Source organism: Silvibacterium bohemicum, assembly GCF_001006305.1.
GTDB classification, from domain to species: domain Bacteria; phylum Acidobacteriota; class Terriglobia; order Terriglobales; family Acidobacteriaceae; genus Silvibacterium; species Silvibacterium bohemicum.
In genome coordinates this window covers 288358-346028 of sequence record NZ_LBHJ01000019.1, presented here as the reverse complement: position 1 = coordinate 346028, position 57671 = coordinate 288358, and the positions used below count along the sequence as shown (strand labels likewise).

General features: G+C 57.5%; 46 protein-coding genes and 1 tRNA gene (2 of these 47 only partly in view). 20 read left to right on the top strand and 27 right to left on the bottom strand.

Translation table 11 applies throughout. The annotated features are described in order from the left end of the window. Positions 1-643, top strand: partial view of a sensor histidine kinase gene (locus tag XX99_RS22925; RefSeq protein ID WP_050061728.1) — the 3' portion only. The gene continues 797 nt to the left of window position 1, outside the view; only the last 643 of its 1440 coding nucleotides appear in the window; the start codon falls outside the window, past its left edge; it ends in the stop codon at positions 641-643. Between the two features lie 52 nt (positions 644-695). Further along, on the top strand, positions 696-1733 hold the full coding sequence (locus XX99_RS22920; protein ID WP_231581570.1) for a YncE family protein: 1038 nt from the start codon (positions 696-698) through the stop codon (positions 1731-1733). A 72-nt stretch (positions 1734-1805) separates the two neighbouring features. Here the strand turns inward: XX99_RS22920 and XX99_RS22915 are convergent, their stop codons facing one another. The 4 genes from XX99_RS22915 to XX99_RS22900 all read right to left on the bottom strand — a co-directional run bounded on the left by XX99_RS22915 (position 1806) and on the right by XX99_RS22900 (position 9265). Continuing rightward, positions 1806-4883 carry an efflux RND transporter permease subunit gene (locus XX99_RS22915; protein ID WP_050061727.1) on the bottom strand — a complete coding sequence of 1026 codons (3078 nt, stop codon included), beginning with the start codon at positions 4881-4883 and terminating at the stop codon, positions 1806-1808. Beyond that, positions 4883-6151 carry an efflux RND transporter periplasmic adaptor subunit gene (locus XX99_RS22910; RefSeq protein ID WP_050061804.1) on the bottom strand — a complete coding sequence of 423 codons (1269 nt, stop codon included), beginning with the start codon at positions 6149-6151 and terminating at the stop codon, positions 4883-4885. The genes XX99_RS22915 and XX99_RS22910 overlap by 1 nt, the downstream gene beginning before the upstream one ends. 6 nt (positions 6152-6157) lie before the next feature. Continuing rightward, positions 6158-7510 (bottom strand): TolC family protein, encoded by a 1353-nt coding sequence (locus XX99_RS22905; RefSeq protein ID WP_050061726.1) that lies wholly within the window; start codon positions 7508-7510, stop codon positions 6158-6160. A 363-nt stretch (positions 7511-7873) separates the two neighbouring features. Beyond that, a complete protein-coding gene (locus XX99_RS22900; RefSeq protein WP_050061725.1) occupies positions 7874-9265 on the bottom strand; it encodes a dihydrolipoyl dehydrogenase family protein in 1392 nt (463 codons plus the stop codon). A 331-nt stretch (positions 9266-9596) separates the two neighbouring features. Between XX99_RS22900 and XX99_RS22895 the strand changes: the two genes are divergently transcribed. Next, positions 9597-10820 (top strand): MFS transporter, encoded by a 1224-nt coding sequence (locus XX99_RS22895; protein WP_050061724.1) that lies wholly within the window; start codon positions 9597-9599, stop codon positions 10818-10820. Between the two features lie 217 nt (positions 10821-11037). On the opposite strand, the gene XX99_RS22890 is transcribed toward XX99_RS22895, so the two are convergent. The 3 genes from XX99_RS22890 to XX99_RS22880 form a co-directional block, all read right to left on the bottom strand. Next, positions 11038-11114, bottom strand: a tRNA-Arg gene (locus tag XX99_RS22890). 135 nt (positions 11115-11249) lie between these two features. Further along, complete coding sequence (locus XX99_RS22885) at positions 11250-11537, bottom strand: hypothetical protein (protein ID WP_050061723.1); 288 nt, start codon at positions 11535-11537, stop codon at positions 11250-11252. A 44-nt stretch (positions 11538-11581) separates the two neighbouring features. Next, complete coding sequence (locus XX99_RS22880; protein WP_231581569.1) at positions 11582-12100, bottom strand: TlpA family protein disulfide reductase; 519 nt, start codon at positions 12098-12100, stop codon at positions 11582-11584. A gap of 26 nt (positions 12101-12126) precedes the next feature. On the opposite strand from XX99_RS22880, the gene XX99_RS22875 reads away from it, so the two are divergent. From XX99_RS22875 to truB, 5 genes are all read left to right on the top strand, one after another. Continuing rightward, positions 12127-13182, top strand: a complete 1056-nt coding sequence (locus tag XX99_RS22875; RefSeq protein ID WP_050061722.1) for a glycosyltransferase — start codon at positions 12127-12129, stop codon at positions 13180-13182. Between the two features lie 49 nt (positions 13183-13231). Continuing rightward, complete coding sequence (locus XX99_RS22870; protein ID WP_050061721.1) at positions 13232-13642, top strand: 6-pyruvoyl trahydropterin synthase family protein; 411 nt, start codon at positions 13232-13234, stop codon at positions 13640-13642. After that, entirely contained in the window at positions 13639-14100 is a 462-nt protein-coding gene (locus XX99_RS22865; protein WP_050061720.1) for a 6-carboxytetrahydropterin synthase, read from the top strand. The genes XX99_RS22870 and XX99_RS22865 overlap by 4 nt, the downstream gene beginning before the upstream one ends. Positions 14101-14120: 20 nt before the next feature. After that, positions 14121-14753 carry a GTP cyclohydrolase I FolE gene (gene folE, locus XX99_RS22860; RefSeq protein ID WP_156186172.1) on the top strand — a complete coding sequence of 211 codons (633 nt, stop codon included), beginning with the start codon at positions 14121-14123 and terminating at the stop codon, positions 14751-14753. A gap of 151 nt (positions 14754-14904) precedes the next feature. Then, the gene (gene truB / locus XX99_RS22855) at positions 14905-15768 is read left to right on the top strand and encodes a tRNA pseudouridine(55) synthase TruB (RefSeq protein ID WP_260315373.1); all 864 of its coding nucleotides are present in this window, start codon (positions 14905-14907) and stop codon (positions 15766-15768) included. Between the two features lie 19 nt (positions 15769-15787). Here the strand turns inward: truB and XX99_RS22850 are convergent, their stop codons facing one another. Continuing rightward, positions 15788-16414, bottom strand: a complete 627-nt coding sequence (locus XX99_RS22850) for an arylesterase (protein WP_231581568.1) — start codon at positions 16412-16414, stop codon at positions 15788-15790. Positions 16415-16479: 65 nt separating this feature from the next. On the opposite strand from XX99_RS22850, the gene XX99_RS22845 reads away from it, so the two are divergent. After that, complete coding sequence (locus XX99_RS22845) at positions 16480-17184, top strand: ABC transporter ATP-binding protein (RefSeq protein WP_050061717.1); 705 nt, start codon at positions 16480-16482, stop codon at positions 17182-17184. Then, positions 17184-19940 carry an ABC transporter permease gene (locus tag XX99_RS22840; protein ID WP_050061716.1) on the top strand — a complete coding sequence of 919 codons (2757 nt, stop codon included), beginning with the start codon at positions 17184-17186 and terminating at the stop codon, positions 19938-19940. Before XX99_RS22845 ends, XX99_RS22840 begins: the two co-directional genes overlap by 1 nt. Before the next feature lie 6 nt (positions 19941-19946). Here the strand turns inward: XX99_RS22840 and XX99_RS22835 are convergent, their stop codons facing one another. Further along, positions 19947-21566: a SpoIIE family protein phosphatase gene (locus tag XX99_RS22835; protein WP_050061715.1), complete on the bottom strand. Its 1620-nt coding sequence runs from the start codon at positions 21564-21566 to the stop codon at positions 19947-19949. 268 nt (positions 21567-21834) lie between these two features. Here XX99_RS22835 and XX99_RS22830 point away from each other — a divergent pair, with 268 nt between their 5' ends. After that, positions 21835-22686, top strand: a complete 852-nt coding sequence (locus tag XX99_RS22830; RefSeq protein ID WP_050061714.1) for a tryptophan 2,3-dioxygenase — start codon at positions 21835-21837, stop codon at positions 22684-22686. Continuing rightward, positions 22683-23894, top strand: coding sequence for an aminotransferase class V-fold PLP-dependent enzyme (locus XX99_RS22825; protein WP_050061713.1), 1212 nt, complete (start codon positions 22683-22685; stop codon positions 23892-23894). Before XX99_RS22830 ends, XX99_RS22825 begins: the two co-directional genes overlap by 4 nt. Positions 23895-23898: 4 nt before the next feature. On the opposite strand, the gene kdpC is transcribed toward XX99_RS22825, so the two are convergent. Genes kdpC through kdpF form a run of 4 tightly spaced genes read right to left on the bottom strand, consistent with a single transcriptional unit; the run spans position 23899 to position 28353 of the window. Beyond that, on the bottom strand, positions 23899-24471 hold the full coding sequence (gene kdpC / locus XX99_RS22820; RefSeq protein ID WP_050061712.1) for a potassium-transporting ATPase subunit KdpC: 573 nt from the start codon (positions 24469-24471) through the stop codon (positions 23899-23901). Positions 24472-24482: 11 nt separating this feature from the next. After that, positions 24483-26513 (bottom strand): potassium-transporting ATPase subunit KdpB, encoded by a 2031-nt coding sequence (gene kdpB, locus XX99_RS22815; protein WP_050061711.1) that lies wholly within the window; start codon positions 26511-26513, stop codon positions 24483-24485. Between the two features lie 18 nt (positions 26514-26531). Further along, positions 26532-28262 (bottom strand): potassium-transporting ATPase subunit KdpA, encoded by a 1731-nt coding sequence (gene kdpA, locus XX99_RS22810; protein WP_050061710.1) that lies wholly within the window; start codon positions 28260-28262, stop codon positions 26532-26534. 1 nt (position 28263) lies between these two features. Further along, entirely contained in the window at positions 28264-28353 is a 90-nt protein-coding gene (gene kdpF / locus XX99_RS26930) for a K(+)-transporting ATPase subunit F (protein WP_082125866.1), read from the bottom strand. On the opposite strand from kdpF, the gene XX99_RS22805 reads away from it, so the two are divergent. Continuing rightward, positions 28346-28537 (top strand): hypothetical protein, encoded by a 192-nt coding sequence (locus XX99_RS22805; RefSeq protein ID WP_156186162.1) that lies wholly within the window; start codon positions 28346-28348, stop codon positions 28535-28537. The two genes, kdpF and XX99_RS22805, sit on opposite strands and share 8 nt — an antisense overlap. 179 nt (positions 28538-28716) lie before the next feature. Here the strand turns inward: XX99_RS22805 and XX99_RS22800 are convergent, their stop codons facing one another. Further along, positions 28717-29403 (bottom strand): response regulator transcription factor, encoded by a 687-nt coding sequence (locus XX99_RS22800; protein WP_050061708.1) that lies wholly within the window; start codon positions 29401-29403, stop codon positions 28717-28719. Positions 29404-29433: 30 nt separating this feature from the next. On the opposite strand from XX99_RS22800, the gene XX99_RS22795 reads away from it, so the two are divergent. The 4 genes from XX99_RS22795 to XX99_RS22780 all read left to right on the top strand — a co-directional run bounded on the left by XX99_RS22795 (position 29434) and on the right by XX99_RS22780 (position 36613). Then, positions 29434-30900: an ATP-binding protein gene (locus XX99_RS22795; RefSeq protein ID WP_050061707.1), complete on the top strand. Its 1467-nt coding sequence runs from the start codon at positions 29434-29436 to the stop codon at positions 30898-30900. Positions 30901-31037: 137 nt separating this feature from the next. Continuing rightward, complete coding sequence (dnaE, locus tag XX99_RS22790; RefSeq protein ID WP_050061706.1) at positions 31038-34556, top strand: DNA polymerase III subunit alpha; 3519 nt, start codon at positions 31038-31040, stop codon at positions 34554-34556. A gap of 118 nt (positions 34557-34674) precedes the next feature. Continuing rightward, the gene (locus tag XX99_RS22785; RefSeq protein ID WP_050061705.1) at positions 34675-35526 is read left to right on the top strand and encodes an acetyl-CoA carboxylase carboxyltransferase subunit alpha; all 852 of its coding nucleotides are present in this window, start codon (positions 34675-34677) and stop codon (positions 35524-35526) included. Positions 35527-35584: 58 nt separating this feature from the next. Then, positions 35585-36613 carry a CPBP family intramembrane glutamic endopeptidase gene (locus XX99_RS22780; protein WP_050061704.1) on the top strand — a complete coding sequence of 343 codons (1029 nt, stop codon included), beginning with the start codon at positions 35585-35587 and terminating at the stop codon, positions 36611-36613. Positions 36614-36619: 6 nt separating this feature from the next. Here XX99_RS22780 and XX99_RS22775 read toward each other — a convergent pair whose 3' ends face one another. Next, positions 36620-39058: an ABC transporter permease gene (locus tag XX99_RS22775; protein WP_050061703.1), complete on the bottom strand. Its 2439-nt coding sequence runs from the start codon at positions 39056-39058 to the stop codon at positions 36620-36622. 208 nt (positions 39059-39266) lie between these two features. After that, positions 39267-39920 (bottom strand): GTP cyclohydrolase II, encoded by a 654-nt coding sequence (ribA, locus tag XX99_RS22770; RefSeq protein WP_050061702.1) that lies wholly within the window; start codon positions 39918-39920, stop codon positions 39267-39269. 85 nt (positions 39921-40005) lie between these two features. On the opposite strand from ribA, the gene XX99_RS22765 reads away from it, so the two are divergent. Next, complete coding sequence (locus tag XX99_RS22765) at positions 40006-41364, top strand: sensor histidine kinase (RefSeq protein WP_050061701.1); 1359 nt, start codon at positions 40006-40008, stop codon at positions 41362-41364. On the opposite strand, the gene bshA is transcribed toward XX99_RS22765, so the two are convergent. The 11 genes from bshA to XX99_RS22715 all read right to left on the bottom strand — a co-directional run bounded on the left by bshA (position 41322) and on the right by XX99_RS22715 (position 55702). After that, positions 41322-42476 (bottom strand): N-acetyl-alpha-D-glucosaminyl L-malate synthase BshA, encoded by a 1155-nt coding sequence (gene bshA, locus XX99_RS22760; RefSeq protein ID WP_050061700.1) that lies wholly within the window; start codon positions 42474-42476, stop codon positions 41322-41324. The genes XX99_RS22765 and bshA overlap by 43 nt on opposite strands. Before the next feature lie 105 nt (positions 42477-42581). Next, positions 42582-45266, bottom strand: a complete 2685-nt coding sequence (locus XX99_RS22755; RefSeq protein ID WP_082125865.1) for a M14 family metallopeptidase — start codon at positions 45264-45266, stop codon at positions 42582-42584. Positions 45267-45541: 275 nt separating this feature from the next. Further along, positions 45542-46981: a right-handed parallel beta-helix repeat-containing protein gene (locus XX99_RS22750; protein WP_050061699.1), complete on the bottom strand. Its 1440-nt coding sequence runs from the start codon at positions 46979-46981 to the stop codon at positions 45542-45544. Positions 46982-47043: 62 nt separating this feature from the next. Then, the gene (locus XX99_RS22745; protein ID WP_156186160.1) at positions 47044-47946 is read right to left on the bottom strand and encodes a hypothetical protein; all 903 of its coding nucleotides are present in this window, start codon (positions 47944-47946) and stop codon (positions 47044-47046) included. A 1111-nt stretch (positions 47947-49057) separates the two neighbouring features. Beyond that, entirely contained in the window at positions 49058-50332 is a 1275-nt protein-coding gene (locus tag XX99_RS22740) for an MBOAT family O-acyltransferase (protein ID WP_050061697.1), read from the bottom strand. 128 nt (positions 50333-50460) lie between these two features. Continuing rightward, on the bottom strand, positions 50461-51423 hold the full coding sequence (locus XX99_RS22735) for a hypothetical protein (protein ID WP_156186159.1): 963 nt from the start codon (positions 51421-51423) through the stop codon (positions 50461-50463). A gap of 302 nt (positions 51424-51725) precedes the next feature. Further along, positions 51726-51902: a hypothetical protein gene (locus tag XX99_RS27485; RefSeq protein ID WP_156186158.1), complete on the bottom strand. Its 177-nt coding sequence runs from the start codon at positions 51900-51902 to the stop codon at positions 51726-51728. Between the two features lie 115 nt (positions 51903-52017). Then, positions 52018-52263 carry an acyl carrier protein gene (locus XX99_RS22730; protein WP_050061695.1) on the bottom strand — a complete coding sequence of 82 codons (246 nt, stop codon included), beginning with the start codon at positions 52261-52263 and terminating at the stop codon, positions 52018-52020. Next, the gene (locus XX99_RS22725; RefSeq protein ID WP_156186157.1) at positions 52250-54223 is read right to left on the bottom strand and encodes an HAD-IIIC family phosphatase; all 1974 of its coding nucleotides are present in this window, start codon (positions 54221-54223) and stop codon (positions 52250-52252) included. Before XX99_RS22725 ends, XX99_RS22730 begins: the two co-directional genes overlap by 14 nt. A 277-nt stretch (positions 54224-54500) precedes the next feature. After that, entirely contained in the window at positions 54501-54818 is a 318-nt protein-coding gene (locus XX99_RS22720) for a hypothetical protein (RefSeq protein ID WP_050061694.1), read from the bottom strand. A 140-nt stretch (positions 54819-54958) separates the two neighbouring features. Beyond that, the gene (locus tag XX99_RS22715; protein ID WP_184084959.1) at positions 54959-55702 is read right to left on the bottom strand and encodes a response regulator transcription factor; all 744 of its coding nucleotides are present in this window, start codon (positions 55700-55702) and stop codon (positions 54959-54961) included. A gap of 493 nt (positions 55703-56195) precedes the next feature. Here XX99_RS22715 and XX99_RS28715 point away from each other — a divergent pair, with 493 nt between their 5' ends. Then, positions 56196-56546 (top strand): PilZ domain-containing protein, encoded by a 351-nt coding sequence (locus XX99_RS28715; protein WP_082125861.1) that lies wholly within the window; start codon positions 56196-56198, stop codon positions 56544-56546. 548 nt (positions 56547-57094) lie between these two features. Next, positions 57095-57671, top strand: the 5' portion of a protein-coding gene (nusG, locus tag XX99_RS22705; RefSeq protein WP_050061691.1) for a transcription termination/antitermination protein NusG. It continues 11 nt past the right edge of the window; the window shows 577 of its 588 coding nt (coding positions 1-577); it begins with the start codon at positions 57095-57097; its stop codon lies beyond the right edge, outside the window.

Genomic DNA, 57671 nt, shown 5'->3' with positions numbered 1-57671 from the left:
ACTCCTGGATTCGCGGCCTCGTTCGCTGGAAGAATACCGCCGCGGGCTGGAATCGTGTCTCAACGATTGCGGGAGACTCGAAGAGTTGGTTCAGAAGCTCCTCACTCTCGCGCGTCTCGAACAAACTGCAGGACAACCTTCGTCGCGGAGTCAGACGGATCTAAGCGAGAGCGCACGCGAGATTGTCTCCCAGCTCGATTCCTTCGCAACTCTGCGGAGTATCGCTTTGCAATTAGATCTCCGCGGGAAACTGCTCGTGCCTCTGCCGCATGAGGAGTGTGAGACTCTCATTTTCAATCTGGTTCTCAATGCGCTTCAGCACACACCATCCGGAGGAAAGGTCACCTTGAGCGCGGCAGAAGAAGACGGTGAAGTACGGATGGCAATTGAGGATACCGGCGAGGGCATCGATGCTGCGGATCTGCCCTTCGTCTTTAATCGCTTCTATCGTGGCGATCGCTCTCGTGCGAGAACTACGGGTGGCACCGGGCTGGGGCTGGCGATCTGCAAGGCGATCGTCGATGCCTATGGAGGCCGAATCGAGCTCCTCAGCGAAACCGGCAAGGGAACTCGTGCACAGGTGGCGCTGCCCGCAGTGAGCGATGCTGTCCGCCTTCAGACTGTCTTCAGCAAGGAACGGTAGTCTTCTTGTGCTGCCTCGCAATTTTTTTCTTGCGACCGGCACGGAGGAAAGTGTGAGAAAGAGTTTGAAATCCCGCTGGAGTCGTCTGCTGGTGGCCGGCGCTACCATTTCTATGATGGGCAGCGCGGCAGTGGCCCAGGGACCATATCACGTTGCCGCACAGTGGCATGTCGGAGGAGATACAGGCTGGGATTATCTTGCCGTCGATCCGATGAGCAAGCTGTTGTATATAACCCATGGCAATCACGTCCTTGTCATCGATACCGCAACCGGAAAAGTGAAGACCGATATTACGGGACTCAAAGGCACTCACGGTGTGGCCTTCGATACATCCGGAAAATTCGGATACATCAGCGATGGCGGCGCGAACGAGGTGGTGGTCTTCGATCGCAAGACAGATGCGATTCTCGAGCACATTCCCGCGGGGACCAATCCCGACGGCATCGTCTTTGAGCCTGTCACTCAAACGGTATGGGCCTTCAATGGCCGCAGCAAGAACGCCACGGTGATCGATGACTCCACGCATCAGGTCGTGGCCACTGTGTCCTTACCCGGCAAGCCCGAATTTCCAGTCGCTGACGGCAAGGGCTCGGTCTACGACAACATCGAGGACCTTAGCCAGATCGTGCACATCGATGCTAAGACGCATACCGTTCTCGGAGCATGGCCGATCGCGCCGTGCGAAGGGCCTTCTGGCCTGGCCATCGACAAGCAGCACGAACGCCTCTTTGCGGTCTGCGACCAAAAAATGGCCGTGGTCGATGCCAACACTGGAAAAGTGGTCGCTACTCCCACCATCGGCGATGGCCCCGATGCTGCCGGTTTTGATCCCAAAAATCAGTTGGCCTTCAGCTCCAACGGAGAGGGAACGCTGACCGTAGTTCATGAAGACTCGCCAGACTCTTACAGTGTGTTGCAGACGTTGACCACGAAACGCGGAGCCCGCACCATGGCATTCGATGAGTCAACGGGCAACGTCTATGTCGTCACCGCTGACTTCGGTCCTCGCCCGGCAGCAACGGCGGACAATCCGCGACCGCGTCCCTCTATCTTGCCGGGAAGCTTTGTCGTCATGGTTATCAGTCGCTAGTTTCAGAGAGCCTATTCATAAAGAAAGGGACGGTCAAAAGCCGTCCCTTTCTCTTTGCGTTTTTCACGGAATCTATTCAGCATTTTTAGTCAGGAAGTAATACACCGCAGGCGTCACCACCAGCGACAGGAGCATCGAGAGCAGCAGACCTCCGACGACCGCAATGGCCAGGGGTTGCAGCATCTGCGAACCCGCTCCGAGCCCGAGTGTCAATGGAAGCATTCCGGTGATTGCTGCCAGCGCGGTCATGAGGATGGGTCGCAGCCGCCGTTGCGCGGCCTGCAGCATGGCCTCGTGCGCCTGCATTCCAGCCGCGCGAAACTTCTCGTCCGCGTCAAGGAGCAAGATGCCGTTCTTTGCCACGATACCGATCACCATGATCAGCCCCATGAAGGATGCGACATTGAAGGTGGTATTTGTGATCAGGAGCGCGCCGACCACGCCGGCCGTCGAGAGAATCGATGAGACCAGGATCGCCGTCGGAGCATAGAAGTTTCGAAACTCTGCGAGCAGCACTCCGAAGATCAGCACCAGTGCCAGCAGTAATACTCGCAGCAGTTCGCGAAAAGATTTTTGCTGTTCCTGGTAAGTGCCGCCGTACTCCACGCGCACGCTCGACGGCAGATGGAGATTGTTCACCGCGGTCTGCACCTTCTGGATTGCCGAGCCCAGATCCGAGCCTTCCAGTCTTCCCGTGACTCTGACCAGGCTCTGCAGATTTTCGCGGATAATCTCGTTCTGCGGAGGCAATTGCTCAACGTTGGCAACCGCGCCCAGACTCGTCGTCTTGCCGCTACTACTGTTGAAGACCGTATTTTGGATTGCCTCCAGCGAGGCGCGATGTGCCGCGTCGAGGCGCACACGGATGGTGTACGGACGGCCGTTCTCAATCAGTGGCTGGGTTGAAGGAATGCCGTCCAGAATTGCCATTGCATCGGTCGAGATCTCTTCGGGAGTAAATCCCATCCGCGACGCCACGGAAGGATTGACCTGAAAGCTCGTTGCCGGTCCGCTGATGGTATTGTCGATGCCGTTCTCTACATCCACAACGCCGGGAATCTTGCTGATCGCATCACCGACTCGCGGGCCCAGCTCGTTGAGCAGCGCCGCATTGCTGGAATAGAGCTTGATCTGAATTGGCTCCGGAGCATTCGAGAGGTCACCGATCATGTCCTGCAACACCTGCGTGAACTCGACATCCAGTTCCGGCTCGGTTGACTTGATCTGACGGCGGACATCGTCCATGACCTCCGAGATATCGCGGTCGCGATGGTCCTTGAGCTTCACAGTAATGTCGCCGGTGTTGGCCTCAGTCACGGCGGCGAGCCCCATCTGCAAGCCGGTTCGCCGGGATGTACTTTCGACCTCCGGCGTCTTTTGCAGAATCCGCTCGACATGCTGCAGCACGCGATTGGTCTCGGCCAGAGAGCTGCCCGCCGGCATGATGTAGTCGAGAATGAATCCACCTTCATCCATCTCCGGAAGAAGATCCGACCCGAGCAGACGGTAGGTGAAAAAGGTTCCAATAACCAGCACCGCGCAACATCCGGCAAGCAGCCATGGCCTCGCTAATGAGACATCGAGAACACGCCGGTGTACATGGAGAATCCGCTTCATGAGGCCGCTGGTCGCCTCGTGATGGGCCGTCGCTGGGCCTCGTTTGTTGCGCAGCAGAAAGAGGCTCAGGCTCGGTGTCCAGGTGAGCGCCAGGAGGAGCGAAGTCAGAAGCGCGACCGTCATCGTGATGGCCAGCGCGCGAAAGAAGCTGCCGGTCACACCTGTTACCGCAATGAGTGGAAGAAAAACTACGATCGGCGTAATCGTAGAGCCGATAAGCGGAGTCGTTATCTCCTGAAGAGCCTTGCGGATTGCTTCCGCCCGTGTTTCACCCGAGTCGCGATGCAGCACGATGTTTTCAACTACGACGATTGCATCGTCGATCACCAGTCCGACCGCGGCCGCCAGCCCGCCCAGCGTCATCAGGTTCAGGCTTTGTCCGGTGATCTTGAGAAATAGAAATGTAATCAGGATGGTTACAGGAATGACCAGCCCGGCAACCAGGGAAGACGACCAGTCGCGCAGAAACGCCACCAGCACCACTGAAGCGAGCAGAATCCCAATCAAAATAGCGTCGCGAACGCTGTTAATACTCTCGCGAACCAGATGAGACTGATCGTAGAAAGGCTCCAACTTTACTTCGGGAGGGAGTGACTTCCTTAGCTCGGCAATCTTCGTCGCGACTTCGTCGGCAACAGCGACCGTATTCCCGGAAGGCTGTCGTGCTATGTTCAGCAGCACCGCCGGTTGGCCATTCGCCGTGACGGTGGTGTAGACAGGCATCGTTGCCGGTACTACCTCTGCCAGGTCCGCCAGCCGTATCGGAGAGCCTCCGGCGCTTGTCTTTACCACGATCTGCGCAAGCTCCTGCACATCGTGAACCTGCGATCCCACCAGGCCCAGCACCAACTGGTGATTTGCTTCGTAGAGTCCTGGCGAGTCAACCAGGTTCGTCGTCTGAATCGCATTCACGATATCGGAAATCGTCACAGAGCTGGCTTGCAGCTTGGTCAAATTTGGAATGACGTGAAACTCGGGAACCTCTCCGCCTTGAACCGTTACCGTGCTCACGCCGGCGAGCCGGTTCAGAGGAGGCTTGAGGTCATACGTGGCCATCTCCCATAGCCGCGTTTGCGGAACGGTCTTCGAAGTCAGGCTGTAACCGAGAATTGGAAATGTAGCGAAGGTCAGCCGGTTGGTGGTGATGTGTGCGGTTGGGGGAAGCGTCGGCTCCACCTTCGACAACGCTGCATCGACCCGCTGCAGCGTCTGAAACATATCCGAGTTCCAGTCGAAGAAGAGGCTTACTTCGGCCGATCCGCGGCTGGTGGTCGAGCGCACCGTTTCGAGGCCGGGAACGCTATTCACAGCGTCTTCAATCGGCTTCACTACCGTGACTTGCATCTGCTCAACCGGCATGACTCCGTTATCCACGCCAATCACGATGCGGGGAAAGTTTGTCTCAGGAAAAACCGAGATAGGAATCTGAAAAACGAGGAAGAGGCCAGCGACCGCAAGGGCCAGAGTGAAGAAGAAGATGGTGCGCGCATAACGCGTCATCCAGAACGGCCGCTCTGTTTCCGTAGGCTCCATCAGTTGCTGCCGCCCGCTTTGCCGGAATCGCTCTCTGTAGCTTTTACCACCTTGACCTTCGTGCCGTCGTCGAGCGCGTAGGCTCCCTTGGTGATGACCTGATCGCCCGCAGAAATACCATTCACGATCTGGATCACGCTATGGTCTTCCCAACCTATCGAGACTGGTTTGATATGGGCAGTTCCATCCGCGGCGATAATCATCACCGCCTTCTTACCGTCGGGTGTATTGATAACCGATTCGGCAGGAACCACGAGCGCATGCGGCATCGTCTTACCGGCGATTGCCAAATGCACCGTCGTGCCTGGTCTGAGTGTTCCATTCGGGTTCGCGACGGTCACCCATACCTCGACGGTAGTACTTCCCGGGTCGAGAGCCGGGCTGATCAACGTGACTTTCCCATCGACTGGATCGTCCATGCCGGGAACGGTCATGGATGCTGTATCTCCTACCTTCAGCATTTGTGCCTGCATCTGTGGCAAATGCGCCTTGGCCAGCAGGGAAGAGGTATCCATGACAATCAACAGTGGAGCACCCGCGACCGCAGTTTCTCCCGCGAAGAGAGGCCGGTCGGTCACCACGCCGGCGACCGGGCTGCGAACCTCGGAGTAGTCAAGCTGCGCCTCCGCGCCCATGTACTTACCTTTCGCCGATTCTAGTTGTCCCTGTGCGCTCTTGAGCGCCGCTTCGCGGCTTATCTGCTCCACCGCGTCAAGGTGTTGCCGGGCGAGATCATACGTTGCCTGCGCCTGCACCAGCGCAGCCTGCGCGGTGTCGAGATCGCGGCCGGGAATCGCGCCTTCGGCGAAAAGATGCTTGCGGCTTTGCACAATCTGTTCGTTCAGATTCAGATTTGCTGTCGCCTGGGCCAGATCCAGCTTTGCCTTCTGCGTATCTTCCGGCACGACAGCCTTCGTCGCTGTTTGATATTCGGCTTGAGCGGCGTCGTAGCTGCCGTGGTTGTCTACAAGCGCTGCCGACAGATCGCGGTTCTCCAGCGTCGCCAGCAGTTCTCCTTGCTTGACCTTCGATCCGCGTTGAACATAAAAGCGCTTCACCGGCGCGGAGATCTTCGGAGCAATCGCAGCCTGGGCGAGTGGGTTGAGAACGGCGTCTACTGTGATGTGTTCGGTGATCGACTGTTGTTGAGCTGCGACTGCCTGCACCTCGACAAGCGTGGGCGCAGCGGCCTCCGGTTTCTGGCATCCGGTGGCGAGCATGAGGATGAGAGTTCCGATCGACAGGTGTCGTGCGAATTGTTCTGGCATGGGCAATCAGAGCGTTCCTGTAAGAGTCTGCAGATTGGCGAGCGCCACGCGGTAGCGAAGATCACTGTCGGCGCTTGCAGTGTCGGCCTGGGTCGCTGCATTTTCAGCATCTACAACTTCGAGCGCCGTAGCTTCTCCTGCGCCGTAGCGCAGCTTGGTTAAACGCAGGCTATCTTCGGCGGTCTTCGCGCTCAGGTTCAGTGAGGCCAGCTCGTCGCTTGCCACTTTTGCTTCGCTGTAATATTCCGTCAAGTCTGCGATCAGCTTCTTTTGCGTCGCAGTCAATTGCGTCTGTGCAACCTGCTGCCGCAGTTCGCTCTGTTTCACGCGGTCGTGCGTCGCGAACCAATCCCATACAGGGATATCCAGCGTAACCGAGGCCGAATAGCCCAGGTTCTGCACGCCCGCCGGACCGTTCACCGCAAATTGCGGTGCATCGATTCCATACGAGTAGTTCAACGTAAGGTCTGGGAGATACGCCGCCCGCGCCGCAGCAACTTCATCCTTACTCATGCGAAGGGCCTCGAGCGCACTCTTCAGCTCAGGGTTTCTTTTTGCAGCGGCAGATTCTATATCCTCACGAACCGGCAGCGCAGGCGGGATCAGATCGCTGTCCGCTAGCCGATAAGGGGTGCGAGGATCGGGCAAAAGCAGTACACCCAATTCCAGACGAGCCTTCTCGGCGGCCAACTGTGCGTCGGCCAGATCACGTTGCCGCTGCTGCAGGCCGAGATTCGCCTTGACCCCATCAGCGTGCGCCACCTCGCGTCCAGCCTCCAGCTTGCCCGTGAGTTCTACGAAGGACTGCGCTTCGTCCGCTGCGCGCTGCGCCACGTGCACGCTCTGGTCCTCGGCTACAACGGTGTAATACGCCGACGCAACGGTCAGCACCAGCTTGCGCCGGGCTATCTCAAGGTCGGCCTCAGCCTTCGCGCTCGCAGCATCCGCGCGCTTCGATTCGGCAAAGTTCACCGCGCTGATCGTCTCTGTGACCAGCGCCTGGCTGGCATATTCGCGAATCGCATTGTTGGCGATGAACCGCGGAGCATCCTGGGCCGATGCGCCTTGTCCCGCCTGGTTCTTGAGCCCATTCGGCTGGGTATAAAGATATTGGTTGTGATACGTCACGACGGGCAAGAGTGCAGCCCGGCCGATATTGCGGTCGAGATGCGCAATGCCGCGGTCCCCTGCACTCGCTGCATACTCTGGATCACTAGCCTGTGCTCTCGTGATCGCATCCTGAAGGGTGAGAACGAGCGTTTCCTTCGTGTCGTTGCTGGAGGGCGCCGGCGCGGCAATCGTCGTTTGCGCCGGCATGCCGGTTGCAACCAACAGAGCGGTTGCAAGTGTCGCAACCATTGGAAGCTTGGACGAGAGCAAAGTCACCTCGGATGAAAAATAGTGGCGCTGGCTGCGCGATCCGATTTTCAGCGTAGCGGATTGACCTTAAGGAAGAATGAAGGCTATCAGCCCGCGTTCCTCTAAAAATGCCTGCTTCGGATCACTGCTGCAGACCCTTCTCTAACGCGGGAATTGCGCGTTGCCGGATGTCAGGCTCGATTGGCTTCTGATCTCCATCGAAATGAGTCTCTCATGAAGAGATCGGCCACAGATTGGAAAACCACAAGCGCTTCAGCGCTAGAGAGACGCGGTTTTGACAGGAATGCTTGGAGCGGAGGCGAGATATCGCATCCGCGCCAAGCCACAGCAATCAAGTCGCGATCAACGTGACGGAACGGCGTTGAAAAGCGACACGAGCCCTTCGGAAATGGTTGGGTGAGTCAGGATGAGGTCGCGGATTGATGTGTACGGAAGCCCGGCGCGCATGGCCAACTGCACCGGCGCCATCAGTTCTCCCACGCCGCTGCCAAAGCCGGTGAAACCGAGGATCCGATCGTCTTCGGCGCCGACCAATGCCTTCAGGAATCCTCGTGTCTCGGAGAGAGTTCTCGTCCGCAGCACTGCCGCCATCGGAATCTTGGCCAGCCGATAGTTAGTCTGCTGCCGCTTCGCCTCGGTTTCGTTCAGCCCGATCCGCGCTAATTCCGGATCGGTGAACAGGCAGGAGGGGACCTGTCTTCCGGTCGTGACTCGATGTGCTCCGGCAAGGTTATCGCGAATGATTCGAAAATCGTCGAAGCCAATGTGCGTGAAGAAGGGGCTGCCGGCGCAGTCTCCCACAGCCCAAACGCCCGCCGCACTCGTTTCCAGGCGCTCGTTTACTTTCACGAAGCCGTGCTCGGTGACCTCGATCCCAGCCAGGTCAAGCCCGATCCCGTCGGTATTGGGAGTTCTCCCGGTCGCCACCAGCAAATGCGAACCATCGAGAATAATCTGCTGATCGCCGGTATGAATTTCGAGCGCGACCTTATGGCCGGATTTGCCGGTGACCTTGACCACTCTCGCATTGGAGACGATTTCGATTCCTTCGTCCTTCAAAAGCTCCTGCATGGCCGCGGAGACGTCATCGTCTTCGCGGTGCAGCAGGCGCGCGCTGCGCTCGATGATGGTGACGCGGCTTCCAAACCTGCGCATGGCCTGTGCAAACTCGAGGCTGACATATCCGCCGCCAAGGATCAGCAGATGCTCGGGCACGGTGTCCAATTCCAGCGCCTCGACATGAGTCATCGGAGCTGAATCAGCCAGGCCTGGGATATTCTCCAGACTCGCGCGGGTGCCGGTGTTCACAACCGCCATCTTGCCCCGCAGCGTGCGCGTTCCACCGTGGTTCAGAGCGACTTCGATCGTCATTTCGCCAACGAATCGACCCGATCCGAAGATGAGCTCGGTGCCCGTCTTCGCGAAGATGTCCATGTGCATCTTGCCCAGGCCCTCGACCATCTCGCGCTTACGCGCCCGGACTCGCTGCATATCGACCTTCCACGACCCGGAGGAAATTCCAAATTCGGCCGCATGCTCAAAAAAGGATGCGACCTTGGCGCTGTGAACCACATTTTTGCTGGGAAGGCACGCGACGTTGGGGCACGATCCCCCAACAGCCCTGCGTTCGATTACAGCAGCGCGTTTTCCCTGCTTCGCAAGATGCCAGGCGAGGTATTTGCCAGCCTCTCCGCTTCCCAGGACAACGACGTCATATTCTTCGATACCAGACATGAGAAACCCTCCAACCTTCGCCGCGTTTTGATTTTCACTAGAGAGACACCGTGCACGCAGTGCTCATTTTTGCAGATTCAGCCCAGGAGCGCTCGGCAGCCTGCATAGACGTCTAGGGAATATTTCTAAGGGGCGAAGTGTTTTTCAGAACAAAGCCTTTTTAAGAGAAGAGTGTAAATGTGCGCGGGGTCTGGAGTGTGCTCTTTATTTGCGTTCCATGGCAATTGAAGAATACGCGGGCATGCCCAGGCACTGCGATACGAGTGCTCCCTTTGCGTGGTCGACCCACACATATTCCTGGTTAAAACAAAGTTATTTGCTGGAGTGCGGCATGAAGACTCGTAATTCCAATATTCCCATCTGGTTGATGGGGCTATCCAACCTGCCCTTTGGTCTCTTCAACGGTATCCTCGTCATGGCGTTGCCGCAGATGCTGGCTGCACGGCACGTACCAGAGGAGAAGATTGCGACTGCGATTACCGTGGTGGTAACCGGAGCGATTTTTGTTTTTCCTCTCGGCCCGCTGCTGGATGTGCGATTCAGCCGGCGCTGGTACGCGACGATGTTCGCACTGGTATCGGCAGTGAGTGTTGCCCTCAGCATTCTTTTTCAAAGCCATATAACAGTCGTGGAAGTAGCAATGTTTGTTGGCTTCGCGTCTATCTTCCTCTCGCAAAATGCCCTCGGCGGCTGGCTTGCTAGCGTTGTTGCGCGCGAGGATGAAGGCAAACTAAGCGCATGGACGCAGATCGCCACTGCCGGCGGCGCAGGTTTGATGAGCATCATTACCGAAGAGGCATTGCGAGGATTGCCTTTATGGGCATCCGCCTTGCTGCTGGGCCTCCTCGTGCAGCTTCCGACCTTAATCTTCCTCTGGATGCCGATGCCTTTGCAGGACCGGCGTCTGGCCAGCGAAAGTTTTAGCCAGTTCTGGGGCGAGGTCTTTGCAGTTATACGGCGGCGGGAGGTGTTGGTCGCGCTTGTTATGTTGGTCGCACCCACCGGTTCTTTCACGTTGACCAACATGATCGCTGGCCTCGGAGGAGACTTTCATGCATCGCCCCGATTCATCAGTATTGTCGGCGGAGCCGGGCTGTCATTTGCCGGCATTGCAGGAAGTCTGCTGTTTTTACCTCTGAGAAGATTCTTCTCACTGCGTCCGTTGTACCTGCTGATCGGCACAGTTGGATCCTTGTTCACTCTTAGCTTGCTGCTGCTGCAGCGCACACCGGCGACATTCTGTATCGCGTTGATCGGCGAAAATGTCTTCCAGGCACTCGCGATCACCGGAGCGGTTGCGATTATCTATGAGACGATCGGGCGCGATAATCCATTCGCGGCTACGCAATATAGCCTGCTCTTCTGCGGGTTGGGCCTTCCCATCATCTACATGCAGTTCGTCGATGGCAAAGCCTACGGCCGGCATGGCGTAGCGGGGGCATTCGGCGCCGATGGATGCATCGGAATTGCAGCCTGCATCCTCGTGGGACTACTGCTGGTCTCCCTACGCACGCTGAAGTCGCCGGCTAAGGAAATGGCAATCGACGCCGCGTGATGCGAACCCTCGAACGCAGTTCTTCTGAATGCGTTCGAGGGTTCTCTCGAGACACCTGAGTCAGAAAATAACGGAGGTGCGCACTCACACGCGGAGTGAGGCGCAAATGCGGCGATTTCTGCGCTCGACGTGGGAATTGAGGGAAGAGACTGCCACAAAATTGACACAGTGAGCGGCGGGAGCCGGTAGCAGAACAGCGCTAAGTCTTTTAGAATTATGGTGCGCCCAGAAGGATTCGAACCTCCGACCTATTGATTCGTAGTCAATCGCTCTATCCAACTGAGCTATGGGCGCACATCAAGGAGGGTGACTGCGAACTCTTATTAAGATATCAATTTAACGGTCGATATGCAATTGAAGATGATCGCCGGATGCGACCCGAAGCGGTAAATTGCATGGCCGAATCCGGTTTCCACCAGCCCGACGAAATTACTTCGCCGGGGCCGCGGGAGCAGCCGAAGTTGCCGGCGTTTCAGCGGGAGGCTGGGGCGGAATCAGCGGCATCTCTTCCACCAGGTCCACGCCGGCGCGGCGCAGCAGCTGCGAGACGACCTGCTTGTTCAGGCGAGTGGCGTCGTACTCCACGAGGATCGTCTTCCATTCTTTGTCGATGTGGATGCGGCGAACTCCATAGACTTCCCGCGCATTCCCAAGGGCGAGCATGGCGGCTTCGGTCGGATGCTGTTCGTAGCGATAAAGGACTTCAAGCTGCGTCATGCATCGATGATAGCAAGCTCCGAATTTACAGGTCGAACCGGCTCTTAAAGATTGCGGAGATAGTTCTCGATCTCGGGGCTGGTCCAGTCCTGTGCGCCAATAAACTTGCGGCGGACGCGGCCTTTGGCGTCGATGACGTAGGTCTCCGGTGGCCGTGTCGTGCCATACGCCAGGTTCGACTTCTGCGACAGGTCGAGGGCGATCACCATGTTGCTCAGGTGATTTTCGGCGAGGTATTGATGGTAGGCATCCGCATCGGTATCGAAGCTGATAGCCATCACGACGACGCCCGGAACCTGCTGCTGGAGTTGCATCAGCGAAGGAAATTCCTCGAGACATGGCGGGCACCAGGAGGCCCAGTAATTCAGCACCACCGTCTGTCCGCGATACTGACTGAGGCTGACCGTCTTGCCTCCATCGTGAATGGTGAAATCCGGCGCCATTCCGCCCACCTGTGCGGGACGGCTGCCACGATCGCAGCCCACAGATCCCAGAAGCGCGATGCCCAGAAGTGCGGCGATGCCCCGACCGATCCCAATGCCGTTTTTTCTCAAGTTGCTCACGTTTCTATAATAAGAGCGGAGAACCCGTGGACGCCCCTCTCGACTCAACTTCATCCCTTAAGCTTTCCGTCATCATTCCGGCCCGCAACGAAGAGGATTGCCTCGGAGACTGTCTGCGCTCGCTGGTCAACCAGGCGGAGAATGGGTGGGAGCTGGATCAGGACTGGGAGATCCTCGTAGTCGACGACGGATCGACCGACAGGACCGCGTCCATCGCTGCCGAGTTTGATGGAGTGACCATCATGCAGGCCCCCGCGCTCGAGAAAGGCTGGACCGGCAAGGCCAATGCAGTTTGGGCCGGGGCCAGATTTGCGCGTGGCCAGTGGCTGCTCTTCACCGACGCGGATACGATTCACGAACCGGGCCATCTGAGCCGGGCCATTGTGGAGGCCGATCGCCACAACGCGGCCATGCTCTCTTACTCTCCCCGCCAGATCGTTACAGGGATTGCGCAACGGGCGCTGATGCCCCTGATCTTCAGCGAGCTCTCCGTTACCTATCCGCCGGCCAAGGTCTCCGATCCGGAAAGCTCACTCGCCGCGGCCAATGGCCAATTCCTTCTCGTTCGCAGAGACGCGTATTTTGCCAATGGCGGCCACGAGGCGGTGAAGGACGCGGTGCTCGAAGATGTGGAGCTGGCCAATATCTTCAAGCGCCGCAAGCTGGGACTGCGCTTTCGCTATGCGCCCGATGCAGTGGCCACCCGAATGTATCGCAGCTTCGGCGCGATGTTCGAAGGTTGGACGAAGAATCTCGCGCTGCTCTTCGGCAATCCCTTGTCGCTGGCCGCGTGGCGCATCCTCGACCTGCTCTTTCTCTTCGGTCTCCCGATTTTGACCTGGGTGCTCTATCAGCGAGATCTGAGGCCGATCTTCATAGGCGCACTACTTCTTATCTGGGCGCGGAACGTATGGCGCTACTACCGGCGTGTCGCCAAGTCCAATTTTCCGTTCGAGGACTGCGTCATCACGCCGCTGGCCTTGCCGCTTTTCGCTGTGCTGCTCTATCGCAGCTGGTTTCATCATACGATCACCAAACGCGTAATCTGGAAGGGCCGGGAGTATCCTAGCCGCAATCGCTGAACCCTGCGCTATGGCTCGCGCGTCTATTTCTGGAGACGGAAAAAACCACATGATCCTGCTCACTCGCAAAGCCGAATTCTCCGCCTCGCATTATTACTGGAACGACGCCTGGTCGGAAGAGGAGAACGTCCGCAAATTCGGCAAGTGCGCCAATCGTAACGGACACGGGCACAACTACACGCTGGAGGTCACGGTCTCCGGTGAGATCGACGCCGCAACCGGCTTTGTCGTCGACCTGAAGCATCTGAAAGAGGTTCTGGAGCGGGAAGTGGTCAGCGTATACGATCACCGCCATCTGAACCTTGAAGTTCCAGAGTTCAAAGCCGCTATCCCGACCACCGAGAACATTGCGATTGCCGTCTGGAAACGTCTTGAGGGAAAGATCTCCGGCGCGAGCCTGCACCGCGTGCGGGTGTATGAACTTCCCGACCTTTTTGCCGATTATTACGGTGAGCTATGAAGGCTTATTTCGGACGCCGCTACACCCTCAGCGCCTCGCACCGGTTGCACTCGGAGAACCTGAGCGAGATTGAGAATCAGGCCATCTACGGTAAGTGCAACAACCCGTACGGACACGGCCATAACTACATCGTCGAGGTGGTGATGGGCGGTCAGGTTGACCCGGAAACCGGCATGGTCAGCGATCTGGTGGAACTCGATGCGTGCGTACGCAAAGAAATCCTCGATCGCTTCGACCACACCAATCTCAACACGCATGCATGCTTTCAGAATCTGGTGCCGACCACGGAGAATTTCAATATCGTGATTCACGATCTGCTCAGAACCGCATTCATGAAGGCAGAGCTTTCAGTGGTGCGGGTGGAGGAGACATCGAACAACTCCTTCGAATATCCGGTGGCGAACAGCTTTGAGCGATCACGCGGCGCGCACAGTCGCGGAAAGGGAAGTGCGGCATGAAAAACCATCACATTGCGACCATGCCGGCCGCAAAGGGAGCGTCCAAGAGCTTCAAAGAGGATGTTTCCGTGAAGACCGGCCTTGAAGATATTTCCACGCAGGATATGTATCGCGAATTACTTCGCCGCTTCGACGGGGATCCCACACGGGACGGTCTTGTGAACACTCCCGAGCGAGTCGAAAAGGCGATGTCGTTTCTGACCAAGGGTTATCAGCAGGATCCCATGAGCGTCCTGCACGGGGCGCTCTTCGACGTCGACTACGACGAGATGGTGATCGTCAAGGACATCGAGATGTTCTCGCTGTGCGAGCATCACATGCTGCCCTTCTTTGGCAAAGTTCACGTCGCCTACATCCCGAAGGGCAAGGTCATCGGCCTCAGCAAAATTCCGCGGCTGGTCGATGTTTTCGCCCGTCGCCTGCAGGTGCAGGAGCGGATGACCCGCCAGATCGCCGATGCGATTCAGGAAACCATCGATCCGCAGGGAGTGGGCGTGGTCATTGAAGCCCGTCATCTCTGCATGATGATGCGCGGCGTGGAGAAGCAGAATTCCTCCACCGTCACCTCCGCCATGCTCGGTGTATTCCATAAGCAGAACACCCGCGCCGAGTTCCTCTCCCTGGTCCGCGAGCGCACATCGAATTCCTTTTAAAACCAGGGACGTCATTCTGAGCGCAGCGAAGAATATCAGCTCGATGTTTCCATGAGCGTCGCTGCGAATCTTCCTCGGTTTGGCTTTCAGAAAGACGCCGCAAGAGTAGGTGCCAAGACCGTTCGCCTATAGTGGATAGGTGAACGGTCTTTTGATAATCGATAAGCCTGCGGGGATGACCTCGCATGATGTGGTGGCGCGAGTCCGCCGTGTGACCGGCGAATCCTCCATCGGACATCTCGGCACGCTCGATCCCATGGCGACGGGCGTACTCCCCTTGCTGCTGGGAAAATACACGCGGCTGGCGCAGTTTTACGGGGCGCACGAAAAGGCTTATACCGGAAGCATCCGCTTCGGCTTCGCGACCGATACCTACGACGCCGAAGGGCAGCCGACTACAGAGGCGCGTCCGGTTTCGCTTTCCCTCGATCAGGTTTGCGCCGCCGCCCAACCCTTTTTGGGTGAGCTGGATCAGCTTCCGCCGCCGATTTCCGCGAAGAAGATCAATGGAAAGCCGGCGTACAAGATTGCGCGCGCCGGCGAAACGCCAAGGCTGAAAACGGCGCGGGTAACCATCCGGGAATTCGTCATCGAATCGGTGCAAGGGGAACTAGCTGCCTTCCGCATGCGTATCTCAGCTGGTGGATATGTCCGCTCCGTCGCACATGAGCTCGGCCAATCGCTGGGAACGGGAGCGCATCTTGCCAGCCTATGCCGGACAGCGTCAGGACCGTTTCTCTTGGCAGATGCCATTTCCCTCGATCAACTGGAATCCCTCGCCCGCGAAGGAACGCTTTCCGACCGCATGCCGCATCCGCGTGCGCTGCTGCCCGAGCTGCCCGCCGTCACTGCGGATCAGGCGAGCGTGGGACGGCTACGCAACGGCATGCAGATCAACCTGCCGGAGTTCACAGGGGCTCCGCTGGTCAAGATTTTCCTGGGCCAAAGGGAGTTAGTGGGCATTGGCAGACGCATCGCAGGCACGCTCTTTCAGCCGGTCGTCGTCCTGGCGTAGGAGACCGTCGTGGCGAAAGTTATTTCTTCAGCAGCGGCTTGAGCAGCCCAAAGATGTTTTCGGCGACCAGCTGGTTGCCCTTGGCGGTGGCATGGATGCCGTCCTCCTGGATCGTTCCGGGCACGTTGTAAACATGGATGTAGAGGAAGGGAAGCAGCGGAACCGAGTACTTCCTCGCCGCCGTCGAATAGGTCTCGTTGAAGTCGCGGATGTAGTCCTGGCCGTAGTCGGGCGGCAATGTGATGCCGGCGAGCGTGACCTTCACCCCGGCCGACCGCAGCGTCGAGATCATCTGGTTGAGGTTGGCGCGCGTAGCCGTGATGGGCAGCCCGCGCAGCCCATCGTTGCCGCCGAATTCGACCACCGCAATCGCAGGATGAGGCGCCAGCACGTCTTTCAGGCGAGCAACACCGTCTTTGGTGGTATCGCCACTAATGCCCTTGTTGACGACATGGTAGTGGTAGCCTCGCGCATCCAAAAGCTGCTGCAAGTAGTCTGGATAGGCATGGCCCGGCTCGGCTCCGTAACCGGCGGTGAGGCTGTCGCCGAAGCAGACGATAACCGGTTCCGATTGAGATGGAGCGCCGAAAGCCGGCGAACAGAGCAGCGACAAGGCAAGCAGCGGCGCGGGCCAGAAAAGCTTCACATGAAAATTGTAGCGTGGTAGCGAAATAAGTAGCGTGATGGGTTGGCAGAAGCAGAGGAGCAAGAATGATTGAAGTACGTGGGCTCAAGAAATCCATTCGAAACGGCACCCGCACAGTCGATATTCTGCGTGGCATCGACCTGGTCATTCCGCAGGGCCAGTTCGTCGCCATCATGGGTTCGTCGGGGTCGGGCAAGAGCACGCTGCTCGGACTTCTCGCCGGTCTCGACTCGCCCAGCGAGGGCGAGGTGCTGCTCGATGGCGTTGCCATCAGCAAGCTTGCCGAAGATCGCCTGGCCGAGGTGCGCGGCACGAAGATCGGTTTTGTCTTCCAGTCCTATCAGCTCATTCCCACCCTCACCGCGTTCGAAAACGTTCTGCTCCCGCATGAGCTGAACGCGCGCGGAGATGGCAAGCCTCGCGCAACTGCTCTTCTCACCGCGGTTGGTCTCGCCGACCGGATGAGCCATTACCCAGTCCAGCTTTCGGGCGGGGAGCAGCAGCGTGTGGCCTTGGCCCGCGCCTTCGTGCTCGACCCGCCGATTGTGCTCGCGGACGAGCCTACCGGCAATCTGGATTCGGCCAATGGACAGCATGTGCTCGACCTGCTGACCGAGCGCCAGCGCGATGCCCGCACCACTCTGGTAATGGTGACCCATGATCCCCAGATTGCTGCGCGAGCTGACCGGCAGATTCATCTGCGCGACGGGCTGGTCGTGGCCGACATGCTCGCCCCAGAGCAGGAGACAGTCACGGCGAGGTCGGTCTAATGGCGACGTCCCACAAACCCGCGCTGCCGTGGTCGACCGCTGCACGCATTGCCCGCCGCGAGCTGCGTGCTTCGCAGGCGAAATTCGTCTTCGTGCTGTTGTCGGTGGCCATCGGTGTCGCCTCGCTGACCGGTGTGCGCGGCTTCAGCCAGTCGTTTCAGAAAGCTCTCCTGGGCGATGCGCGCAGCCTGATGGCGGCCGATCTGTCAGCGCGCATGTTTCGCATTGCCACTGCAAAGGAAGTCCAGGAGCTCGACGCGCTGGCGACCAAGGGCGTCCAGAGAACTGAGGTCACCGAGACAGTCTCCATGGCCTCGGTGCACGGCGATCCCGTTCCGCTGCTGGTGTCGCTGAAGGCCGTCGATCCGGCATCGTATCCCTATTACGGAACGATTGTTCTGCAGCCAGACAGCAACCTGCGCGATGTGCTGAATGACGATACCGCGGTCGTCGACGACAACCTGCTGGTCCGGCTCAACGCCAAGGTCGGCAACCAGCTCAAGATCGGCAACCGCTTTTTCCGCATCGCAGCCGTGCTCGTGCGCGAGCCGGACCGCATGTCCGCCGGCGTTGGCCTCGGCCCTCGCGTCATGATCACCCGCCATGCAATGCTGCTGGCCGGCTTGCTCGGCGAAGGCAGCCGCGCCTCCGAACGTTATCTCTTCAGGCTGAACGGCAAAAATCAGGACATCGCCAACATTCGCCCGGAGCTCGAAAAGATCCTGCCCGACGCGCAGATTATGGACTTCCGCGAGACCAGCCCGGAGCTGACCAACGGCCTCGACCACGCCACCGGACTGCTCAGCCTCATCTGCCTGGTCGCCATGGTGCTGGGAGCCATCGGCGTTGCCATGGCCATGCGCGCGCATCTGCAACAGCGCATGGAAATCCTGGCCATCATGAAGTCCATCGGCGCGCGATCGTCGGACATCCTCCGCATCTATCTGCTGCAGACGGTATTTCTCGGGCTTGCGGGAGGACTGATCGGCGTGGCCTTCGGCTTCGGCGTGGAATACGTCTTTCCGTGGCTGCTCGGCTCGCTGCTTCCACTGCGGCCGCCTCTGGAACTGGCGATTCGACCCATGGCCGCGGCTCTGGCCACCGGAGTTCTGACCACGCTGCTCTTCTGTCTGCCTCCGCTCCTCGATGTTCGCCGCATTCGACCCATCGCCGTCCTGCGCAAGATGGTGGAGACATCGGATGGAACCGGCTCGCCGATGTGGTCGAGCAATCAGGCGCCCAGCAAATCGCAACGCATCGTCCTGTTAGTGGTTCTCGCGGTGGGCCTCGCGCTCTTAGCAATATGGATGATTGGTCGCGCGCATCACACTCCGCATCCGTGGGCTCTGGGTGGGTTGGCTCTCGATATCGCCATAGGATTGGCCGCGGTCTTTTACGGCTGGTGGGGACCGAAGTTCAAAGAGCGGAAGTTGCAGTGGGGAGCGATCGTAATCATCCTTGCGGGACTGGCCGGCATCGCCGCTGCGCTCTCCGATTCCTGGCTTATCGGCCGATGGTTTGCGGGAAGCCTCTTCGCTGTATTGCTGGTGATCCTCGCGCTTTCCGCCGTTACCTTACGCGCGTTGCATGCCTTCCTCGACAAGACCCGGCTGCACTTGCCCTCGGCGCTTCGTCATGGCCTCGCCAATCTGTATCGTCCGGGGAACCAGTCGTCGTCCGTCCTGGCCGCGCTGGGAACGGGTGTCATGCTGATCCTGGCTGTCTTCCTCATGCAGGGCGCGGTCGTGCGCGAGATGCACACTGCGACGTCGCCGGATACGCCAAACATGTTTCTCGTCGATATCGCGCCGGACGAATTAGAAGGCGCACGGACGCTGATTGAAAAACAGCCCGGCGTACAAAGCAAGCTCGAAACCATCCCCGTTATCTCCTCGCGCATCCTCAGCATCGACGGTGTCGGAGTGGACGCTCTGAAGGTGCAGAATTATCCCAAGCGGCTGCTGCGCTCCGCAGCCATCACATGGTCCAGCACTGTCCCTCGCGGCGCCAAGATCGCTCAGGGAAAATGGTGGTCAAATGACGCAGCGCCCGATCTGGCTGTCGTCGATCACGTGGCGGAGCGTTTGCATCTGCACATCGGTTCGCGTGTCGAGTTCGGGGCCGATGACCGGACCATCACTACCACCGTCTCGGCGATCTACAAGGTCGATGGCGAGCATGCATTCGCGCGCAGTGAATTCATCCTCGCGCCGGATCTGCTGAAGGGGCTGCCAGCCACCTGGTATGGCGCAGTACATGTGGCGCCCAATCAGGTCGCGGCCATGGAGCGGACGCTCTTCGCTGCGTATCCCACCGTCACCGTCATCAATCTCGCCGATATCCTCGAGACCATCCAGGGCGTTGTCGATCACATCACGCTGGTGATTCGTTTCCTCGCCGGATTCTCCATCCTCTCCGGCGCCATCATCCTCGCTTCAAGCGTCGCCAGCACGCGCTTCCGCCGTATTCGCGAAGTGGTGGTTCTCAAGACTCTCGGCGCCACGCGCGGGCGCATTGCGCAGGTTTTCAGCGTGGAGTTTATGGTGCTGGGGCTTCTTTCCGGACTGGTCGGAGCGATCTTCGCCAATCTTCTGGCGCGCGTTCTTCTGCACAAGATGGACGTGGTCTTCCGCGTCGACTGGGCGGGGTCGGCAGTCGCTATCGTTGCGACCGCCGTGCTGGCGACGGCTACCGGTTGGGTAGCCAGCTTCCGGCTCCTCGGCCAGAAGCCGCTGGAAGTGCTCCGCGAAGAGTAGCTGGCCTCAGGCCTTGGCGCCGCTCCCCTGGTAGTCGATCTCGACCAGGGTGCAGTCGTCGGCCGAAGAGGCGCTTCCGCAAAAGCCGGAGAGCGACTCGAAGATGTCTTGCAGATCGCGGCTCCTGGCCAACGCGTGCTCGAGCCGCGCATTGCCGAAGAACTCTCCGGACACATCTTCAGCCTCGGTAACGCCATCCGTGACCAGCAACACCCGCGTGCCCGGTGCAAGCGTGACCCGATGCGAGTGGAACTCCGCCTGTTCGATCAGACCAACGGGGAGGTTCGATTCAGTCAGCTCTTGGATGCCGTCCGCGGTTTTCAGCAGGGGATGGATGTGGCCGCAATTCACGTATTCCAGCGTGCCGTTACTATCGATCCGCAGCACAATCATGGTTGCGTATTTGCTGATGTCCTTCGCGCAGATATAGCGGTTGAGCGCCCGCGCGATCTTGTCCAGCCGCTGATCGGCCAGGAACTGGGCGTAGACCATGCCCTGCAGCGTCTGTGCCAGCAGCGCCGCCGATACACCTTTGCCGGATACGTCCGCAATCACGATATAGACGCAATCGTCGCCTGCAACCGCATCGTAGAAGTCGCCGCCGATCTCCTTGCAGGGTGCGAAGCGGGCCACGATGCTGGCATAGGAGGTCTTGGGCGGCTGCACTGCCATCAGGTCCTGCTGGATGCTGGCGGCAATGTTCAGCTCCTCGCGATAGCGCCGCGCATGCTCCTCTTCGATGGTAAGCTGGGCGTTCTCCATGAGCGCGGCTGCTTCGGTGGCGATGGTCTTGAGAAGATCGTTATCCACCTGCGTGAACTTGCTGGGATTCAGGCGGCTGTCCAGGTAAAGAACACCCATCATTTCGCCGCGCTGCGTGGCGGGATTGATGCGCCGGCCGCGCATGGGAATGCAGATGACGGTCCGGATATTCTGCGCGATGATGCTCTCCGAACGCGCCCCGCTCTCCGCGCTGAGTGTGTCCGTGACGATGAACTGGCCGGTGCCTCGGATAGCCTGCTGGATCGCGCTGTGGGAGATGGTCGAGTCGTCGGTCAGGATGCTGCCATCGCTGGCGCGTCCCACCGAAAGCTTGAGATCGCCTGCCGAATCGCACAGCAGCACGTATCCGCGCTCCACCTTGGTCAGCTCCAGCGTGGTCTCGACCAGAGCAGCCAGGATCTGGTCGACCGCGCCTACATCATTCAGCTTGCGAGCCGCTTCCAGGAACCAGTTCAGCTTCTCGATCGCAGTGTTGGGTTCGCTGCCGGGGTGCAGGTGATCCATCAACGCCCGCATCGTCGATCCGGAATTCCCGCCGCGAATGCCGAAGCGAAGCAACGGCCCTTCAAGGCTTCCGAAGTGCACCGCGTCGTTGAGTTCCAGCTTTTGTCGATCGATCTTCTTTCCGTTGACGAAGGTTCCGTGCCGGCTTCCCTGGTCGGCGATGAAGAATTCGCGGTTTTCGTAGCGGATCTCCGCGTGTTTGCGAGAAACGTAGGGGTGCTCCAGCAATAGATCGCTGCCCGGCATCCGTCCGACGGTGAAGGGACTGTGACCGATGGCAGTCTGGATCTCGTGGGGTCCATCGATCAGCATGATTGGGGTGGACGGTACCTCGAACATTCGTTCATGTCTCCAAGCGAAACTGAAACCGGAATGAGCGGAGGGGAACGCGGCCTCTCGGTGTGTAGCTGCGATTATAAACAGGAGGCGCAACGAAACCGCCGATCTATCATGGAGCGTGCCCGAATACGGGGTCGAAGGCAGCCTTGGAATTCGGGAAATTGCTGCAGTGAGAGATACAAATTGGTTTTCCAGGGTGACAATTAATTGCAGGGAATCGCAGGCCGGGCGCTCTCTACTGTCTGCAGAAAAAGCTGAGGGGGGTTGCATGGAAAAGAACCAACGACCGCTGGAACCCGGCATCGTCACCGACTTCGGCGACCGCCTGAGCTACGCGGGATACCTCTGTCTGCCCCAGCTTCTTTCCCAGCAGCGGCCGCTCTCCGACCCCGCGCATCACGATGAAATGCTCTTCATCATCCAGCACCAGGTATCGGAGCTGTGGATCAAGCAGCTGATTCATGAGCTTTCAGCCGCCATTCGGTTCGTCGGCAACGACCAGCTCGACCCCTGCTTCAAAATCCTGTCGCGGGCCAAGCTGATCCAGATGCAGCTCTTCGATCAGTGGGCGGTGCTGGAAACGCTGACTCCATCGGAATACATGGAATTTCGAGGAGTGCTGGGCCACGCATCGGGTTTCCAGTCGTATCAATATAGGAAGCTTGAATTTTTGTTGGGTAACAAGAATCGCGATGCGCTGAAAGTCTTCGAGCATGATGCGACGATTCACGCGGAGCTCGAAGCGGCGTTGCTCGCGCCAAGTTTATACGACGAATTTCTCCGCCACCTGGCGAGACGAGGCCTCGCGGTTCCGAAAGAATGCATCGAGCGTGACTGGAGCGAGCCGCATCAAAAGAACGAAGCGCTGGTCGACGTATTTCGAGAGATCTATGAGCATCCGCGCGAATATTGGGATGCCTACGAGATGTGCGAGAAACTGGTGGATGTTGAGGAGTACTTTCAGCTCTGGCGCTTCCGCCACATGAAGACAGTGGAACGCATCATCGGCTTTCGGCAAGGAACGGGAGGCTCGTCGGGGGTGGGCTTTCTGCGCCAGGCGCTGGAGTTGAGCTTCTTTCCCGAGCTGCTCGCCGTGCGCACCGGCCTGAAACAGCGATGACAGCAGCGATCGAAAAGGCAGTTGCCGCAATGGGCGAAGGCCCACTGAATGAATCGGCGATTCTGAAGTTTATTGCGCCGCTGTTTTCGCGGGTGCTGGCGAACGAGCGCGTGTACCTGGCAAATCACTCACTCGGCCGTCCTCTGGACATCATGGCAGAGGATATTGCCGAAGCCACCTCGCTTTGGTATTCGGAGATGGGCCATGCCTGGGAACCATGGCTGGTGGAACGGGAGGCATTTCGCGCTCGCATCGCGAAGCTGATTCATGCGCCTCGCGTCGATTGCGTGGTCCCCAAAACCTCGGCCGGTCATGGGCTGCGCACCGTCCTGAACGCATTGCCCGGAAAGCCCAAAGTCATAAGCACGAGCGGAGAGTTCGATTCCGTCGACGTAGTGTTGAAGCAGTACGCTGCGTTAGGACGCATCGAGGTGCTATGGGTCGAGGCCGATCCGCAAGGAGTGTTTCACATTGATGCATTGATCGAAGCGGTGCGCGCCGGTGCAGATTTAGTCGCCATTTCGCAAGTGATGTTCATGACCGGCCAGATCCTCCATGATATCGATAAGGTGGCAAAGGCCTGCCACACGCATGGCGCTAAACTGCTGGTGGATTCGTATCATGCTATCGGCGTGATTCCGGTCGACGTCGAAAGAATGGGCGCAGATTTTATGATCGGCGGCAGTTACAAATACCTGCGCGGCGGCCCGGGAGCTTGTTTCCTCTATCTTTCGCCGCAGGTTTTGTCCAGTGGATTGCGCCCGCTCGACACCGGCTGGTTTGCCAATGCCGATGAGTTTGCCTATCGCCGCTCCAATCCTCCCATGCTGAAGGAAGGTGGAGATACCTTTCTCGAATCGACGCCCCCGGTGCTGACCTACTACCAGGCGCGCAGCGGGCAGGCATTTTTATTGGCAATAGGTGTCGAGCGGCTTCGCGAATATAGCCAACGCCAGCTACGTGCGTTGCGCGGCTATCTGAAAAGCGAAGGTGTCACCGAAATGGTCGGAGGCGATGATGACCACGGAGCCTTCTTGGCCATTCGAATCGAGAATGCTAAAGATTTTGCCAAAAGGATGGAAGAAGAAGGCATCGTTTGCGATGCCCGCAGCGAATGGCTGCGCCTCTGTCCGGATTGCCTAACGCGGGATGCCGAATTGCGCCGCGCAGCAAAAGCCGTTGGGAAATTGCTGCGCGATCTGCGATAGAGGTTTAGTGCTGCGAAGCAGCATCGTCCAAAGCCAAATTCAGCTCCAGTACGTTGACACGGGGCTCGCCAAGAATACCGAACTGACGGCCTTGCATATGCGTCTGCACCAGCGTTTCCACGCTGGCATCGGAGAGATGCCGGGCCATGGCGACGCGATGCACCTGGTAAAGCGCCGCAGCGGGGCTGATATCTGGATCGAGGCCCGATCCCGATGTCGTTACCAGATCGATAGGCACAGGCTTTCCCGGCTCGGTCTTCTGATAGGTGGCGACATCGCCCTGAATGCGGTCGACCAGCTTCTTATTCGATTGCGCATAGTTCGATCCGCTGGAGTTGGCTGCATCGTAGCCATTGCCTGCAGCCGACGGGCGGCTATGGAAGTAGGTGTCTCCGGTAAAGTTCTGGCCGATGATCTCCGAGCCGATCACCTTGCCATCGCGCACGATGAGCTGCCCGTCTGCCTTCGACGGCATGGTCAGATGCGCGAACGCCGTGACCAGCAGAGGATAGATGATTCCGAGAAGCACGGTCGTGATCAGAGTGAAGCGGATAGCAATCTTTAAATTCGATGTCATGTCGATATTCCTTAGGCCAGGTGAAGCGCTGTGAGCACCAGATCGATGCCCTTGATTCCGATGAACGGAACGATGATCCCGCCCACTCCATAGACCAGCAGGTTGCGGCGCAGCAACGAAGCCGCGGACTTGGGCTCATACTTGACGCCCTTCAATGCCAGCGGAATCAGCGCAACGATAATCAGCGCGTTGAAGATAACGGCCGAGAGTATGGCTGAGTGCGGCGTAGCCAGGTGCATGATGTTGAGCGCATTCAGGACCGGAAAGACGCCGGCGAACATGGCCGGAATGATGGCAAAATATTTGGCCACATCGTTGGCGATGGAGAACGTAGTCAGCGCGCCGCGGGTCATGAGCAGTTGCTTGCCGATCTCCACAATCTCGATCAGCTTGGTCGGATTTGAATCGAGATCGACCATGTTGCCGGCTTCCTTTGCGGCCTGCGTGCCGGAGTTCATGGCCACGCCCACATCGGCCTGGGCCAGCGCCGGAGCGTCGTTGGTGCCGTCGCCGGTCATCGCCACCAGCTTGCCTTTGGCCTGCTCGCGCTTGATGAGGTCCATCTTGTCCTTCGGCTTGGCCTCGGCGAGGAAGTCATCGACTCCTGCTTCGCGCGCGATCACAGCCGCAGTCAACGGATTGTCGCCGGTAATCATGATGGTGCGAATTCCCATAGCACGCAGGCGCGCCAGTCGATCTTTCAAACCGCCCTTGACGATGTCCTTGAGATACACCACGCCGAGCGCCGTGGTATTTTCCGCAACCACCAGCGGCGTGCCTCCCAGGCGAGCGATCTCTTCCACTTTGTCGCTGACCTTGCGGGGCAGACTTGCTCCCTGTTGCTCAAGGAACTTCGCAATGGCATCGGCCGAGCCCTTACGGATGCTGGTGCCGGGCAAATCGACGCCCGACATGCGGGTCTGCGCGCTGAATGGCACGAACTCCACACGCATGTTGGTCAAGTCGCGTCCACGCAGGTTGTACTTCTCCTTGGCCAGCACCACGATCGAGCGTCCTTCGGGGGTCTCATCGGAAAACGAAGCAAGCTGCGCCGCATCCGCAAGCCGTTCTGTGCTGATGTCAGGAGCGGGGAAGAACTCCGTCGCCTGCCGGTTGCCGAGAGTGATGGTTCCCGTCTTATCCAGAAGCAGCGTATTTACGTCGCCTGCCGCTTCAACGGCGCGGCCGGACATAGCAAGGACGTTGTACTGCACCAGCCGATCCATGCCTGCAATGCCGATGGCGGAGAGCAGGCCGCCGATGGTCGTGGGAATTAGACAGACGAGCAGAGAAACCAGCACGAAGATCGTCTGCGGGGCGTGCGAGTAGATCGCGAAAGGCTGCAAGGTGGTAACGGCCAGCAGGAAGATGATGGTCAAGCCCGCAAGTAGAATGCTCAGCGCAATTTCATTCGGAGTCTTCTGTCTCTCCGCGCCTTCGACCAGAGCGATCATGCGATCGAGAAAGGTTTCGCCGGGGTTGGAGGTGATCCTGATGCGAATCCAGTCGGAGAGCACGCGTGTGCCGCCTGTAACCGCAGACCGGTCGCCGCCGGCTTCGCGGATCACAGGCGCCGATTCTCCGGTAATAGCCGATTCGTCGACCGAGGCCACGCCTTCGATCACCTCACCGTCGCCGGCGATAAACTGTCCGGCCTCAACCTTGATGATGTCGCCGGAGCGCAGCATCGAACTCGATACGGCTTCGACCGTGCCATCCGCCTTCTGGCGATAAGCCATCGTCTCGCCCTTGGCTTTGCGGAGCGTATCAGCCTGCGCCTTGCCGCGGCCTTCGGCCATCGCTTCGGCAAAATTTGCGAAGAGTACGGTGAACCATAGCCACAGCGTGATCTGTAAATTGAAGCTGATAGGGCGATGATTGATTGCGTCCTGAATCAGCAGCGCAGTGGTGAGCACGCTGCCTACTTCTACGACGAACATCACCGGGTTTTTCAGCATGGTGCGCGGATCGAGCTTGGTCAACGCGCCGACTGCCGCTTGGCTGAGGATCGCCGGATTCCAGAGACTTTGTTTTTCTGCCATGATTTTTCTCCGACGTGGTTAGAACAAAATTCCGTGCTGCAAGAGCAGGTGCTCGAGGATGGGACCGAGTGAAAGCGCGGGGAAGAAGGTCAACGCGCCGACGATCAGGATCACGCCCGTAAGCAGAATGGTGAAAAGCGAGGAGTTCACCGGGAAGGTTCCGGGGGAAGGCGGAACGCTTCTCTTCTGGGCAAGGTTCCCGGCAATGGCCAGCATCGGAATCATCATCAGAAAGCGGCCGGCCAACATCGTGAAGCCGAGGGTGATGTTGTACCAGTGCGTGTTGGCGTTGAGCCCCGCAAAGGCCGAGCCATTGTTGCCTGCAGCCGAAGTAAAGGCGTAGAGAATTTCCGTCAGGCCATGCGGACCGTTGTTGTTTAGACTGCTCAGGCCCATCTGAGGCGCGAGAACAGAGATGGCCGTCAATATCAGAATCACGACCGGGAAGATCAGGACATAAAGCATGGCCATCTTCACGTCGAAGGCCTCGATCTTCTTGCCTAGATACTCAGGCGTGCGTCCCACCATCAATCCAGCGATAAAGACTGCCAGCACGACGTAGACGAGCATGCCGTAAAGTCCCGAACCCACGCCGCCGAAGACGATCTCTCCAAGCATGATGTTGGAGAGCACGACCATTCCGCCCAAAGGTGTAAAGGAATCGTGCATGCCGTTGACTGCTCCACAGCTCTCGTCGGTAGTGGTCGCCGCAAACAGTGCGGTGCCGGTAATGCCGAAACGTACTTCCTTGCCCTCTTGATTGCCGCCGGCCTGCGACGCACTGACATGCTGGTCGACGCCGTGCAGCAGCGGGTGAGGACGCGACTCCGAAGCGTAGATACAGAAGACGCCGACGAACCACAGCAGCAGCATGCACGCAAAGACCGCCCATCCGTGCCCCGACGATCCCGACATCTTGCCCAGCGTCACGGTCAGCGCCGCGGGGATGAGAAACATGGCGAGGATCTCAAGGAAATTGCTGAACGGAGTCGGGTTTTCGAAGGGATGTGCGCTGTTGGTGTTGAAGAATCCACCACCATTGGTGCCCAGCATCTTGATGGCTTCCTGCGAAGCGACCGGGCCTTGCGCAATGGTCTGCGGCGTCGCTGCATGCTCGAGCGTCTGCGCCGTCGTGTAGGGGTGCAGATTCTGGATTACGCCCTGCCCGATAAGCAGAGGGGCAATCACGAGACAGAGGGGAAGCAGCACATAAAGAATGCAGCGCGTAGTATCGACCCAGAAATTGCCTATAGTCGCGGACTGCTTCCGTGCGATGCCGCGTACCAGCGCGACCGCAACTGCCACGCCAACGGCAGCGCTCAAGAAGTTGTGATACGCCAGGCCCACCATCTGTGTGAAATAGCTCATGGTGGTTTCCGGCACGTAGGACTGCCAATTGGTATTCGTCGTGAACGACGAGGCAGTATTCCACGCCAACGCCTGCTCTACGCCGGCAAGCTTCTGCGGATTCCAAGGCAGGATGTGCTGCACGCGTTCGATGAGATAGGTCAGCAGTAGCGAGACGACGCTGAAAAGCAGCATGGCCACGCCATACTCGCGCCAGCCCATTTCCACCTCGGCCTTCACGCCGCATAAGCGGTAGAGCGTCCGTTCCACGGGCCTCAGAACGGGATCGAGAAAGGTACGTTCACCCTCGAAAACCCGGGCCATATAGAGCCCGAGCGGGCGCATCAACGCGATAAGCACCGCAAGAAAAATCAGAATCTGCAGCCATCCATTGGCGGTCATTTCAAAACTTCTCCGGATACAACAAGGCTGCTACCAGATAGCCCAGCAAAAGCACGGTGAGAATTACGACGACGATCGTTGTAATGTCCATGGCGCTACCTCAGCCGTTCGCAGGCCTGGAGATAACCCAGGGCGAGGATAAAAAACAGAAGGGTGAAGATAATCATCAAGAAATCGAACACAGAAAAACTCCTTTGCCTGATTGCCGAGCAGGAGAGTTGAAAATTGAGATGTGCGGGGAATTGAGGGAGATCGCGTTGTTTGCGAATGGGTGACGAGAAGGATTGCCCAACGCGCAGTTGAGACTTAGCCTGCAGGGAGACTGCAGACAATTTGAAAATCGAGGACTACCGGGAAACCGCATCATTACCCCACACGTTCAAGCTTGAGTTGAACGCAGGGACCGGTAAATCCTCATAAGTAAGTCATAAGAAACTTATAAAGACGCAGCTGGCTATTCGCCGCCTTCAGGCAAAAAACGATAGCCGACCCACGGCTCGGTCTGGATGTATTCCTTCTTGCTGTCGCCCTGTAGCTTCTTTCGCAATTGGCCCACAAAGACGCGCAGATATTCAGGCTGCTGTGCTGATTGCGCGCCCCACACCGTTGTTAACAGGACCCTGTGAGTAAGCACCTTGCCCGCACTGCGCGAGAAGAGCAGCAGCAGGTCGAACTCTTTCGGCGTCAGGTGGACGGATTTTCCGAGAACCAGGACCGAGTGCGCGGCGATGTCCACAACGAAATCGCCGATTTCGATGGGAGCATCGGTTACTCGTTCCGGTGCGCGGCGCAGATGCGCGCGAACCCGCGCCAGCAACTCCTGAACACTGAACGGCTTGGTGACGTAATCGTCCGCGCCCGCATCCAGAGCTTCGATCTTAGAGCGTTCCTGATCTCGCACTGAAAGCACCAGGATTGGAATTTTGCTTTTCTTCCGGATGGCGCGGCAAAGGTCAACGCCCGTCATCCCCGGCATCATCAGGTCGGTCACCATCAGATCCGGCGCCCAATCCTCGAAGATGCGCAGCGCCTCTTCCGGCTCATTCGCAGCCCGCACGTCGTAGCCCTGCGCAGACAGCGCAGTCCGCAGCACGCGCGTGATCTGCGCCTCATCGTCGACAACTAGAACCCGTTCCGCCATGTCTTGCCTTTCTGTATCATCGCCCCTGTTATGGAAAAGAATACAGCCAGCGTCAGTCGCTCCGTTATTCGCTATGTCGGAATCACGCTGTTCGCAGCATCGATTGTGCTGTTTTATCGTCGCGTAATTCACGTCAATCAGACGACTGTCGCATTTACCTTCCTGGTCCTGATTCTCATCACCGCCTCGCGTTGGCGGCTGGCTTACTCCATCTATCTCTCGCTGTTATGCTCGCTGCTCTATAACTTCTTTTTCCTTCCTCCAATCGGCACGTTCACTATCAACGATGGACAAAACTGGATAGCTCTGGGCGCGTTTTTGTGCACCGGCATTCTCGTCAGCCAGTTGTCTGACGGTGTTCGCAAGCAAGCGGCCATCTCCGAATCGCGTCGCGTCGAGGTGGAGCGGCTCTATACCTTCAGCCAGGAGCTGCTGCTGCACGACGACCTGCGCACGCTGGCGCGCACCACGCCATCCATCGCCGCCAGAGTCTTTGGCCTGCGAGCCGTCGCTCTCTATGTTCGCGACGGTGATGCCACATATTACTCCGATCCCGGCTACGAGCTTCTTTCTCCAGCCGAGATGAAGAAGGCTGCATCGATTGCCGACCCGGTCGCAACTGAAATCGATGGCGCGCAGGTGGTTCCACTCATGCTTGGCCTGCGCTCCATGGGCTCCTTGGCGGTTCGCGAAAAAGAAAAATCCTCCGGACGGTTGGAGGCGGTTGGCACGCTTGTTGCCATAGCACTGGAACGGGCTGCCGCACTCGATCGCAGCAGCCACATGGAAGCGGCGCGCGAGAGCGAGAGGCTGCGCAGCGCGTTGCTCGATTCCGTCACGCATGATCTGCGTACGCCACTCACATCCATCCGTGCCGCGGCCAGCACTCTGGTGGGCCATCCAAAACTTCCCGAAGCCGAGCGTAACGAGATGTACGCCGTCATCGAAGAAGAGAGTTCGCGGCTCGACACGCTGATCGGCAAAGCAATCGAGATGGCGCAGCTTGACTCCCACAGCATTCAGGTGAAGCCCCGGCCTGAAGATTTATCCGAGCTGATCGAGCTGGCTCTTGAAGAAGCCCGCTCCTTGCTTGCCGATCGAACCGTCGAGGTGGAGATTCCCGCGAATCTTCCGCACGTCAACATGGATCGGGAGCTGGTGCGCCGGGTCCTGCGCCACCTGATCGAAAACGCCGCGAGATATTCGCCGCCCGCCTCGACGTTACGAATTCAGGCGCGTATCGAGGACTATCGCCTGCTGGTAAGCCTCGAAGACGAGGGGAAGGGAGTCGACGATGCGGACCGGCCCTACATCTTCGATAAGTTTTTCCGCGGACAGAATCAAAAGGCTGGCACATCGGGCACAGGAATGGGGCTGGCCATCGTGAAGGCCATCATGAATGCGCACGGAGGAGGCGTCGAGGTCGCCAACCGGCCCGGCCGGGGAGCGATTTTCACCTTCTGGCTACCGGTGGATGTTGAAGTGCTCGACGAATAGGCATCGATACTCGTCGTCGTTGGATGCGCGCGATCTCATTGGGAATTTTGTCCCCTGTTTTCCTCAGCCTGCAGATTCCGGGCGCCTCACGTCCCGTCGTTGAGGCGGGTGTTCAGGACTAAAATTGAATCAGCATCATGGCTGAATTCACACACCTCCACCTGCACACCGATTACTCCCTCCTCGATGGAGCTTGTGACGTAGACAAACTGGTCGACCGCGTGGCCGACATCGGACAGAAGGCCGTCGCCATCACCGATCACGGCAACATCTACGGAGCCGTGCACTTCTTCGACGCTGCCAAGAAGAAGGGCATCAAGCCCATCCTCGGCTGCGAGCTGTACATCTGCAAAAAGGACGACCATCGCGCCGATCCGCAGGGCGATGACTACAACCACCTGCTTGTCCTCGCCGAGAACGAAGAGGGCTACCGCAATCTGGTTCGCATCACGTCCGAAGCCTCGCTGCACGGCTTTTATCGCAAGCCGCGCGTGAGCAAGAAATATCTCGCCGAGCATTCCGCCGGATTGGTTGGTTTCTCCGGTTGCCTCGCCGGCGAAGTTTGCGAGAGCCTGATGGCAGGCAACTACAACGCGGCCAAGGCGACCGCCGCCCAGTATCAGGACATCTTCGGCCGAGGCAATTTTTTCCTCGAGATTCAGGATCAAGGTCTCGAGCTCGAGAAGAAGATTCACGCCGACCTTTTTCGTCTCGAAAAAGATCTCGACATTCCGCTGATCGCCACCAACGACAGCCACTATCTCTGCGAAGACGACTCTCACGCGCACGAAGTGCTGCTCTGCGTGCAGACTGCCGGATCGATCAACGATCCCAAGCGCTTCAAGTTCGACTCCGACCAGTTTTATGTGAAAACGGCGAACGAGATGGAGAAGCTCTTCTCGCACGCGCCTCAAGTCGTGAGCCGGACCATGCAGTTCGCCGAGCGCTGCTCGCTCAAACTCAGCAAGGTCGACAATCCCTTCCCGGAATTCTCCGTGCCCGCGGGACACTCCATCGACAGCTATTTCGAGGAAGTATGCCGCGCAGGCTTTCGCAAGCGCCTGGATACTTCGATTCGCCATCTGCAGGATCGCGGTCTGCTGCGCACTCCCATCTCCGATTACGAGGCGCGGCTGGAGCGGGAAATCTCCATCATCAAGCAGATGAAGTTCCCCGGATATTTCCTCATCGTCTGGGACTTCATCCGCTACGCGCGCGAGCACGATATTCCCGTCGGTCCCGGCCGCGGATCGGCCGCCGGATCACTGGTCAGCTTCGTCATGGAAATTACCGATATCGATCCGCTCCAGAACGCGCTGCTCTTCGAGCGCTTTCTGAATCCGGAGCGCATCTCCATGCCGGATATCGATATCGACTTCGACATGAACCGCCGCGGCGAAGTCATTGAGTACGTGACGCGCAAGTATGGCCGCGAGCAGGTTGCGCAGATCATCACCTTCAACACCATGGCCGCCAAGGCAGCGATCAAAGACGTGGGGCGCGCCCTCGATATGCCCTACGGCGACGTGGACCGCATCGCCAAGCTGGTGCCGACGACCATCGGCGTGACCATCGAGCAGGCGCTCAAAGATTCACCGCCGCTGCAGGAAGCCTACGACGGCAATCCGCAGATACGCGAGCTGATCGACACCGCGCGCAAACTCGAAGGATTAGTCCGCGGAGCCGGCGTACACGCTGCCGGCGTGGTCATCGCGCCTCGCCCGCTCACCGATCTGGTTCCGCTCAGCCGCAGCAAGAACGATGAAATCGTCACCGCCTACGATATGAAGGCGGTCGAGAAGATGGGCCTGCTCAAGATGGATTTCCTGGGGCTCACCACGCTCACGGTTATCCACGACTGCCTCAAGCTCATCGCCAAGAACCGCGGCGAAAAGATCGATCTTGCCACCATTCCGCTCGACGACCAGACTACCTATGAGAAGGTCTTCCATCGCGCATTGACCTCCGGCGTCTTCCAGTTCGAATCGGGCGGCATGCGCGACGTGCTGCGCCGCTACAAGCCCACCAGCGTTGAAGACCTCACCGCTCTCAACGCACTCTATCGTCCCGGCCCGATCCAGGGCGGCATGATCGACGACTTCATCGAGCGCAAGTGGGGCCGCCGCAAGGTCGAATACGAGCTGCCTCCGCTGGAAACAATTCTCAAAGAAACGCTCGGCGTCATCGTCTATCAGGAACAGGTGATGCAGATCGCCAACGCGCTCGCCGGCTACTCGCTCGGGGAAGCCGATCTGCTGCGCCGCGCCATGGGCAAAAAAGATCCCGCCGAGATGGGCAAGCAGCGTGACCGCTTCACCTCCGGAGCCATCGAGAAGAAGTTTCCCAAGGACAAGGTCGTTCGCATCTTCGATCTCATGGAGCAGTTCGCAGGATACGGCTTCAACAAGTCACACTCCGCCGCCTATGCGATCCTCGCCTATCAGACCGCGTATCTGAAGACGCACTATCCGGTCGAGTTCATGGCCGCGCTGCTGACGTCGGAAATTTCGAAGCCGGAAAATGTGGTCAAGTACATCAAGGAATGCCGCGAGATGGAGATCCAGGTCGAGCCGCCTGACGTGGTCTTATCCGATGCCGACTTTACGCCGCACGGCACTTCCATCCGCTTCGGCCTCACTGCAATCAAGAACGTCGGCCGCAACGCCATCGACTCCATTCTCGGAGCGCGGAGCGAGCTTGCGGGGAAGAACAAAACCTTCGCCTCCTACTGGGAGTTCTGCGAGAAGGTCGATCTGCGGCTGATGAACAAGCGCGTGCTGGAGTCGCTCATCAAGGCCGGCGCGCTTGATTCGCTGGGCCGCCGCTCTCAGTTGATCGCCGCCGCAGACAAGGCCATCGAGCGCGCACAGAAGGCGCAGCGCGATCACGCCGCGGGCCAGCATGGGCTCTTCGGAATCTTCGATGACGAACCGTCATCGAGCTCTCGCGCCGACGATCTGCCTAACGTGCCTGACTGGGACGAAAACCAGCGCCTGCAGTCGGAAAAAGAGGTGCTCGGCTTCTTTGTCTCCGGGCATCCCCTCGACAAATATGCTGACAAGCTACGCAATCTGCCCGGGGTGGTCGATACCGCAACCGCGCTCGAGATGAAGCAGTCCTCTGCGCCCCCGCGCCGCGGGCAGGCTCCCGAGCCGGATGTTGCTGTCGCCGGAGTAATCGTCGGCCTGAAGGTAGCCAAATCGAAGCGGTCGGGAGAGCTTTATGCGCAGGCGTCGCTCGAAGATACGGTGGGCAAGATCGATCTGATCTGCTTCCCAAAGGATTACGAGCGCCTCGCGCAGAACCTCAAGATCGAAGTCCCGGTGCTGATCCGAGGCAACATTCGCGCGGAAGAAGATGCCGCCCCCAAGATTGCCGTTCAATCGATTCAAACGCTCGAGGACGTGAAGGTAAAACTGCCGCTCAACGTCCGTATCAAGGTTCCTCTGGAACGTGCCAGCGAAGCGATGCTGGTCGAGCTCCGGGATATCCTGGTCGGCGCGCCCGGTCCCGGAAAACTCATGCTGAATCTGGAGCAGCGCGGCGAATACTGCGTCATCATGGAGCCGGCAGAATTGACGGTGGCCGCCGACAAGGGGTTCATCGAGCGCACCGAATCGTTGCTCGGCCGCGGGGTGGTGCAGGCGCTGGACTAACCGCGATGGCCGTCGCAAATCCGGGCTGGTTTGTCTAACCCAGCTACCACCCATACAATCGAAAGAGCGACGGAGCTTCGCCATGTACACTGGGCTGGCTCCCGAAATTGTTTGAACTATGACTGATCAAGCATCAGGCGCCACGCCGCAGATTTCCGAGGCAAAACCTGTTTCTTCCGCATGGATCAAGACGGAGTTGGCGCGGCATCCGCAGCGCCCCGATCCGATGAATTTTATCGATGCAATTTTCACGGATCTGAGCGAGATCCACGGCGACCGCTATTTCAACGACGATCCGGCGATGTATTGTGCCTTCGCCCGCTTCGATGGCGAAGAAGTCATGGTCATCGCCAACCTCAAAGGGCGCTCGACCAAAGAGAAAGCCTTGCGCAACTTCGGAATGCCTAACCCCGAAGGCTATCGTAAGGCTCTGCGCGCAATGAAGATCGCCGAGAAGTTCAACCGTCCCATCTTCACCTTCATCGACTTGATGGGCGCATGGCTTGGAGTCAGCGCAGAAGAGCGCGGACAGGCCGAAGCGATCGCCCGCAATTTGCGCGAGATGTCACGCCTGCGCGTACCGACGATTGCCACCATCACCGGAGAGGGTGGTTCTGGCGGAGCGTTAGGGTTGGCCGTTGCCGACCGCGTGCTCATCCTCGAGAAGGCGATCTATTCGGTGATTTCACCGGAAGCCTGCGCGTCGATCAGTTGGCGCGATGCCTCAAAGCGTGCCTTGGCGGCGGAAGCCTTGAAGGCCACGGCTGCGGATGTGGAAGGATTCGGATGCGTGGACGATATCGTACTCGAGCCAGGCGACGGAGCCCACGAAGACCCGGCTGCTGCGGCAAATCTGCTCGCAGAAAAACTGCGCTGGCATTTCAAGGAGCTTCAGAGCCTGTCCGTGGATGAACTGCTGAAACGCCGCTACGATAAATTCCGCAACATCGCGCAGTTCTATACCGTCTGATGCCTTCTTCCCCCCGCGAGAACGATAGCCGCAAGGCCGTGCCAGCGAGTATCGGCGCATGAGGTCGACCTCGCGCATTCGCGCCCTGCTATGGTTTTTCATCGCGGCCGGCTATTTCTATTTCGCGCGGGACATCGCCATACGCGCTGCTCTCGGCCTGAGCTCCGGCGACTGGCTGGAGCTGGTCAACCGCACGGTTCTGCTTTTCCTCCTCATCGTCGGCTATGCGGCCATGGGCTATATCGGCCAGCAGCAGCTTCACCCCGTCGACAGAATGGGGCTGGAGCTGCGGCCTGGCTGGCGGCGCGAGGTCGGTCTGGGAGCGGCCATCGGCTGGGGTGGAATCATCGCCTGCGTGCTGCCCATCGCTCTCATCGGCGGGCTGGTGGTTACCATTTACACCACCTGGCACCAGTTTGCGCTCATCTTTCTCGATTTCGCGATTCTCGCCATTGCTGCGCTGGCGGAAGAAGTGGCCTTTCGGGGCTATCCCTTCCAGCGGCTGATCGACGCCATCGGACCAGGCGCAGCCACATTTCTGATCTCGATCCTCTTCGCGCTGATTCACTGGAATAATCCCGGCTCCACAGCGGCGAGTACGCTGGTCACCTTCCTGGCCGGCTGGCTGCTTGCGCTCACTTATCTGCGCACCCGCGCGCTATGGGTAGGCTGGGGCTTCCACGTTGCCTGGAACGTGATCATGGGCATTCTCTTCGGCCTGCCCATCAGTGGGATCACCAATTTTTCTCCGGTCTTTGCCACCAATACCATCGGGCCGGCATGGATCACCGGCGGCGATTACGGTCCTGAGGGAAGCGCGATCTGCGCAGTCGTCATGCTGGTTTTGCTGATCGTGATGTATATCGCGACCGGCGACCTCAAGCACAAATATGCGCAGCCGGTGATCGTTGCCGGGGGCATGCCTGTCGATGTGGACGCCATTGCGCGCCGCCAACACGAGGCCGCCATGGGCGTTGCGGCAGCGGAGCCGGCTCCTCCGCAACTGGTGCAGATCGGCGGCATAGCGCCGGCTCTGCCGCTGAAGACAATCGAAATCCCGGAAGAAAATCCGCCGCAGGAAAGTTAAGCGCCTTTACTCATAGCGCAGCGCTGTCATGGGGTCGACCTGGGATGCGCGTAGTGCGGGTAAGAGGCAGGCAATCGCGGCGACTGTTCCCAGTACGCCGACCGCACCCAGCAAAATCAGTGGATCGCGCGAACTGCCTTCCGCCCACCGGGCGAGAAGTTTCTGCAGCGCCAGCGTCAGCGCAATCCCGCCGAGGATGCCGCCGCCTACACTCGCCACTGTAGACAGGAAGACAATACGTAGCACATGCGCTCGCTGCGCGCCCAGGGCCATGCGAATCCCGAATTCATTCGTTCGTTGCGCCACCGTGTAGGACACCACGCTGTACAGACCGACTGCGGCCAATGCCAGAGCCAGCACCGCGAAGGAGCCGAAGAGCCACGCGACGAGATGCTCCTGCTGCCATTCCTGCTGGTCGCTGATCCAGTGCTCCAGGTCCTGCACGTTGGCGTTAATCTGCTGATCGGGATCGACCGAGTTCACCGCCGCTCCGATTGTATGCAGAAGAGAAAGCGGAGGGACGTCGGATCGCACCAGGATCTGGGTATACATGCGCATCGAGAGCGTATACGGGATGAAGGCCTCGGGCAGAATCGAATTCCGCAGTCCATCGTCTCGCTTGTCGGCAATGATTCCTACGATCTCAAGGTATTCCGGCGACATCATCGGCGAGAGGACGAATCGAGCCTGGCTCTGAAGATCCGGAATCTTGAAGGAGCGCCCGATGGCGTCGCCGTTGGGGAAATAGAGACGCGCCATGGTCTGGTTGATGACCGCGAGGCGCGCCGCATTGTGATTTTCCGTCTCATCCCAGATTCTGCCGTGCGCGAGTTGGATATGCAGGATAGGAAAATACCCGGGGCTGACGAAGTTCACGCGAATCTTCTGCTCGTCCTTTGGAGGTCGGCCGAGAATTTCGATTCCCTGGTCGGAGCCGTTGGCGGGCGGCGTCGCATTCGACGAAATAGCCGCCATGGTCACTCCGGGTACATCCGCAACCTTCTTCCGGAGCAATTCGAAATAAGCGGCGCGCTCGGCGACCGTTGTGTAGGTATTCTCATGCACCGGAATTCCGACCGAGATGACGTTGTGCGGGTCGTATCCGAGCGGCGTATGGAGCAGCTTCAGGAAGCCCTCCATGGCAGCTGCCGCACCCGCCAGCATGAGCAGGGTCAGCGCAATCTGGCCGGCGATCAGCACATTGTTCGTGGAGCGCCCGCGAACCCCGCCGGCGATGCGGCGTGTGCTTGACTGCATCACCTGGCTCACCTCGGGATGCGAGAGCTGCACCGCCGGCCAAAGCCCGAAAAGGATGCCGGTCAGCAGCGCGACGCCCACGCTGAAGGCAAGAACCGGCAAGTTGATCGCAATCGCGGCTTCGTGCGGAAAAGAGTACGGTGGCAGCATGGCCACGATCAGCGCAACCAGCCGGTAGGCGAGCACGACACCCAAAGCCGTTCCGGTGAGGGAGAGCAGCAGCGCCTCAGTGAGCAGCTGTCGAACGATTCGCCGCCGCGTAGCGCCGATGGCCGCCCTTACCGCGAATTCATGCTGCCGCGCAGTGCCTCGCGCCAGCAGCAGAATCGAGACATTCCCGCATCCGATGGCCAGCAACAGAGCGACCGCACAAAACAGCAGCGCGAGCGTTCCGCCGATCTGGTGGATGAAATCCTCGTTCAATCCGATGACCTGGAAGGTGAAGCGGTCCTTCGGGAAATGATCGGGAGTTTCCTTGGCGAACTGCTGAATCAGCGGCGTCAGAGCGGCTGCGGCCATCGCATGCGTCACACCCGGCTTCAGCCTAAGTCCGACATAAAAACTGCGCGCCGGGTCCTGCGTAATCTTCAAGGGGAGATAGACGTCGCCGTCGTCCCATGTAAATCGCGGCGCGGCCACGCCCACAATACGATAGTTCTTGCGGACCAGTTGCATGGTCTGACCCAGAACAGCAGGGTCGCCGTTGAAGTGGCGCTGCCAGAACTTGTATCCGAGCACGGCCACCGGCTGAGGGTCCTGGCCATCGATGGCGTCCGACGGTATCAGTCCGCGCCCCAGCGCTGGAGGCACTCCCATGTAGTTGAAGCTGTTCGAGGTCATGTAGACCCCGTTCACATCCTCGGGAAGATCATGTCCCGTGACCGTCAGGTTCCAATCATCGGAGATGAAGGCGTCTTCGACGACCGGCGACTTGCGGATCGTCTGCCACTGCGACCCGGTGAGTCCCGCAAATCGCTGTTTGGCGGACGAATCCAGCAGCCGCATATGGACCATTCGGTCAGGAGCGGCGTACGGATATGGGTTCATGAGGACGGCATAGATCACGCTGAAGACTGCAGTCGTCGCACCGATCCCGAGGGCGAGCGAGAGAACTGCGGTGAGCGCAAAGCCAGGGCTCTTCTGCAATTGCCGGAAGGAAAACCGAAAGTCGTGCAACAGGGTCCGCATGGCTCGCTCCTTTGGGGGAACTACTGCCTCGCAGAGGAACTTGCACGCCGGCTGCCACGCTGAGCAACGAGCTAAGTTATTAATTTTAAGAAGGTAAAGAAGCAGGGAATTCCCGCTGTGGTGTCCGCTTTCGAATCAAGCATGTTCGCAAGCGGACGTGGATCAGAGCTTCCGTCACTCGGAAAATCGACAGCCTGTCAGATTTCGATTACTTAACAGGCAGGCTGTCGTAGAGATGGCCCATCTTTTCGCGCTTGACCTTGAGATAGCGCTCGAAGGTCTCTTCCGGCTCGATCTCGGCGGAGATGCGTTCGACGACCGTGATGCCCGCCGACTCCAGAGCTTCCACCTTCTCAGGATTGTTCGTGATCAGCCGCACTGCGCGAATGCCCATGAGATTGAGAACCGCTCCGGGCAGCTCGAACTCGCGGCAATCCGGCTTGTAGCCGAGCTTGAGATTGGCTTCGACCGTGTCCAGGCCCTGATCCTGAAGCTCATAAGCCTTCAGCTTGGCCATTAGGCCGATCCCGCGGCCCTCCTGCTGCTCATAAAGCAGAATACCTGCGCCTTCCTCGACGATCTTCGCCAGCGCCAGCTCCAGCTGCTGCCGGCAATCGCAGCGCAGGGAGTGAAAGACGTCTCCGGTGAGGCACTGCGAGTGTATGCGGACGATGGGAGGAGCCGAATAGATGTCGCCCATCACCAGTGCGACGGCGTCTTCGACGCGGACAGAGGGCACCGCCATTCCTTCACGGCAAGGTTCCGGTGAAACGACATCGCCTTCAAAACCTAAAATACGGAAGCGGCCCCAGCGACTGGGGAAATCTGCATCAGCCACTTTTCGAACGCTCTGCAACGGCATAGTTAAATTATAGATGCCTGATTCTGCTGGGCGATTCCCGCATTGTCATTCCCTTGTCAGGCCATCGTCAGCGTAGAGTAAAGATGTGAATTCGACGCTCATTCTGATCACCTTGCTGGTCAAGCTGGGTGTGGCTGCGGCCGTTTCAGCGGCGCTGGCCCGTTCGCGGACCTTTCAGAATCTCATCTTCGGCCAGCGGCGTGGTTCGTCCCAGACCCTCGGTCTGCTGGCGTTTATCTGTATTCCGCTTGCGCTCGGCGTTTGGATGCGATTCACCGTCCCGAACTTTCAGGCTGCCGACATCGCCTTCGAAACAACCGTGATCCTCGGCGTTCTGCTCGGCCCCCTTGCAGCTCTGGCCGGAGGAGCCTTTCTGGCGCTTCCCGCTCTGCTGCACCACGAGTATCTGGCCTTGCCCTTCAATCTCGCTGTCGCTCTCATCGCTGGCGTATTCGGCAAGTTCGTCGAGGAGGAAGAGGTCTGGTCTTTCTCGCCGTTTGTCGATCTGAGCATTTACCGCTGGGTGCGGCGCAATCTCCGCAAGCCGCGTTTCGACCGCCAGGTGCTGCTCATGATCCTCATCGTCTCGATGGAGATCACACGCGAGTGGCTCCATCATCTCTATCCTCGGCTGCTCTTCGCCCTCATCACGCACAGTTGGCCTATCCGATTTGCCATCTGGGCCTGCGCGCCCATCGTCGTCGGCATTCCGCTCAAGGTGTGGAACGCGATCCGAACCGAGCGTTCTCTCGAAGAGCAGAAGCGCCTGCTGCTGGAAGCGCGGCTGGACGCCCTTCAGCGGCAGATCAATCCGCACTTCCTCTTCAACACGCTGAACTCGATTGCTTCCCTGGTGCGCTTCCGTCCCGAACAGGCGCGCGAGCTCATCGTGAAGCTGGCCAACATCCTCCGCGCGCTCTTGAAGGACCATGATTCCTACATCCTTCTGCGTGATGAATTGAGCTTCACCGACGACTACCTCGGCATCGAGGTCGTGCGTTTTGGAGCTGACAAACTGAAGGTGGTGAAGGAGATCGATCCGCGAACCCTGGAGATCCCGGTGCCCAGCATGCTTCTCCAGCCGCTGGTGGAAAACAGCATCAAGCACGGCCTCGAGCCGCGCATCGGCGGAGGGACCATCACTCTGCGCAGCCGCATCGAGGGCGCCCAGGTCATCATCGAGGTCGAAGACGACGGCGTGGGCATTGCGCCGGGTCGCTCCCATTCGAGCGGGGTGTTGCGCGGCACAGGCATCGGTATGAAGAATGTGCGCGAGCGGCTCGAAGTGCTTTATGGGCAGGCAGCGCTCTTCGATGTGACCAGCCGCCCGGGCCGTGGAACCAAGGTTACGCTTGCCATGCCCCTGCGCCATCGAAACGGCGACGCCTACGGCGCGGACGATCAGGAGACGCTGGCGCCCTCACGCTCCACCACGCGCTCGTAGTAGGCCTCGTACTTCGGAATAATCTTGGAGGCGCAGTAGCGCTGCTGTGCGGTCTGGCGGCCTGCGACTGCGAACTGCTCATGCTTCCGGTCATCGCTGAGAAGATCGATCGTCGCGTCAGCCATCCCCGCAATATCGCCGACCGGAAAGAGCCGTCCGTTCAACCCATCGTCGATCAATTCCGGAACCCCGCCGACCCGCGTCGCGATGGTCGGAACCTTGCAGGCCATTGCCTCCAGCGCGACTAATCCGAAGGACTCCATCTCACTCGGCATCAACATCAGATCGGCAAGCGGCAACAGGTCATTCACGCTCGATTGCTTGCCCAGGAAGTGGACGCGCTCCTGGATACCCTTGCTGCGCGCCAGCCATTCAGCCTGCGAGCGGTCAGGACCGTCTCCCACCATGAGCAGCCGCGCCGGCACCTCTTCGACGATCCGGGTAAAGATCTCAACCGCATCGACAGCCCGCTTAACCGGCCGAAAGTTTGAAAGATGAATCAGGATTTTTTCGCCTGGCTCGGCGTACTGCGCTCGGCCTGCCTCTCGGATCTCCGGACTGAGAGGCGTATAGACATCGCAGTTGACGAAATTCGGAATGACCTCGATCTCCCGCTTCACCTTGAACTGCTCGACCGTCTGATCGCGAAGATAACTCGAGATCGCAGTGACGCCGTCACTCTGGTCGATGCCGAAGCGGGTGATGGGCAGGTAGGAATGGTCCAGTCCTACCAGGGTAATGTCAGTGCCGTGCAGCGTCGTGACGAAGGGCAGCCGGCGATTCTTCTCCGCCAGCATCTGGCGCGCCAGATAAGCCGAGATCGAATGCGGAATGGCGTAGTGAACGTGCAGCAGGTCGAGCTGGTAATAGGCCGCGACCTCGGACATGCGCGTGGCCAGCGCCAGATCGTACGGCGGATACTCAAAGAGCGGATAGTTCGAGACCGGAACCTCATGGTAAAAGATTCCGTGCTCGCGGCCAGTCAGCCGGAATGGTTGCGAATAGGTAATGAAGTGAACTTCATGCCCATTGGCGGCTAGTTCGATGCCAAGTTCCGTAGCCACAACACCACTACCGCCGTAGGTGGGATAACAGGTAATTCCAATTTTCATGAAGCCTCTGCGCAGTGCCTGTTGGACGCGCCAGATTGCCAACAGGATGCAAAAGAGAGCCGCCAGGCGTCCCCATGTCCCGTTTTTGGGGCATGGAGCGCCTAACTATTCGTCAGGAGTTTCGTCCTCTTCCTCGACCTTCTTTTTGGAGGCAGCCTTATCGCCGTGAGCATCTTTCGCAACCTCTACAGCGGGTAGTTCGCCGAACGCCGGCTCGTCGAACTTATACAGAGCATTCATGAAAAACTTGTACGCCCCATGCGATTGGCCGCGCCATTGCGGCTTGAATCCATAAAGAAAGATATGTCCCTTGCCGTACGCGACTTCGACGGCCGCAGCCTGTCCTTCAATCTTTTCGGGATGAAGCAGAACCCCGCTCTCCAGGGGATTTACTCCCTTCGGATAGCTGGCGAGAATCGCCCCCTTGAATCCCGGCTTGGGCTCGAAGGCCGGACCGCGCTCGAACATCACAATGGGATTCTCGGGCAGACCATAAACTCCCGGCCGCGAGCGATCCTTCAACTCCACACGCAGCAGAGCGCCGGAGCAAAAGAACTGGTCGCTGCTTACTCCATCCAGGATGTTGGTTACCGGCAGCCCCAGCAGATCGATCATCGCCGCCGCGCCCTGGTTGAAGGCGATCAGCGTTCCGCCCTGCTGCACGAAGTCCCGAAGCGCTTCAACCCCGTCGTTGTCGAAGCCCCCCGAGTATTGGCTGGGCACGATGCCGGTCTTGAAGCCGTTGAGCAGAAGGTTTTTCGAAATATCGGGAATGATGATGCTGTCATATTGTGCTTTTAAATTTCCGGCTTTCATCCCGGCGTTGTAAATGCTGATCGGAGCGAATCCATACTTCTCTAGCACCCAGCGCGTCCAGCCCTCGTCGATGGACGGCGCCCAGGGGCGATACAAACCGACGCGAGCTTTGTGCAGTGCGATCGTTTCTCCGCCATGGGAAGAAGAAACCGCCTTCACGCCGCGCTTCTCGAGGATCGATGAGAGATTGGCTCGTCCCAGACCGCTTACGACAAACGCGCCGGTTTCGGTGCCCTCGCTGGTCGGCACCGCATCCTTCGTGAAACCGACCGAGCCGCCGGCCGCGAGGATGTCGTTGACCGCCTCGAAGCTGGCATTTGCCTGATGGCTGAGCACAAAACTCGGCCCCGCACCATCAACGCCGCCAGCAACATCCGCTTTGCTCACCAGCTCCAGAGCCGCGCGCTGGTCTTCGCCCACCGGATCGGTCACCGCATCGGCGCGCACGCCCATCTGCATAGGCAGCGTCCATCCCGTTACGTCATATGGAAGGGTGACAGGCTTGCCGCTGCTGTCGCCTCCGCTATTCAAAATCGCCTGCGGATAATGCTGGACTTCGAAGAGCTCCTTCACCAGCCCTGAGAACGGCTGGTCCATCAGGATCACCCACGAGCCGGCCGCGTAAGTCGAACCGTTCGCATGGAAGCTTTCCTTCGCGCGGTGTACCTCGATGCCGTTTTCGATCATGATCTGCGCCAGTTGCGCCGCCTCCGGCGTATCGGCCTGCGGATTGGGCAGCACGTAAGCGTAAGGCGCCGCGTGCTTAAAGTGTTCGATATTGTCGTGTGCGGCCTGCCAGCGATTGAAAAGAAGCTGCTCGCGATACTTCGCCGCCGTATCCAGAACCGACATGGAGCCGGTGACCATGTACTTCACCGCATCGCCCAGGCGCCACCATCCACCCTGCCAGGGATCGGTGTACATGGTCAGCGCCTTCAGATCCTGATACTGCTTGGGGAATTCATCCACGGTGTAGAAACGCGGCGTGGCGTAGCGATAAAGCGCCGTTTCCGTGAAGAATGAAATCTCATTGCGGAAGACATGCGTGAAGTCGAGAAAGCCCGGATACCAGTTGTCGAACTCATCCTGGGAGATCGCACCCGGCATATGTTGCTGTTGCAGCGCGGCAGACATCTGCGTGCCGACAACGTTGAGCCAGCTGCGCATGTAGGGGCTGATATTCGACGAGATGGGATCGGAGAATGGCGGAATCCAGATGCGGGCAGGGAAGGGCGCGGTCTGGTGCTGGCAGTAGAAGATGACCGGGCTCCAGTCCATCTCTGCCTTCGTCACCACCTGCGACTCGATCATGTTCTGCATATAGCCATCGCGATTGTTATCGTGGCCCACATACTCCTGGTAGAGATAGGGCATTGGGCTTACCTCGAACTGCGTTCCGAGGTTCTGGCGATACCAATGCACAATCATGTTCTGGCCGTCGGGGTTCAGCGTGGGCCACAAGACCAGAATCACATTGTTGAGAATCGCATCGATCTGCGGATCCCCCTGCGTCGATGCCAGCTTGTAGGCCAGCTGAATAGAGTGCTGGCCACCGGCCACCTCGCTCGAATGCATGCCCCCGTCGATATGCACGATCACCTTCGAGGTGCGCGCCAGCTCCTTGGCCTGCGCCTCAGTCAGATCGCGTGAGTCCGCCAGCTTGCGGGCAGCCGATTTGTATTCGTCCAGCCGCGCCAGATTTTCCGGCGACGAGATGACAGCAATCTCATACTCTTCGCCACGAGTCGACTTGCCCACCTTGAACATCTTGACCCGATCCGAGCTCGCGGCCAACGCATGGAAGTAGCGGATGGCGTCGTCGTAATCGGCGAGGTAGAAATCGTCACCAGGATTGTGCCCCAGCACTGAGGCTGGCGTGGCAACCTGCGCATGAGCCGTTGCAAAGCGGAAAAAAAGAGGCAACGCAAGAATGAGAAAACAGCGGAGCAGGCAGCGAAGTGAGCGGCGGGACATTACTCTTCCTCGAATGGTTGGAATTTGTCTATCCTCGCATCCAGAAGAATAACCGCCAAGGGATTTCATTGATTTGAATCTTCTTTGCCGGCAATTATGCGGGCACCGCGAGCGCGGAGGGCCGGGGTGAATCGGCTGGGAGACAAAAAGCCGCAGAGTCGAAGCGGACCAGACAATAGATCTACAGTGACCTTCAGGGCGAAAATTGGCGGGGCAGGAGGGGGCATTCTGGTGCAGCCTTAAGCTGCACCAGAATGGTTGGGATTAAGCGAGAATCACTGGCAGCAGGTTCCGTGCTGTTCGTGCCCTGCCGCCTGTAATGCGCTCCAGTTCATCGATGTTGTGAGCCAGTACCAATGGTTTGTTCCGCCATTGGCCAGGATGTAGCGATCGTAGTCGAACTGATCACCGACCGCGGAGGTTCCGCCTGTATCATCCGCAAGCCCCGATGCCCCTCCCGGACCGAGATAGGTTATGACATTGTTGTGTACGGCATCGTTTGTTGCCACCCACGGTCCCAGGGTGCCTGTGCCACGATTTTGATTAATCACGGCGATCCCATTTCCCGCCCCGTTCGGCACTTCGACAGTATTGTCGAAGACATTGACGTTGGGGGAGTTCAGGATTGCGATCTGGGCATTCCACAACCATACCGTTGGGCCGTAGCCGTTGCCTTTCACCACATTGTTCTTGATCGTTGCCGTGTAGCTGATCTCATGAACGATGCCAGAGCCCAGGTTATGCAGCACCGTGTTGTTCTGGTACAAGGTTCCTGTGTTGTTGATATCGGTCCACAATCCATTTCCGTTGTTATCGTGAACGTAATTGAATTGCACCGTGAGATTCGTCGTAGTTGAGAACTTACTACCGCCAGCTTCCCAATTGGTTGCATAGTTAGCGTAGTTATTCCACGATATTTCATTGCTGGCGGCCACGGAGCTGGTTCCGAAGAGTTTAATTCCTATCTGCCCATTGTGATGAATAAACGAATTCATGATCTGAGAATTCGTTCCGAGAACGATCCCTCCTCCATGATTCCACTTGGCCTCCACGCCGGTGACGATCCACCCCGACCCCAATCCATCGGTCCATGTATCTCCGCCAACAGCGCCGGTTTGCGCGAGATTGGCATACTCCTGGACCACTATGTTTTGAACCTGCACATTTGGGGCGCTCCCATAAAACGCATATTGACTCATGCCCAATTCAACCGTCTGCCCGGTAGGATTGGCTGGAAGATAAACTAAGTTATTTACGCGGTCGAAATACCAGGTCCCCGGTTGCAGTCCAGTATTCGTGCTCGCCGGGGTTTGCAGTTTGGAGTTGATGAATAAATCCTGGGTGTATCCGCACAAAGGAAAGCCGGTTGTGCAAGTGCCGGATTGCGCGGTACTCGCAGTTGCGCTCGCAACCCAATAACCGCTTCCCGCAGGATCGAGCTGGAAGGTCAAAACCTGCGAGCCGTTGAAAATCACTCCGAGCTTCCCCTTGAAAATATCGCCTGCCAGGGGCACGACACTCTGCATGCGGTAAACACCGGCAGCGAACTTAAAGGTTGAGCCGGGGGGCGCCGCACTCACTGCGGCCTGAACATTGCTGCCCGGTGAGAGCTGCACGGTTACAGGTGCGGTGGATTGCGCCAGTGAGATGGAGCCAGTTGCAAAGCAGGCCGACAAAGCAAAGAATGCATAAATCCGTGAGACAAGTATTTTCATATAACTCCGCCTGGTATCTCTCCAAAAGTTAGGGACGACATGAACATCAGATGCGCCGGTAATCATGGCTGGCCCGTAACGTCGACACCGTTCCATATCCGCATTTCGTTAACGTCGGACATGTACCAGATGTCAATTCCGTTGACGTTCCCGCCCCACGCGTAGGAGTAAGTCTGTGTCGAGACATTCGTGGAGATAGGGGAAAGGACCAGGCAGCTTCCTTCCTGAGCTGTTTGAACGAAGAGACTAATGGCCTGGGTCACCGTTTCTGTCGGTTGTTGCTGAACTGCGACCGAGGTGCAGCCGTAATTCAATGCGGCCTGTGCCGCGCCAGCCAGCCACCCGTTTTGGGCCGAGGCAATCGCGGGGTTTTCCGTAACGGTGATCTGAGCCGATGCGGAGGCAAGACTATCCGAAGCATCGACGGCCGTCACCGTTACAGTGGAGCTAGGAACCGTCGACGGCGCTGTATAAAGCCCCGTAGTCGAAATCGTTCCCGTAGCTGCGCCTCCGCCTGTAACTCCGGCCACACTCCAGGTGACCGCCGTACTGGCCGATCCGTTGAGAGTTGCGGTGAATTGCTGGGTCGCGCCGCTTGTGATGCCGGCCGACAGAGGATTAATAGTGACGTTATCGGCGATGGATATAACGGCCGTTGCACTCTGCGTATTGTCGTCGACGCTAACCGCGGTAACGCTCACGGCGCCACCGGTGGGAACTGCGGAGGGAGCCTGATAAAGGCCCGTTGCGGATACCGTTCCTGCCGCCGAGCTGCCTCCTTGGACTCCATTGACCTCCCAGATGACTTCATTATCCGATGAGCCGGTTTCCGTCGCCACCAGTTGCTGGCTCTGGCCGGGCATGAGGTTGACGGCACTCGGCGAAACCGCGACTGAAATGCCGGATGCGCTGCCGGAGGTGGCTCCAGAAGCACTTGCGGCGGCCGCAGTTCGCGGGCTAATCATTCCGTAGCCCGTAAGTAGAAGACCGAAGCCAATGAAAAGAAGTGCTTGAGCGTGCTTCCGGGAACGATTTTTGAGAGGCGGCGAAACGGTATTGAAACATCCGAAATCGTGATCATGACGGAAAGCCCGATCAGCGGATGTCACGACCGTGGCAAGAAATGATGAGGCAATATGACGGCTATTCACTGTAGCGTTGCTCCTTTGCATGCAAAAAAAGAAAACGCAAACGGGTCAAAAAGAATGGCGGATGCCGTGGGAGCAACAACCTGCAAAGCAAAGAGGCACTCCATGGTGCCTTCTTAAGTAATAGTTACGTGAATTACTTTAGCGCACATATTGACTTATTCAAGATTACTAAAGTGATAACCATTTCTGGGGAGGTTGGATTTTTTGACACACTGAAATTCTGAATGCATTCGGTGCATGAGAATTGGTTTTGTTCAGGCAACCCCGAACGCGCTTTTCTTATAGAGCGCATGTATTTTGAAACGTGTAGAAGCACGTAACCGCTTCAATTCAATTGAAATCGTTGATCTCGAAAGCGCAGTAATTTGCCTCAAGACACGCTTGAACGCATTTCTCGCGCAGGCGGGAGTAATGAATTCGAGGAAAATCGCCGATCATTTCCGGAACTAAGTTAAGAGCTGAGTTAATAACTTAAAAAGAGATATAAGTTATATCTTCCTATAAGTTAGTAACTCGGAGACGTGTTATTTATTGTGCTGAGGGGGATGGAAATTCAACAACCTCATCCGGGTTCGGTGCGAGGGTTTGGTGGGGTGAAACCCAATTGACATCCAACGGCCTGCAGGATCGACTTACACGGCGAATGTCGGCAGCATCTGAATCTCCGGCATCATGAGCGAACCTCAGTCCGAGATCGAATCCGAACAGGGGATACTCACATGCCCTCGACGGATAAGCAACAGCTTGCACGCACAGTTATTGGGGCAGCACGATCCTACCGGCTGATGCCGGTGACATGAATTGGTATTGAAGTCGAACGGTTGCGACAATGGGCCAACGCGACTCGGCCCCACTTCAGCTGAAATGGGGCCGAGCCGTGTTCCAGGCGCTCAATTTTCCGGTCAGTCAGGCTCGGTCGACGGCCCTAAACGAGCACCTTGAATATCTGGTGCATATTCTCCCAGCTATTTGCAAAGAGAAAGAGGGACAGGGAGAAATAAGTGAAGGTTAGAGCCGTGCCGACGGCGCCGATCACGCGGTTTTCGCGGTATGCGAGAAAGCCCTGTTTGCCCAGGCGCTTCTTGATGAATATGCCGTAGTAGTGGACGCTGGCTAAGCCTATGCCGTGGAAAAGTCCAAACAGGGCGAAGTTGATGCCGACCCCGTGCCAGACGCCGATAACTACGAAAACAGCGCAGATCGAGAAGGCGATAGCGTTGTTGGCGCTCTTGGGACCGAAGATCCTCACCAGCATTTTGACCATGGGGGTGAACATCATATCCCGCAGCCATGTCGACAGCGAGATGTGCCACCTGTTCCAAAACTCCTGAAGATTTCGCGCCGAGAATGGGACGTTGAAGTTCTCCATCACGTCGATGCCGAGAAGACCTGACATGCCCACGACCATGTCACAGAAGCCCGAGAAATTGCAGTACAGATAGAGCGTGTAGCCGAAGAGCGCGACGAGCAGATCGATCCTGTGATGGGGGTGTCCGTCAAGCAAGAGACCCGAATAAGTGTATTGGCTCAACAGAGACGAGAGGAATAGATACTTAGTTAGACCGACAAGAACTCTGAGCAGCGCTCTGCGCTTAACGGCAGGATCCTGAATTGGATCCCGATAGGAAGCGATATATCGGCTGTATGGGCTGATCGGCCCTATCGACAATGTCGGAACGAAAAACGCAAAAGAAAGATATTCCGACAATGTCGGCATCTCGACTAAGTCGTTCCGCACCTCCTGAACGAGGTGGCAAAGGCGAAAAGTCAAATAGGAGAGGCCAAGAAAGAGCGCAGCTACATGATTTAAAAGGACGGCATGCAATGCCGGCGCAAACGAAGAGTCGAGAATCGGAACATATTTGATCACGATGAGGATCGCGATCGGGAACCAAAGTGCGACGGTTCCCCACGTCTCGGTACCGTTTTTCGTCCGCTTCAGCAGCCAGTAGTTGACCAGCACCAGAAGGAAGTAAACCAGAAATGCGGCGCCTACGGTCTTCAGGAGTAGCGGTTTCATCGCGGTTCTGTTATCGATCAGCGCCGCGAGACATGCAACATAAGCCCCCACCACGTTCAGAAGCGCGAACAACCACGTTTTCAAACCCCCGCGCACAAAACGCAGCACCAGCCATGCGGCAATGGGATATGCGGCGAAAGTAAAAAGCAAGGTGGCTAACGGCGCGTTGCGAGAAAGCATTTCTTCCCCCGAAAATCGAAACAGGCAAAGCCAGGAAATATGTAAAAGAACAGCAGTATCGAAGGCTTTCGATACACTCAGGGACTTATTTCCCTGAGCCGGCCATCACTCCAATAGCGAAAACGATGTCACTGGTTCAAGCTGTAAGCCTTCAGGAGCGCGGGCGTTATCGTCTCCGTAAACCACGTCGAGCCATTTCGATTGAAGTGGTTGTGGTTGGCAAAGAAATTCGGCAGTCTCTCGCGAGTCACTCCAGCAAATAGCACATCTCCCGGAACTCCGATCATGCTGTAGTTCGGTCCCATCACCTGCGACCAGGATGCGATCTCAGGAAGCGTGGTGTCACCGAATTCTTCTACTGTCGGAAGATGGAGAAAGACCAGCTTCGAACCATGCTGTTTGGCGAGGTCTACGATCGCTTGGATGTAATGGAGTTGATACGGCTCGGGATAGGGACCGGCATTATCAAGAGCAGGAGAGCTAACGGATATCAGAGCCCCGTCTCCGATCGAAGGCACGGGCATACTATCCTGCACGAAAGGCGTGCCGTAATAGCCTAGCCTGCGTTCCGGATCTTCGTTCTTGTATCTTCCGTAGGCGGCAAACGTCTTTTCATCGTCGCCGATGAGATTGGGCCTGATCTTCGCGAGCAGCGCTCTCGGAGCGCCAAATACCATCTCCGAATAAAGACTCAATCGATCGCGAACGGGCAAACTGCTCAAGGTATTGTCGTTGCGATCGAATCTGATCCAGTGAGACGACTGCACATGAGGCTCGTTCGTAAATGAGCCGGGCTGGGGAAGATTCCAAACGATGAGCGCTGCATGATGATGCTGAAGATAGTCCCGCAGCATGTAGTAGTGGAGATCTTCTCCCGGCCAATTCAACGCGAGCATCGCCACATGGGCCGGACGGCCAAGGCGTGCGCTGAATGATTTCTCGACGAGGTCCGCACGAACTCCCTCCATAATCCGGGAGCTGCCCAGAAACACGACATCCGCGTCTTTGGGGTCCTCATAGACTTGTTGCGCGTCCCAGCCGATGGGACCCACCTGATTCGACATGCTGATGAAATCCTGCTCATCAGACACAGGCGGCATCCAGGATAAGATGACGGGCAGAGCCAGCAGAAATATCAGGAGCAGGCAAAACGCGAGTGCAGATCTGTTGGAACGGAATGCTGGATACATCAGACCTTGCCGGTTCCTTTCGTGTCAGATAGAGCGATTCTTTGGGCAGTCTTCAGCAAGCAACGAAACGAAATGCTTTGCCGCTCCAGCCAGGAGCTCAGCCAATCACTTTCGAAGCCGCTGCAACATCGACTCAAGGCCTGCTCAGCAGATTTTGATCGAAACAGCCTGCCGACAGTGCGCCGCGGTGAGAAAAAATCAGATCAGAATCCCTGATAGACCGAGCCAACATCGAGCGAGTGCGGATTCAGCATCAGCATAACCGCGCAGGAAGCAGTGCAAAGGATAACCGCAAGAACCAACACCGCAGTATCTACCGTGCTGCTCGCTGCTCCCGAAGATTTCTTATCGGTTTCAGGATTTCCTTGCGACTTCGCCATACCATCCTCCAACGCAACGGGGAGACACTTATTCCAAGTCCGTAACTGAAAATCTTTGCGCTTTCAGTTACGCGCTCGGAATTCTTTTGAATTCAGGCGCCAGGCAAGGCCGGAGTTATTTCTTTTCCGTGCGCTTTGCGATGAGATCGGCGAGTTCTCCAACATTTTTGGTGCCTTCTACTTCGCCTACACGAAAACGGATGCCGAACTCTTGCTCGACCGCGAGAATCAGTGAGACATGTAGGAGCGAATCCCACTCGGATACATCGTTCGCCGTTAATTCGGGAGTCACTACGACTTTTTCGAGAAAAATCTCATCGAAAACCCCCTGCAGTCGTTCGAGAACTTCAGATTGTTGCACCGGCTGGCTCCGCTACTTGAATTTTGGTCTTGCTGGGCGAGTAGTTCGCTACATCTAATATATAAGTAGAAGTCTCATCGGCGAGATCTCCCGGAGCAAATCCGAGCCGCGGATAGAGATCGCGAACCATGCCATTCTTGGCAGTCGGTTTGTAAGTCCCGACGATGCGTTCGCAGCCGCGTTCCTTGGCAACACGAACGATCTCATTCAGCGTAGCTTCCTCAACCTGTCGCTTCAATACCCGGCAGCTCATCAGCCAGGTGTCAATCAGCAGTTCCGCTCCGTCGATCTTCGTTACCACGATGGCGATCAGACCGTGATCTCCAAAACGATCGGAAAGCCGGATGGTAAAGCTGGCGTGGTCAGTGCTTGAGATGAGCGCGCGAACTTCAACTTCGGTTCGCCGCTGCGTCGTCAAATTAAATTGATTGCTCTTATTGATGAGTTGCGTGATGCGGGGCACGTCAATTGGAGTGAATTCCGAAATCGTAGCGGTCATCTCCAGGGACGAGAGATAGGCATCCATGTCCGTCGCAGTGCTCTGCAACTCCTGGCGCTTCGCCTCCTGCTGATAGAGCTGAACTCTCTCCAGGTCTTCTTTGGTCACAGACCGCATTTCAAAGTGACGGCAGTCCTTGAGCGTGGTGGCGTAGGTGGAAGGATCTTCGCCCAGCCAGATCGCGTCCACTTCAGGAACGAACTGTTTGACAATATCGATTTCCGCAGGGTTGTCGTCGAAGAAGACAAAGCTGTCGACCCCAAGATTAAGCTCGAGCGCTATCTGGCGAATATTTTCCGACTTAGGCTCCCAGTTAGCCTTGAAGTTCACGATATTGGAAAGCCGAAGCACCATTTCAGGATGCTTCAGGAAAGGCTCAATGGCCTTGTCGTGATCATTCTTGCTGCAAACCGCGAGTAAGACGCCGCGTTTGGAGATTTCCAGCAGGGTTTGCTGAAAGTCGCGATAGGCCTCGCCACGCGGAGAAGTAGTCCCGATTTCGATGCCTTCCAGGCCATCGTCCCCAATCACGCCACCCCAAAGCGTGTTATCCAGATCCAGAACGATGACTTTCTTGGTCGCCCGTTTCAGGCTTGCGGCGAGAAGGGCAAACTCTCTGGCTACTTCCACCATCAGATCGGTGGAGAAAGGCTGCTTGCTTTCAAACCAGGTGCGCTCGTCAAAAGCGCGCACAGTCCCAAGGCGATTCGCAAGAAACTCTATATCGCAGATATGCGCGTATGCGGGTAAGTTCAGCCCTATCTGATAATTTACATATTTCCGGAAGGCATACTCGGAGCTAAGTCCGGAATTCCGCATGGCGCCGGGATCGAAATAAGGAGGCAAGCGGAAATTGCCAACAACCACGGACGCGCCGGAGCGGTCATGGATTTGTGCAATGAGGCCGAGAATGTCAGTGACTGCCTGATTTGCTTCCGCTTCCTGAAGCGCAAGAGGATCGGCCAGCCTTCCGGTGTAGCGGCAGCGGCGTTCCGAGGGTAGGACAAAAACTAACTCTGGCTTGAATGCGTATAAGTTGCTGTCTTCATCCATTATCTCGGAGATGTAGTTGTCATAATCACCAGTCCATAACTGAAGATTGACATCGCCAAGAACGATCGTGAAGTGTTCGATAAGATCAGCCAGCGGTCGAAGACTGCAGCCACCAATAATTGCCAGTCGCAGAGTCGACTTAGAAGAAGGCCAGAGATTTGTCTGGCTCGCTCTTTTCCTCAAAGTGTTGAGTGCGAGAACCTCGCTGAACGATCGTGCTTCCTTCGTCTTGGACTTGAGCAGCGGTACGAACGACGAATCGCTATCCCTGAGTAGATCCTTCAATCCGCGAGTTTCATGCGCCTGAATTGTCGATTCTGAGGGAGCCTGGTGGAGCGCGTTGCCAACGGTCTTGGTGTCGCCCATAGAATTAGGTCTATCGAAGCGGCCTTCATAAGTCAAGGTCATTTCCCCCCGTTTGAGTTCAATTGACAGTCAATCAACCGCACGCAGCATGTTTTCAATGGCGCGCAGGTTTGGGAAAGCTGATGTGCAGAATGGTCGCATAGCGAGCAACGTTGAGCATGCGGTCTCCCAGGGCGGCGGCTTCCGTTTATGAATCGCTACGAAGAATTTGTAACAGTCGCGTGGTCAAGAATGATGGAGTCAATTGTTCGGCCGCTGAGCGTTAAATCCGACCCTTCTCGCCCGACTGCGCTGGAGTCTGTTGGTCAGAATGTACGGTCTACGGCTTCAAGGTGAACACACTTCCGTTCGAATGAATATGAACGGTCTGGTTGACATTGACGATCACGCTGAATTGATTGTCACCCAATACGGTTACAGATTTTGGACCCAGATTTTTCACATCGACCGCCCAGAGGTTTCCATCGAGATCCAGCTTCGGGGGAGGATGCGGCAAATGAACAGTCGGCGGAGCATTGATGAGGTCAACGCGTTTCCCCCCATCCAGAAGATCGATCGACCCGCTGTGTGGCTGTAGGTGAATCACCGGCTTGTCTTGAGAGGTAACCAGCTGGCCGAACAGAAGCGCCAAGAACATGAGGGACGTTTTCATAAGACTCGCTATTTTTTCGAAAGACAGGACACAGGAAGAGGAGAGGGTGAAATCCTCTCCACGGCCCGGCTATAAAGGTTTCTCTATGGCTGCGCGGCCGCGTGTGCGTCCAGCCGGAGGAAGAGTTACTCGAATCTGAGATCTGCTTCGGGTTTGACTGCGCCGAAGGTATGTCCGCGAATCGTTAGATAGAACAGCAATTCGACACGGCTGGATACGCCCAATTTGTCGAAGGCTCGAAAAAGATAATTCTTTACCGTGTGTTCACTAAGGCCGAGTTCACTGGCGATGGTCTTATTTGTTTTGCCTTTGGCTGCGCATTGCACGACTTCAAATTCGCGCTTGGTGAGAGGCAATGCATTGTCGGCAGTCAACACGCTCGGAGCAGGAATATTCCGGAACGCTTCGAGTAGGGAAGTGGTTTCCTCTCTGCCCGCCCAAATATATCCCTTGCTTACGTGTTCAATGCAATCGAGGAACTCGCCGATCGGCTTTTGTCTTGAAAAAACTCCCCGCGCGCCGGAGCGGAACGCGTTGACCACCGCCTCATGAGTCGTTTCATTGAGAAGAAGAACAATCATGAGGTCCGGATATGTCCGGCACACTGTGTCCGCCAGATCAAAGCCGCCGCTTGCATCCGAATTGATCTCGGCGCCAATAACCACCAGATCGATCTCGCGGACAGCCAACACCTCCATCAGATCAGACGGGTGTATAGCCGTAGCATCGCACTTGCGGTTCCGGACAAGAGCGTCCGCAAGAAGGTGGCTACTCATCGAATCCCTATCCGCAATCAGCGCGTGCAGCGCAGGACTTGGATGTTGGGCAATCTTGAGAACTCGCTCTTCACTACTCATTTTTAATGACATCCAACGACTTCCTCTCAGGGGGTGGAAGTTCCGGGCATTTCGTCGGCGCCGAGGCAATTTACAAGCCCGCTGCTGACCACATCTTACGATGCAATTGCGGGCAAGCATGTTGAGTTCTATCCGGGACTCGATCTACGTACGTCGAGAGTTGCAATCACTCTGAGAAGGCCCGGGGAGGTGACATCATGATGACGCACCAGGAGGTTTGTCGTTCAAAAACACGTGGCCGTTGAGGCCGAAGTCAGAGAGCGATCAACGTTAACCATGTGTTTTTACTTTACGGGATTCGGAAGGATTTGCAATAAAAATTTCCGTCAAACTTTCTTCTCTGTTGAAAATAGAGAAGCTTCACTCCTGGGAGACAGGAAGTTTGGGGTCTTTTTCGTCTGGGGAGGAGAAGGTTACGGCAACGCCCCGCCCTTCTTTCTCATCCGATTTCTAAACGTTCGGCGGCTTGTAGAGGCTTGGGAGCTCTCTTATCCTTGGCTCAGATATGAATCTGGTGCCCGTTATAGAGCGAAGTCTGCAACGCCGAGCCGCCGTTCGATATCGCTTGCGTCTTCCGGTCATCTTTCACTGGAACGATGGCGCGGACCACACCGAAGGGGGCTTCACAGTTGACGTTGCACTGGATGGAGCATTCATCCTCAGCAGCAGATGCCCCAGGGTAGGGAGTGAAGTTCGTATCGAAATCCTGCTGCCCTCGCCCGACCAGAGCGCCGAGGAACTGCGTATCGAGTGCGTCGGTAAGGTGATGCGAGTTGTGAGCGAGCCGGGATGCAGCGGTTTCGGAGTTCATGGCACTTTCGACGACGATCACCTTACGCGACAGGTTCATCTATAGGCAAGTCATTTTTAGTCTCGACCAAAAAATGTTGTCAATGCGCGCTGGTCGAGAACAAAGCGAATTTACTTCGGGGTTTAACTGGCTAGCAATCCCGGCAGGTAACTTGGGGCGGTAACTGATTATCGCAATTCTTTCATCGCTGAGTAATCTTGCAGTGGTTACCTTTCAGTAATCTTCGCTTACTTACTCTTTATCGTTCCGAATTTAGTCTCAAGATAGATCGATTCGAGCGAGCCGCAGCTTCAGGAAGCATCGGATTAATTGTAAGACTCGTAGCGCTCCGGGAGAGACTCTCGATTTTTCTCTCTTCTTGCATTAGTTGGACCTCATCGATGGTGTCGGCAAAGCGAATAAATTGTTGTAGCAAGTGTTGAGATAAAAACAGCAACCGCCACTACGAAGCATGAAGAGAAATGCGCATTACGGACTGACCCTGCCATCGGGCGATGGGACTGAGAGGGCGAAGCTATATCTGTCTCCGAACTTACGAAGGCAACCCATTCGGCTTTTCGGAAACTAAGTAGCTTTAGGAGAGGGCTGGATCTATGAGCATCGCTGCGAATGATCCCACGATGGATATTCGCTGGTACGCGATCACAACTCGCTCGCGCCACGAAAAAACAGCTGCCGCAATGCTCGACGCCTTAGGCGTAATCAATTTCTTTCCGGTTTCCTCCGAGCTTCGTCAATGGAGCGACCGGAAACGGATGGTTGACTTCCCCTTGTTTCCGGGTTACTTGTTTGTTCGCGTGAACCCGGGCAGAGAAAGTACGCTACCTATTCTTAAGACGCCTGGAGTCGTCGGTTTCGTTGGAAACCAATACGGACCGTCGCCTATTCCTGATTTCGAGATAGACGCTGTTCGCAGAGTGCTTGCGGAAGGAACGCCATGCGCGCCTCATCCTTTTCTGCAGGAAGGCGACCGCGTCCGGGTAGTACGCGGAGCGCTAGCAGGGCTCGAGGGAACTCTCGTCAGGGCTGGTTCCCGTACCGAACTCGTGATTTCGATCGAAATGATTTCCCGGTCGGTGGCGGTTCGGGTATCGCGTGAGGATGTAGAGCCGGTTGTTCCAGGCGATATGAATTCGCTCAACGTCAGCCGCACTGAAATTGCCCTTGGAG

Bases quoted from the DNA above. Each gene is read 5' to 3' on its own strand.
- XX99_RS22915 (WP_050061727.1), bottom strand. From the start codon at position 4,883: ATGGAGCCTACGGAAACAGAGCGGCCGTTCTGGATGACGCGTTATGCG.
- XX99_RS22910 (WP_050061804.1), bottom strand. From the start codon at position 6,151: ATGCCAGAACAATTCGCACGACACCTGTCGATCGGAACTCTCATCCTC.
- XX99_RS22905 (WP_050061726.1), bottom strand. From the start codon at position 7,510: ATGGTTGCGACACTTGCAACCGCTCTGTTGGTTGCAACCGGCATGCCG.
- XX99_RS22900 (WP_050061725.1), bottom strand. From the start codon at position 9,265: ATGTCTGGTATCGAAGAATATGACGTCGTTGTCCTGGGAAGCGGAGAG.
- XX99_RS22895 (WP_050061724.1), top strand. From the start codon at position 9,597: ATGAAGACTCGTAATTCCAATATTCCCATCTGGTTGATGGGGCTATCC.
- XX99_RS22885 (WP_050061723.1), bottom strand. From the start codon at position 11,537: ATGACGCAGCTTGAAGTCCTTTATCGCTACGAACAGCATCCGACCGAA.
- XX99_RS22870 (WP_050061721.1), top strand. From the start codon at position 13,232: ATGATCCTGCTCACTCGCAAAGCCGAATTCTCCGCCTCGCATTATTAC.
- XX99_RS22865 (WP_050061720.1), top strand. From the start codon at position 13,639: ATGAAGGCTTATTTCGGACGCCGCTACACCCTCAGCGCCTCGCACCGG.
- folE (WP_156186172.1), top strand. From the start codon at position 14,121: ATGCCGGCCGCAAAGGGAGCGTCCAAGAGCTTCAAAGAGGATGTTTCC.
- XX99_RS22845 (WP_050061717.1), top strand. From the start codon at position 16,480: ATGATTGAAGTACGTGGGCTCAAGAAATCCATTCGAAACGGCACCCGC.
- XX99_RS22840 (WP_050061716.1), top strand. From the start codon at position 17,184: ATGGCGACGTCCCACAAACCCGCGCTGCCGTGGTCGACCGCTGCACGC.
- XX99_RS22835 (WP_050061715.1), bottom strand. From the start codon at position 21,566: ATGTTCGAGGTACCGTCCACCCCAATCATGCTGATCGATGGACCCCAC.
- XX99_RS22830 (WP_050061714.1), top strand. From the start codon at position 21,835: ATGGAAAAGAACCAACGACCGCTGGAACCCGGCATCGTCACCGACTTC.
- XX99_RS22825 (WP_050061713.1), top strand. From the start codon at position 22,683: ATGACAGCAGCGATCGAAAAGGCAGTTGCCGCAATGGGCGAAGGCCCA.
- kdpC (WP_050061712.1), bottom strand. From the start codon at position 24,471: ATGACATCGAATTTAAAGATTGCTATCCGCTTCACTCTGATCACGACC.
- kdpB (WP_050061711.1), bottom strand. From the start codon at position 26,513: ATGGCAGAAAAACAAAGTCTCTGGAATCCGGCGATCCTCAGCCAAGCG.
- kdpA (WP_050061710.1), bottom strand. From the start codon at position 28,262: ATGACCGCCAATGGATGGCTGCAGATTCTGATTTTTCTTGCGGTGCTT.
- XX99_RS22805 (WP_156186162.1), top strand. From the start codon at position 28,346: ATGTCCATGGCGCTACCTCAGCCGTTCGCAGGCCTGGAGATAACCCAG.
- kdpF (WP_082125866.1), bottom strand. From the start codon at position 28,353: ATGGACATTACAACGATCGTCGTCGTAATTCTCACCGTGCTTTTGCTG.
- XX99_RS22800 (WP_050061708.1), bottom strand. From the start codon at position 29,403: ATGGCGGAACGGGTTCTAGTTGTCGACGATGAGGCGCAGATCACGCGC.
- XX99_RS22795 (WP_050061707.1), top strand. From the start codon at position 29,434: ATGGAAAAGAATACAGCCAGCGTCAGTCGCTCCGTTATTCGCTATGTC.
- dnaE (WP_050061706.1), top strand. From the start codon at position 31,038: ATGGCTGAATTCACACACCTCCACCTGCACACCGATTACTCCCTCCTC.
- XX99_RS22785 (WP_050061705.1), top strand. From the start codon at position 34,675: ATGACTGATCAAGCATCAGGCGCCACGCCGCAGATTTCCGAGGCAAAA.
- XX99_RS22780 (WP_050061704.1), top strand. From the start codon at position 35,585: ATGAGGTCGACCTCGCGCATTCGCGCCCTGCTATGGTTTTTCATCGCG.
- XX99_RS22775 (WP_050061703.1), bottom strand. From the start codon at position 39,058: ATGCGGACCCTGTTGCACGACTTTCGGTTTTCCTTCCGGCAATTGCAG.
- ribA (WP_050061702.1), bottom strand. From the start codon at position 39,920: ATGCCGTTGCAGAGCGTTCGAAAAGTGGCTGATGCAGATTTCCCCAGT.
- bshA (WP_050061700.1), bottom strand. From the start codon at position 42,476: ATGAAAATTGGAATTACCTGTTATCCCACCTACGGCGGTAGTGGTGTT.
- XX99_RS22755 (WP_082125865.1), bottom strand. From the start codon at position 45,266: ATGTCCCGCCGCTCACTTCGCTGCCTGCTCCGCTGTTTTCTCATTCTT.
- XX99_RS22750 (WP_050061699.1), bottom strand. From the start codon at position 46,981: ATGAAAATACTTGTCTCACGGATTTATGCATTCTTTGCTTTGTCGGCC.
- XX99_RS22745 (WP_156186160.1), bottom strand. From the start codon at position 47,946: ATGATTAGCCCGCGAACTGCGGCCGCCGCAAGTGCTTCTGGAGCCACC.
- XX99_RS22740 (WP_050061697.1), bottom strand. From the start codon at position 50,332: ATGCTTTCTCGCAACGCGCCGTTAGCCACCTTGCTTTTTACTTTCGCC.
- XX99_RS27485 (WP_156186158.1), bottom strand. From the start codon at position 51,902: ATGGCGAAGTCGCAAGGAAATCCTGAAACCGATAAGAAATCTTCGGGA.
- XX99_RS22725 (WP_156186157.1), bottom strand. From the start codon at position 54,223: ATGACCTTGACTTATGAAGGCCGCTTCGATAGACCTAATTCTATGGGC.
- XX99_RS22720 (WP_050061694.1), bottom strand. From the start codon at position 54,818: ATGTTCTTGGCGCTTCTGTTCGGCCAGCTGGTTACCTCTCAAGACAAG.
- XX99_RS22715 (WP_184084959.1), bottom strand. From the start codon at position 55,702: ATGTCATTAAAAATGAGTAGTGAAGAGCGAGTTCTCAAGATTGCCCAA.
- XX99_RS28715 (WP_082125861.1), top strand. From the start codon at position 56,196: ATGAATCTGGTGCCCGTTATAGAGCGAAGTCTGCAACGCCGAGCCGCC.